This window comes from Rhodococcoides trifolii, assembly GCF_014635345.1.
Lineage (GTDB): Bacteria > Actinomycetota > Actinomycetes > Mycobacteriales > Mycobacteriaceae > Rhodococcoides > Rhodococcoides trifolii.
Map to the genome: position 1 here is coordinate 792,084 of NZ_BMCU01000001.1, position 56,581 is coordinate 848,664.

Annotated in this window: 57 protein-coding genes and 4 tRNA genes (2 of these 61 only partly in view); 43 read left to right on the plus strand and 18 right to left on the minus strand. The window is 65.3% G+C overall.

Annotated features, from left to right (window positions below; genetic code table 11):
* Window positions 1–614: the 5' portion of a GNAT family N-acetyltransferase gene (locus IEW02_RS03835; protein ID WP_188543338.1), read on the minus strand. 280 nt of this gene lie to the left of the window's left edge; only the first 614 of its 894 coding nucleotides appear in the window; it begins with the start codon at window positions 612–614; its stop codon lies beyond the left edge, outside the window.
* Window positions 611–1,459, minus strand: coding sequence for a DMT family transporter (locus IEW02_RS03840; protein WP_188543339.1), 849 nt, complete (start codon window positions 1,457–1,459; stop codon window positions 611–613). The genes IEW02_RS03835 and IEW02_RS03840 overlap by 4 nt, the downstream gene beginning before the upstream one ends.
* A 105-nt stretch (window positions 1,460–1,564) precedes the next feature.
* Between IEW02_RS03840 and IEW02_RS03845 the strand changes: the two genes are divergently transcribed.
* The 4 genes from IEW02_RS03845 to IEW02_RS03860 are packed head-to-tail and all read left to right on the plus strand — an operon-like array spanning window position 1,565 to window position 3,752.
* A complete protein-coding gene (locus IEW02_RS03845; RefSeq protein ID WP_188543340.1) occupies window positions 1,565–2,023 on the plus strand; it encodes a carboxymuconolactone decarboxylase family protein in 459 nt (152 codons plus the stop codon).
* Window positions 2,023–2,325 carry a GNAT family N-acetyltransferase gene (locus IEW02_RS03850; RefSeq protein WP_229745761.1) on the plus strand — a complete coding sequence of 101 codons (303 nt, stop codon included), beginning with the start codon at window positions 2,023–2,025 and terminating at the stop codon, window positions 2,323–2,325. The genes IEW02_RS03845 and IEW02_RS03850 overlap by 1 nt, the downstream gene beginning before the upstream one ends.
* Window positions 2,325–3,272, plus strand: coding sequence for an o-succinylbenzoate synthase (locus IEW02_RS03855; protein WP_188543995.1), 948 nt, complete (start codon window positions 2,325–2,327; stop codon window positions 3,270–3,272). Before IEW02_RS03850 ends, IEW02_RS03855 begins: the two co-directional genes overlap by 1 nt.
* 42 nt (window positions 3,273–3,314) lie before the next feature.
* Window positions 3,315–3,752: a DUF6918 family protein gene (locus IEW02_RS03860; protein WP_188543342.1), complete on the plus strand. Its 438-nt coding sequence runs from the start codon at window positions 3,315–3,317 to the stop codon at window positions 3,750–3,752.
* Window positions 3,753–3,806: 54 nt separating this feature from the next.
* Here IEW02_RS03860 and IEW02_RS03865 read toward each other — a convergent pair whose 3' ends face one another.
* Window positions 3,807–4,883 (minus strand): AbrB family transcriptional regulator, encoded by a 1,077-nt coding sequence (locus IEW02_RS03865; protein WP_188543343.1) that lies wholly within the window; start codon window positions 4,881–4,883, stop codon window positions 3,807–3,809.
* Entirely contained in the window at window positions 4,883–5,482 is a 600-nt protein-coding gene (locus IEW02_RS03870) for a flavin reductase family protein (RefSeq protein ID WP_188543344.1), read from the minus strand. The genes IEW02_RS03865 and IEW02_RS03870 overlap by 1 nt, the downstream gene beginning before the upstream one ends.
* Before the next feature lie 40 nt (window positions 5,483–5,522).
* Between IEW02_RS03870 and menD the strand changes: the two genes are divergently transcribed.
* Entirely contained in the window at window positions 5,523–7,136 is a 1,614-nt protein-coding gene (menD, locus tag IEW02_RS03875; protein ID WP_188543345.1) for a 2-succinyl-5-enolpyruvyl-6-hydroxy-3-cyclohexene-1-carboxylic-acid synthase, read from the plus strand.
* A gap of 64 nt (window positions 7,137–7,200) precedes the next feature.
* Here menD and IEW02_RS03880 read toward each other — a convergent pair whose 3' ends face one another.
* Complete coding sequence (locus IEW02_RS03880) at window positions 7,201–7,704, minus strand: DUF2505 domain-containing protein (protein WP_188543346.1); 504 nt, start codon at window positions 7,702–7,704, stop codon at window positions 7,201–7,203.
* A 149-nt stretch (window positions 7,705–7,853) separates the two neighbouring features.
* Here IEW02_RS03880 and IEW02_RS03885 point away from each other — a divergent pair, with 149 nt between their 5' ends.
* The 3 genes from IEW02_RS03885 to IEW02_RS03895 all read left to right on the plus strand — a co-directional run bounded on the left by IEW02_RS03885 (window position 7,854) and on the right by IEW02_RS03895 (window position 10,121).
* Window positions 7,854–8,204 (plus strand): DUF3592 domain-containing protein, encoded by a 351-nt coding sequence (locus IEW02_RS03885; RefSeq protein ID WP_188543996.1) that lies wholly within the window; start codon window positions 7,854–7,856, stop codon window positions 8,202–8,204.
* Between the two features lie 67 nt (window positions 8,205–8,271).
* Window positions 8,272–9,402: a glycosyltransferase family 4 protein gene (locus IEW02_RS03890; protein ID WP_188543347.1), complete on the plus strand. Its 1,131-nt coding sequence runs from the start codon at window positions 8,272–8,274 to the stop codon at window positions 9,400–9,402.
* Between the two features lie 17 nt (window positions 9,403–9,419).
* Window positions 9,420–10,121 (plus strand): demethylmenaquinone methyltransferase, encoded by a 702-nt coding sequence (locus IEW02_RS03895; RefSeq protein WP_268236695.1) that lies wholly within the window; start codon window positions 9,420–9,422, stop codon window positions 10,119–10,121.
* A gap of 61 nt (window positions 10,122–10,182) precedes the next feature.
* On the opposite strand, the gene IEW02_RS03900 is transcribed toward IEW02_RS03895, so the two are convergent.
* Together IEW02_RS03900 and IEW02_RS03905 are read right to left on the minus strand one after the other, a co-directional pair.
* The gene (locus tag IEW02_RS03900) at window positions 10,183–10,419 is read right to left on the minus strand and encodes a hypothetical protein (RefSeq protein WP_229745762.1); all 237 of its coding nucleotides are present in this window, start codon (window positions 10,417–10,419) and stop codon (window positions 10,183–10,185) included.
* A 119-nt stretch (window positions 10,420–10,538) separates the two neighbouring features.
* Window positions 10,539–11,798 (minus strand): geranylgeranyl reductase family protein, encoded by a 1,260-nt coding sequence (locus tag IEW02_RS03905; protein WP_188543348.1) that lies wholly within the window; start codon window positions 11,796–11,798, stop codon window positions 10,539–10,541.
* A gap of 91 nt (window positions 11,799–11,889) precedes the next feature.
* On the opposite strand from IEW02_RS03905, the gene IEW02_RS03910 reads away from it, so the two are divergent.
* Both IEW02_RS03910 and htpX read left to right on the plus strand, forming a co-directional pair.
* Window positions 11,890–12,906, plus strand: coding sequence for a polyprenyl synthetase family protein (locus IEW02_RS03910; RefSeq protein ID WP_229745763.1), 1,017 nt, complete (start codon window positions 11,890–11,892; stop codon window positions 12,904–12,906).
* A 45-nt stretch (window positions 12,907–12,951) separates the two neighbouring features.
* Window positions 12,952–13,815 carry a zinc metalloprotease HtpX gene (gene htpX, locus IEW02_RS03915; RefSeq protein ID WP_188543349.1) on the plus strand — a complete coding sequence of 288 codons (864 nt, stop codon included), beginning with the start codon at window positions 12,952–12,954 and terminating at the stop codon, window positions 13,813–13,815.
* Between the two features lie 4 nt (window positions 13,816–13,819).
* Here the strand turns inward: htpX and IEW02_RS03920 are convergent, their stop codons facing one another.
* On the minus strand, window positions 13,820–14,311 hold the full coding sequence (locus tag IEW02_RS03920; RefSeq protein WP_188543350.1) for a YajQ family cyclic di-GMP-binding protein: 492 nt from the start codon (window positions 14,309–14,311) through the stop codon (window positions 13,820–13,822).
* 128 nt (window positions 14,312–14,439) lie between these two features.
* Between IEW02_RS03920 and IEW02_RS03925 the strand changes: the two genes are divergently transcribed.
* From IEW02_RS03925 to rplA, 11 genes are all read left to right on the plus strand, one after another.
* Window positions 14,440–14,522: transfer RNA gene (locus IEW02_RS03925), tRNA-Tyr, on the plus strand.
* Window positions 14,523–14,658: 136 nt separating this feature from the next.
* Window positions 14,659–14,731, plus strand: a tRNA-Thr gene (locus tag IEW02_RS03930).
* 35 nt (window positions 14,732–14,766) lie between these two features.
* Window positions 14,767–14,839: transfer RNA gene (locus IEW02_RS03935), tRNA-Met, on the plus strand.
* Between the two features lie 111 nt (window positions 14,840–14,950).
* Window positions 14,951–15,118 (plus strand): 50S ribosomal protein L33, encoded by a 168-nt coding sequence (gene rpmG / locus IEW02_RS03940; protein ID WP_188543351.1) that lies wholly within the window; start codon window positions 14,951–14,953, stop codon window positions 15,116–15,118.
* A gap of 70 nt (window positions 15,119–15,188) precedes the next feature.
* Window positions 15,189–15,671: a (3R)-hydroxyacyl-ACP dehydratase subunit HadA gene (gene hadA, locus IEW02_RS03945; RefSeq protein ID WP_188544000.1), complete on the plus strand. Its 483-nt coding sequence runs from the start codon at window positions 15,189–15,191 to the stop codon at window positions 15,669–15,671.
* Window positions 15,661–16,089: a (3R)-hydroxyacyl-ACP dehydratase subunit HadB gene (hadB, locus tag IEW02_RS03950; RefSeq protein ID WP_188543352.1), complete on the plus strand. Its 429-nt coding sequence runs from the start codon at window positions 15,661–15,663 to the stop codon at window positions 16,087–16,089. The genes hadA and hadB overlap by 11 nt, the downstream gene beginning before the upstream one ends.
* A gap of 126 nt (window positions 16,090–16,215) precedes the next feature.
* Window positions 16,216–16,288, plus strand: a tRNA-Trp gene (locus IEW02_RS03955).
* A 48-nt stretch (window positions 16,289–16,336) separates the two neighbouring features.
* Window positions 16,337–16,729, plus strand: coding sequence for a preprotein translocase subunit SecE (gene secE, locus IEW02_RS03960; RefSeq protein WP_188543353.1), 393 nt, complete (start codon window positions 16,337–16,339; stop codon window positions 16,727–16,729).
* Between the two features lie 58 nt (window positions 16,730–16,787).
* Window positions 16,788–17,615 carry a transcription termination/antitermination protein NusG gene (nusG, locus tag IEW02_RS03965; protein ID WP_188543354.1) on the plus strand — a complete coding sequence of 276 codons (828 nt, stop codon included), beginning with the start codon at window positions 16,788–16,790 and terminating at the stop codon, window positions 17,613–17,615.
* Between the two features lie 28 nt (window positions 17,616–17,643).
* Window positions 17,644–18,078 (plus strand): 50S ribosomal protein L11, encoded by a 435-nt coding sequence (rplK, locus tag IEW02_RS03970; protein ID WP_188543355.1) that lies wholly within the window; start codon window positions 17,644–17,646, stop codon window positions 18,076–18,078.
* Between the two features lie 76 nt (window positions 18,079–18,154).
* A complete protein-coding gene (rplA, locus tag IEW02_RS03975) occupies window positions 18,155–18,871 on the plus strand; it encodes a 50S ribosomal protein L1 (protein WP_188543356.1) in 717 nt (238 codons plus the stop codon).
* An 84-nt stretch (window positions 18,872–18,955) separates the two neighbouring features.
* Here the strand turns inward: rplA and IEW02_RS03980 are convergent, their stop codons facing one another.
* The 3 genes from IEW02_RS03980 to IEW02_RS03990 are packed head-to-tail and all read right to left on the minus strand — an operon-like array spanning window position 18,956 to window position 22,253.
* Window positions 18,956–20,713 (minus strand): FAD-dependent monooxygenase, encoded by a 1,758-nt coding sequence (locus IEW02_RS03980; protein ID WP_188543357.1) that lies wholly within the window; start codon window positions 20,711–20,713, stop codon window positions 18,956–18,958.
* Window positions 20,710–21,636 (minus strand): fumarylacetoacetate hydrolase family protein, encoded by a 927-nt coding sequence (locus IEW02_RS03985; RefSeq protein WP_188543358.1) that lies wholly within the window; start codon window positions 21,634–21,636, stop codon window positions 20,710–20,712. Before IEW02_RS03985 ends, IEW02_RS03980 begins: the two co-directional genes overlap by 4 nt.
* Before the next feature lie 11 nt (window positions 21,637–21,647).
* A complete protein-coding gene (locus IEW02_RS03990) occupies window positions 21,648–22,253 on the minus strand; it encodes a VOC family protein (protein ID WP_188543359.1) in 606 nt (201 codons plus the stop codon).
* 106 nt (window positions 22,254–22,359) lie between these two features.
* On the opposite strand from IEW02_RS03990, the gene IEW02_RS03995 reads away from it, so the two are divergent.
* Complete coding sequence (locus IEW02_RS03995) at window positions 22,360–22,980, plus strand: TetR/AcrR family transcriptional regulator (protein WP_188543360.1); 621 nt, start codon at window positions 22,360–22,362, stop codon at window positions 22,978–22,980.
* A gap of 222 nt (window positions 22,981–23,202) precedes the next feature.
* Window positions 23,203–25,527, plus strand: a complete 2,325-nt coding sequence (locus IEW02_RS04000) for a thiamine pyrophosphate-binding protein (RefSeq protein ID WP_229745848.1) — start codon at window positions 23,203–23,205, stop codon at window positions 25,525–25,527.
* Between the two features lie 4 nt (window positions 25,528–25,531).
* Here the strand turns inward: IEW02_RS04000 and IEW02_RS04005 are convergent, their stop codons facing one another.
* Together IEW02_RS04005 and IEW02_RS04010 are read right to left on the minus strand one after the other, a co-directional pair.
* Entirely contained in the window at window positions 25,532–26,389 is an 858-nt protein-coding gene (locus tag IEW02_RS04005; RefSeq protein ID WP_188544002.1) for an alpha/beta fold hydrolase, read from the minus strand.
* Between the two features lie 67 nt (window positions 26,390–26,456).
* Window positions 26,457–28,478: a CocE/NonD family hydrolase gene (locus tag IEW02_RS04010; protein WP_188543361.1), complete on the minus strand. Its 2,022-nt coding sequence runs from the start codon at window positions 28,476–28,478 to the stop codon at window positions 26,457–26,459.
* Between the two features lie 198 nt (window positions 28,479–28,676).
* On the opposite strand from IEW02_RS04010, the gene IEW02_RS04015 reads away from it, so the two are divergent.
* Complete coding sequence (locus IEW02_RS04015; RefSeq protein ID WP_188543362.1) at window positions 28,677–29,828, plus strand: GGDEF domain-containing protein; 1,152 nt, start codon at window positions 28,677–28,679, stop codon at window positions 29,826–29,828.
* Here IEW02_RS04015 and IEW02_RS04020 read toward each other — a convergent pair.
* A complete protein-coding gene (locus tag IEW02_RS04020) occupies window positions 29,825–30,481 on the minus strand; it encodes a hypothetical protein (protein ID WP_188543363.1) in 657 nt (218 codons plus the stop codon). The genes IEW02_RS04015 and IEW02_RS04020 overlap by 4 nt on opposite strands.
* Window positions 30,478–30,996 carry an RNA polymerase sigma factor gene (locus IEW02_RS04025; protein WP_229745764.1) on the minus strand — a complete coding sequence of 173 codons (519 nt, stop codon included), beginning with the start codon at window positions 30,994–30,996 and terminating at the stop codon, window positions 30,478–30,480. The genes IEW02_RS04020 and IEW02_RS04025 overlap by 4 nt, the downstream gene beginning before the upstream one ends.
* A gap of 161 nt (window positions 30,997–31,157) precedes the next feature.
* On the opposite strand from IEW02_RS04025, the gene IEW02_RS04030 reads away from it, so the two are divergent.
* The 5 genes from IEW02_RS04030 (at window position 31,158) to rplL (ending at window position 34,440) form a co-directional block, all read left to right on the plus strand.
* A complete protein-coding gene (locus IEW02_RS04030; RefSeq protein ID WP_188543365.1) occupies window positions 31,158–31,850 on the plus strand; it encodes a CHRD domain-containing protein in 693 nt (230 codons plus the stop codon).
* Between the two features lie 74 nt (window positions 31,851–31,924).
* On the plus strand, window positions 31,925–32,419 hold the full coding sequence (locus tag IEW02_RS04035; RefSeq protein WP_229745765.1) for a class F sortase: 495 nt from the start codon (window positions 31,925–31,927) through the stop codon (window positions 32,417–32,419).
* Window positions 32,420–32,522: 103 nt separating this feature from the next.
* Window positions 32,523–33,116 (plus strand): CHRD domain-containing protein, encoded by a 594-nt coding sequence (locus IEW02_RS04040; protein ID WP_188543366.1) that lies wholly within the window; start codon window positions 32,523–32,525, stop codon window positions 33,114–33,116.
* 273 nt (window positions 33,117–33,389) lie between these two features.
* Entirely contained in the window at window positions 33,390–33,974 is a 585-nt protein-coding gene (gene rplJ / locus IEW02_RS04045) for a 50S ribosomal protein L10 (RefSeq protein ID WP_188543367.1), read from the plus strand.
* Between the two features lie 79 nt (window positions 33,975–34,053).
* On the plus strand, window positions 34,054–34,440 hold the full coding sequence (gene rplL, locus IEW02_RS04050; protein WP_188543368.1) for a 50S ribosomal protein L7/L12: 387 nt from the start codon (window positions 34,054–34,056) through the stop codon (window positions 34,438–34,440).
* 273 nt (window positions 34,441–34,713) lie between these two features.
* On the opposite strand, the gene IEW02_RS04055 is transcribed toward rplL, so the two are convergent.
* Entirely contained in the window at window positions 34,714–35,892 is a 1,179-nt protein-coding gene (locus IEW02_RS04055) for an acyl-CoA dehydrogenase family protein (protein ID WP_188543369.1), read from the minus strand.
* Between the two features lie 279 nt (window positions 35,893–36,171).
* Between IEW02_RS04055 and IEW02_RS04060 the strand changes: the two genes are divergently transcribed.
* The gene (locus IEW02_RS04060) at window positions 36,172–37,434 is read left to right on the plus strand and encodes an aminotransferase class I/II-fold pyridoxal phosphate-dependent enzyme (RefSeq protein WP_188543370.1); all 1,263 of its coding nucleotides are present in this window, start codon (window positions 36,172–36,174) and stop codon (window positions 37,432–37,434) included.
* Between the two features lie 3 nt (window positions 37,435–37,437).
* A complete protein-coding gene (locus IEW02_RS04065; RefSeq protein WP_188543371.1) occupies window positions 37,438–37,941 on the plus strand; it encodes a DUF2505 domain-containing protein in 504 nt (167 codons plus the stop codon).
* Here IEW02_RS04065 and IEW02_RS04070 read toward each other — a convergent pair.
* Window positions 37,910–39,511: an NAD-dependent epimerase/dehydratase family protein gene (locus tag IEW02_RS04070; RefSeq protein WP_188543372.1), complete on the minus strand. Its 1,602-nt coding sequence runs from the start codon at window positions 39,509–39,511 to the stop codon at window positions 37,910–37,912. The two genes, IEW02_RS04065 and IEW02_RS04070, sit on opposite strands and share 32 nt — an antisense overlap.
* Complete coding sequence (locus tag IEW02_RS04075) at window positions 39,508–41,124, minus strand: MFS transporter (RefSeq protein ID WP_188543373.1); 1,617 nt, start codon at window positions 41,122–41,124, stop codon at window positions 39,508–39,510. The genes IEW02_RS04070 and IEW02_RS04075 overlap by 4 nt, the downstream gene beginning before the upstream one ends.
* A gap of 386 nt (window positions 41,125–41,510) precedes the next feature.
* Here IEW02_RS04075 and IEW02_RS04080 point away from each other — a divergent pair, with 386 nt between their 5' ends.
* The 12 genes from IEW02_RS04080 to rpoB all read left to right on the plus strand — a co-directional run.
* A complete protein-coding gene (locus IEW02_RS04080; protein ID WP_188543374.1) occupies window positions 41,511–42,629 on the plus strand; it encodes an ABC transporter ATP-binding protein in 1,119 nt (372 codons plus the stop codon).
* A gap of 9 nt (window positions 42,630–42,638) precedes the next feature.
* Entirely contained in the window at window positions 42,639–43,433 is a 795-nt protein-coding gene (locus IEW02_RS04085; protein ID WP_188543375.1) for an MlaE family ABC transporter permease, read from the plus strand.
* 1 nt (window position 43,434) lies between these two features.
* Complete coding sequence (locus IEW02_RS04090) at window positions 43,435–44,295, plus strand: MlaE family ABC transporter permease (RefSeq protein ID WP_188543376.1); 861 nt, start codon at window positions 43,435–43,437, stop codon at window positions 44,293–44,295.
* Complete coding sequence (locus IEW02_RS04095; protein ID WP_188543377.1) at window positions 44,292–45,674, plus strand: MCE family protein; 1,383 nt, start codon at window positions 44,292–44,294, stop codon at window positions 45,672–45,674. Before IEW02_RS04090 ends, IEW02_RS04095 begins: the two co-directional genes overlap by 4 nt.
* On the plus strand, window positions 45,671–46,735 hold the full coding sequence (locus IEW02_RS04100) for an MCE family protein (RefSeq protein WP_188543378.1): 1,065 nt from the start codon (window positions 45,671–45,673) through the stop codon (window positions 46,733–46,735). The genes IEW02_RS04095 and IEW02_RS04100 overlap by 4 nt, the downstream gene beginning before the upstream one ends.
* Complete coding sequence (locus IEW02_RS04105; protein WP_188543379.1) at window positions 46,735–47,754, plus strand: MCE family protein; 1,020 nt, start codon at window positions 46,735–46,737, stop codon at window positions 47,752–47,754. Before IEW02_RS04100 ends, IEW02_RS04105 begins: the two co-directional genes overlap by 1 nt.
* 1 nt (window position 47,755) lies before the next feature.
* The gene (locus IEW02_RS04110) at window positions 47,756–49,012 is read left to right on the plus strand and encodes an MCE family protein (protein WP_188543380.1); all 1,257 of its coding nucleotides are present in this window, start codon (window positions 47,756–47,758) and stop codon (window positions 49,010–49,012) included.
* Window positions 49,012–50,274, plus strand: a complete 1,263-nt coding sequence (locus tag IEW02_RS04115) for an MCE family protein (protein WP_188543381.1) — start codon at window positions 49,012–49,014, stop codon at window positions 50,272–50,274. The genes IEW02_RS04110 and IEW02_RS04115 overlap by 1 nt, the downstream gene beginning before the upstream one ends.
* Before the next feature lie 2 nt (window positions 50,275–50,276).
* The gene (locus IEW02_RS04120; protein WP_188543382.1) at window positions 50,277–51,527 is read left to right on the plus strand and encodes an MCE family protein; all 1,251 of its coding nucleotides are present in this window, start codon (window positions 50,277–50,279) and stop codon (window positions 51,525–51,527) included.
* A gap of 66 nt (window positions 51,528–51,593) precedes the next feature.
* Window positions 51,594–52,265, plus strand: a complete 672-nt coding sequence (locus tag IEW02_RS04125) for an Rv1363c family protein (protein WP_188543383.1) — start codon at window positions 51,594–51,596, stop codon at window positions 52,263–52,265.
* A 22-nt stretch (window positions 52,266–52,287) separates the two neighbouring features.
* Window positions 52,288–53,157, plus strand: a complete 870-nt coding sequence (locus IEW02_RS04130) for a hypothetical protein (protein ID WP_188543384.1) — start codon at window positions 52,288–52,290, stop codon at window positions 53,155–53,157.
* 385 nt (window positions 53,158–53,542) lie between these two features.
* On the plus strand, window positions 53,543–56,581 hold the 5' portion of the coding sequence (gene rpoB, locus IEW02_RS04135; RefSeq protein WP_188543385.1) for a DNA-directed RNA polymerase subunit beta. The gene runs 516 nt beyond the window's last position; 3,039 of the gene's 3,555 nt are visible here — the first part of the coding sequence; it begins with the start codon at window positions 53,543–53,545; its stop codon lies off the right edge, out of view.

The window sequence follows — 56,581 nt, forward strand, 5'->3', positions numbered from 1 at the left end:
ACGCACCACCACGATCGCTCGCCGGGACAGCCGAGGTAGAAGTCCAGGTCGTCCCGAGCCTGTTCGTCCGGCGTCATCACCGTCAGCGCCCGGGCCGTGGTGACGTCTCGCGTTCCCACCGCCGCGCGAACGAACAAGTCGACGAACTCCTCGTCGGTGCCGCTGCGGAACGTCAGGCGCGTGGACGCGGGCGGCGCGCCGGATGCGGGAGTCCACTCCACCTGCAGCCGTTCCAGGCGTTCGGTCAGCCCAGCGCGTGCAGCCGCGTCGATGCGCCACTGGCTGTTCGAACCCGGTTCGAGCGCGATGACGTATTCCGGGCGTTCGAACGTCGGAGAGGTCAGCAGAGCTGCGCCCACCGCAACACGGTCGGCCGGTTTCAGGACGTGCAACGAGTCGAGGGCCAACGGAGAGGTGCTGTCGGACCGGCCCCACCACAGGGCGCGGCCGACGAGAGCGCCGTTGCTCTCGGCAATCCACGTCCACTCCGGACGGAATCGGCCTGCAGCGAACTCGGCGCGGACGCGGTCGATGCTCAGGTCTCGAATCGTCGGATCCGGCGGGAACGCGACCACCGCCTCGAGGTCGGCCGAGAGCATGGGTCGAACGATCATCGTGGCTCCTTTCGGCCCGCGAGCCCGATCGACAGCAGCAGCAGGATTGCGCCGATCACCATGGCAACGGTCACCGGATCGCGAAGAATCAAGACGGCCAGCACCGTCGCGGTCAGCGGTTCGAGGAGCGCCACGAGTGTCGCGGTTGCGGCCGACGCACCGCGTAGCCCGCGGAAGAAGAGCGAGTACGCCAGCGCAGTGGGCACGAGTGCGAACAACACGAGAAGGCTGACCGATTCACTCGACAGTTCCAGACCAGCTCCTGGACCGACCGCGGCGAGCGCGAACAGGAGCGCGCCGCCCACGACGAATCCCCACGCTGTCACCACGCTCTGTTCGACGCCCGCGGACAGTGGTCTTCGGCCGAGCATGGTGAACGTGGCAAACGCCGCTCCGGACGCGAGTGCGAACAGCGTGCTCGTCACGCCGCTCGGTGTGCCGCCGACCAAGAGTGCGAGCCCGCCGATGCCGAGAACGAGACGCACCCAGATGATCGCTCCCGGAATCGTGCGTCGCCTGACCGCGTCCACCACGGTCACGATGACCGGTGCCGAACCGATGGTCACCAGCGTTGCCGACGCCACGTCCCCCGAGGCGACCGCGGCGAAGTAGCAGCCTTGAAACACCGCTGCGATGACGCCGGTGAGCAGGATTCTGTTCAGGGCGTTCGTGATTCGGGACCGGCGCACGAGTTCGATTGCCGCCAGCACCGCGCCACCGAGGAACAGTCGGTACGCCGCGATCGCGACGGACGATGCTCCGGACGCGTCGGCGAGCAGCGAACCGATGATGCCGCCGGTGCCCCACAGGACCCCGGCCAGGACGAGGGAGAGAAAGGAGGGCATGGCCGGTCGAGTATCCGACGACTGGGCACATTCGAGCAACCTTCACACGTTCCTTCGTGTGCGGATCGCTGGAAGGTGCGCAGTCGTCCCGTCTACCCTCGAGCGATGACCACTCGCGTCTTTCTCGACAAGGCCGCTCCGACCGCCTACAAGCATCTCGGCGCAGTTGCGCTCGACGTCAAGAACCAGGCGGAGCACGCGGGTCTGGGCCGCATCGTGATGGAGCTCGTGAACGTGCGGGTGTCGCAGATGAATCGCTGTGTGTTCTGTCTCGACCTGCACACACGGGCGGCGCGGAACGCAGGAGAGACCGACCGCCGGCTCGCGGTACTGCCCGCTTGGCGCGACGCCACCATCTTCTCCGACGAGGAACGCGCCGCGCTCGAGATTGCCGAGGCCGTGACGAGCGTTGCGGGAGAGCACCTTTCCGACGAACAGTACGACCGGTTGCGGCACGTTCTCGGCGAGGAGAAGCTGACCGTCCTGATCTGGGCCGCGATCACCATCAATGCGTTCAACCGCGTGTCCGTTCTCAGCAAGCACCCGCTACCGAAGGAGAAGTGATGGCCGACGTCGTCGATGTTCCGGAGCGCAATCGCTACGAGATCCGGGAGGACGGAACGACTCTCGGATATGCGGAGTACAAGCGGGAAGGAAGCGGAATCTCCTTCCTGCACACGATCGTCGAACCGGAGTACGGCGGCCGGGGTCTCGCCGGGCAGCTCATCCGGTTCGCCTTGGACGACGCCCGTAGTCGGGAGGAGACCGTCCTTCCGTACTGCCCGTTCGTCAAGGCGTTCATCAAGAAGCACCCGGACTACGTCGATCTGGTTCCGGAGCGGCAACGCGGTCGTTTCGATCTGTGATCGAGGAGATCCTGGCACACTCGCACGTGGTGAGCCTGCCGATGCGAGTTCGCTTCCGCGGCATCACTGTTCGCGAGGCCATGCTCTTCGAGGGCCCGGCCGGGTGGGGTGAGTTCGGTGCCTTCACCGAGTACGACGACGCCGAAGCGGCGCACTGGCTCGCCGCCGGAATCGAAGCGGCGTACCAAGGCCCGCCCGTCATGCTGCGCGACACCGTCGAGGTGAACGCGACAGTACCTGCGGTCCCCGCGGCCGAGGTGCCGTCGATCCTCGCGCGCTACCCCGGCGCCCGGACCGCGAAGGTGAAGGTAGCCGAGAAGGGCCAGACGCTCGCCGACGACATCGCTCGGGTGAACGCGGTGCGCGAGTCGATGGAGCAGGTCCGCGTCGACGCCAACGGGGGGTGGACCGTCGAGCAGGCGGTCAGTGCACTGAATGCGTTGGGCGAGTTGCAGTACGCCGAGCAACCCTGCGCCACAGTCGAGGAACTGGCCGAGGTGCGCAGACGGGTCTCGACCCCGATCGCCGCCGACGAAAGCATCCGCAAGGCCGAGGATCCGTTGCGAGTGGTGCGCGCCGGCGCTGCCGACGTCGCGATCGTCAAGGTTCCCCCGCTCGGCGGGATGCGTGCGGTGGTCCGACTGGCCGCGGAGCTGGCCGAGTACGGGGTTCCGATCGTCGTGTCGAGTGCGTTGGACACCGCGGTGGGAATGAGTGCCGGACTGGCCGCCGCAGCTGCTCTGACGAACGGTGACTATGCCTGCGGTCTGGCCACCGGGCGGTTGTTCGCCGAGGACGTCGCCGACGGTCGGGAGGTCGTGCACGGGCGGCTCGACGTCGGTGCGTCGGTGCCCGATCCGGCGCGTCTGCATAGGCTCGCCGCGTCGGCCGAGCGGCGTGCGTGGTGGCACGCCCGAGCTCGGCGGGCCTTCGAGCATCTGAGGTAATCTCCGGCCCGACAACGACTGAACCGACCGAAGGATTGTTTCGTGGCTGTACCACTTCGTGAATCCCTGCTCGACGAGGCCAAGGGCCCGGCCCTGCTCGCCGACGTACGGGGCCTGATCGACTCCGAGGTGTCCGACAAGGGCCTCACCGTCAAGGCCGTGTACGGCACCGTGAAGAAGGTCGGTCCGTCGGTGATCGACGACGCCATCATCAAGCTGTGGCCCGGATTCGTCGAAAGCCTCGAGCCGTTCTGGCAGCAGTACCAGGCGGCGCCGACCGGAACCTTCGGCGACTACCTCGTCGCGAACTCCGACGCCGCATCGGACGCGCTGCTCGGCGTGACCGACGCCCGCATCGAGGAGACCACGAAGTCGGCCATCAAGAAGGGCTACTCGTCGCTGCGTCCGTCGGCGAAGAAGAACGTCACCGCGGCGCTCCCGCGTCTCGGCGACCTGATCCAGAAGCACGCCACGGCTTAGGTCGTCGGTTGGTCGATTACCGACCGGCCTCCGGCCTTCCCGCCCCCCGCGCGGTCAGTTCGCGCGGGGGTGTCGGCGTTGGTAGATCCGTGCACCGACCGGCACTGCGAACAGCATCATGAACACCCGCACTATCTGCGCCGCCACCACGAAGGTCACGTTGACCCCGGTAGCCGCGGCAATGGCCAGAACGGCGTAGACGCCGCCGGGCGTCGTCGCGAGATACGCCTCGTAGGGCGATATGGACGTCGTCTGCACCAGCACCAGTCCCAGGAGCGCGCACCCCACCGCGATCGCGATGATGAGCAGTAGTGCCCACGGCAGTACCCGCCCGATCGAGCGCAGACTCGCCACCGTGAAGCGCAGTCCCGCCTGCCACCCGATGGCGAAGTAGGCGACGGTGAGCAGAACGGTCGGCACCGCGGCGCCGAAACCGAAGCCCAGCAAATCCGCGGCCGCCGAGACGATCAGCGGGCCGAGCAGTGCCGGCGCCGGTAGGCGAAGCACCTTCGCCAGGACGATTCCGATGCCGGCGCACACCACCACGAACGCAACGTCGACGTACCACTCGGCGGTTCCTGCCGACGTCGTCACCGAGGGTCCGGCGGACGTGTCGGCCGAGAACACGACAGTCGCGACCAGCGGAAGCGACGCCGTCACCAACAGGACACGCAGGTACTGCACCACCGCCACGACGCGTTCGTCGCCGCCCAGCTCCTGCGTGATCGCGACCAGTCCCGACGCGCCTCCCGCGACCAGGGCGAGCGCCCCGGTCAGGTGGTCGACGTCGCGGTGCAGGCCCAGCATCGCTCCCGCCGCAAGGCTGAGCAGCAGTGTTCCCAGACAGACCAGTACGACGGCAATCCATCCGGAACCCAAGCCCGACAACGTGTCTCGCTGCAGAAGAGTGCCGATTTCGACACCGAGCACCGCCTGCGCCGTCATGGCCGCCTTGCGCGGTACCCCGGATGGGCCGACGCTCGCCAGCGCGAAACCGGTCGCGACGAACAGTGCGACGAACAATGCCGCCGACGGAAGGCCGAGGCGTTCTGCGCCGAAGGTGGCGAGGGCGGTGACGACCGCGAGCGCGAACCACGGAACGACCGACGGCCGGTCGGGGTGCCCCCGCATCACGTGGACGGTCGGTCGGGCCTCTCGATCCGGCGGACGGGCGGAGTCAGGCCCCACTCGTCACGACCGAGTCGGCTCAGGGGGGCGATGTCGGCGAAGGTCGGGAGCCCGTCGTCGGCCAGGAAGTCGGGTTTGACGGCCATCGCAACCACGTCGCCCATCACGACGAAGCAGTTGCCCACCTCGATCACCTGACGCAGTGTGGCCTCGATCGCAATCGGGGCAGCGGCAACGCGCCGCGGCGTCACCTTCTCGCTGGCCTCCGATTCGATGCCGAGGGCGTCGAACTCGCTCGTCTCGCTCTCGTAGTTCGCCGAGCTCGCGTTGACGATGTCCATGAGCGGTTCGTGCGCCAGGTTGATGACGAACTCTCCGGTGGCCTCGATGTTCCGCAGGCTGTCCTTGCGAGTGACCGAGGTGAACTGCACCACCGGCGGGGCCGTCGAAGCCACCGTGAAGAAGCTGTAGGGGGCGAGGTTCGCCACACCGTCGGCCGAGACCGACGACACCCAGGCGATCGGACGGGGGACGATCGACGCCGTGAGCAGCCTGTAGTAGTCGCCGGGCTCGATGTTCTCTGGATCGAAGACAGTACGCACCTGCTCGAGTCTGCCCTATCGGTTGTGGCAATCTGGATTGGTGAACCCGTCCACCAACCAGGCCGTCACCGTCGTCGACGAGATGATTCGCGGCGGCGTGCAGGATGTGGTGCTGTGCCCGGGGTCCCGGAACGCACCACTGGCCTTCGCGCTCCAAGCTGCCGACCAGGCCGGCCGCATTCGTCTCCACATGCGGATCGACGAACGCACCGCCGGTTTCCTCGCGATCGGTCTCGCCGTGTCGAGTGGGCGGCCGGTGCCGGTGGTCATGACGTCCGGCACCGCGGTAGCCAACCTGGCCCCGGCGGTGCTCGAGGCGAACTACGCCCGCGTCCCGCTCGTCGTGCTCAGCGCCAATCGGCCGTACGAGATGCTCGGAACCGGCGCCAACCAGACCGTCGAGCAGCTGGGTCTGTTCGGGAGCCAGGTGCGCGCAACGATCAGCCTCGGACTCGCCGAGGATGGGCCGACGCAGAACAGTCAGTGGCGCTCGGCGGTGTGCCGGGTGTTGGCCGCGGCTCGCGGAACTCGTTCGGGCAACGCCGGTCCCGTGCATTTCGACATGCCGCTGCGCGAACCGTTGACGCCCGACCCGGCGGACCTGCAGGCGACCAGCACCACCGGCCGATCCGACGGAAGTGCCTGGACGACAACCGAATACGCTTCGTTGGACGTACCGCTGCATCTGGATCTGACCCGCGAGACCGTCGTCGTCTCCGGTCACGGATCCGCGCTGCGCAGTGAACTCGCGGGTCTGCCGACGGTCGCGGAACCGACCGCGCCCCTGCATGGGCAGGCTCTGAATCCTCTTGCCCTGTCTGCACTGAAGCCGAAACAGGCTGTCATCACCGGACGTCCGACGTTGCATCGTCAGGTGTCGTCGTTGCTCGCCGACCCGCAGGTGGACGTCTTTGCGCTGACCACCGGACCCCGTTGGCCCGATGTGTCCGGAAACGTGCGGGCGACGGGTACGCGTGCGATCGTCACCGGGGCGCCGTCGGACGAGTGGTTGCAGCGATGCGCCGACGCGTCCACGGCTGCCGACGATGCTGTGCAGCAGCAACTGTCGGCCCACCCGAAGTCCACCGGCCTGCACGTCGCATCCGTGATCGCGCAAGCCCGGCAACCCGGTGATCTGTTGCTGCTCGGCGCGTCGAACCCCGTGCGCGACATGGCGCTGGTCAGCTACCCCCGCGCCGACGTCCGCGTGCTGTCCAACCGCGGCGTCGCGGGTATCGACGGCACGGTGTCGACGGCGGTGGGTGCAGCCCTGGCCCACGGCCGCAGAACCGTTGCGCTGCTGGGGGATTTGACTTTTCTCCACGACGCCGCCGGGCTGCTGATCGGTACCGGTGAGCCGCGCCCACTGGACCTGACCATCGTGGTGGCCAACGACGACGGCGGCGGGATCTTCGAACTCCTCGAGCAAGGTGATCCCCAGTATGCGGGCGTCTTCGAGCGGGTGTTCGGCACTCCCCACGGAATGGATCTCGCGGCTCTCTGTGCGGCATACCGCATTCCGCACACTCGCGTCGACACCGAGGAACTCGCTCTCGAGCTGGGCGGTCACGCCGACGGTATCCGGGTGCTCGAGGTGTCGACGGAACGGTCGGGGCTACGGGAGCTGCACGGGGCGATCAGGCGCAGTCTCTAGGCCTGCGGGTAGGCCGGAGGCCGGTCGGATCAGTTCTGCGCGGGTAGGCCGAAGGCCGGTCGGATCAGGTTTGCCGCTCCGCCAGCCACTCCCGCGCCTGCTTGCTCTCGGACCGCACCAACTTGCCGATCATGTCCGTCACCATGGATTCGATCTTGCCGCCGACGAGCGGAATCTTGACCTCCGCCTTGCCCTTCAGCGTGAGCTTCGAGCCGCTGCCCGACGGTTCGAGCGTGAACGTGGCATCGACCTTGGACGGGAGTCCGGTGGACCCACCCTTCAGGGTTCCCGACGCACGATCGCCCTGCAGCGGGCCCCAGGTGTCGGTGCGGACGATCTTCAGATCACCGCGGACCACCTTCTTCACGATGCCCGGCAGCACCTGAGCGCCGACGCCCTCCGACATGGAGACGGTGAAGCCCCCGTCGGGGAGGGTGGCGAACTCCATGTCCACACGTCCCTTGGTGTCGTCGACGCGCTTGGACCACAGGTCGTGGTCGGTCATCGCCTCGTAGGCGACGTCGGGTGCGACGTCGAAGGACTCGCTGAACTCGAACTTGCGGGACATGGTGCGGGACGTTACCCGCTGAAACAGCCGACCGGCCTCCGGCCTTCCCGCACGGTCGTGCCGCTAGCCTGAGCACCGTGACGACCACCGAGGGCCGCAGCCCAGCGCGGCGCCGCACCCATCGGGTGCTCTGGATCGTCGCGATCGGGATGTCGACGCTGGCCGTGCTGCTGGTGCTCGCCGCCTGGCGAAACGACCGAACGATCAGCAGCAACGAAGGGTTCGCGACTGCCGAGGTGTTGTCCGCCGGTCGGCTTCGATCTGCCGTCTCCTACGTGACGCCCGACGGTCTGACGCACAACCCGCCCCTCGGGGTGCTGTACCCCACCAATCTGGTGGCCGGGCAGCGAATCGACGTGGAGTACGCGCAGAGCGACCCCGATCTGGTGCGCGTCGCCGGGCGTGATGCCTCCGTCGCGGTGATTCCGGCCGTGTCCGTCATCGTGATCACGTGGGTCGTGGCGGCCCCGTTGCTCTGGTACACCCGCAAGAGAAGTTAGCGACTGGTTAGCCCTTTCGTAATGTCGGCATTGCCGACTGGCCGTGACGCCCTCCCACACTCGAGAGGTGCGCATTGCGATCGTCGCGGAATCGTTCCTGCCCAACATGAACGGAGTCACCAACTCCGTCGTCCGGGTGCTCGAGCATCTCGAGCGCACCGGACACACGGCAATGGTGATCGCTCCGGACACTCCGATCGGCGTCCCGGACGCTCCGACCGAACATCGCGGCGTCCCGGTGCTGCGGATGCCGTCCGTGAACGTTCCGAAGGTCAGCTCCCTACCCGTCGGGATTCCCGCGCCGGGACTGACGGGAGCTCTGCGGGACTTCGATCCCGACGTGGTGCATCTGGCGTCGCCCTTCGCGCTCGGCGCCGGCGGACTGGCCGCGGCCCGGCGGCTCGATGTTCCGACCGTCGCCGTCTACCAGACCGACGTCGCGGGTTTCGCCGAAAGTTACGGTCTCGGGCTGACGTCGAAGGCGTGCTGGCGGTGGACTCGACGCATTCACCGCGGCGCCACCCGCACACTCGCGCCGTCGACGTCGGCCATGGAAGCCCTTGCTGCACAGAATATTCCCCGTGTCCACAAGTGGGGACGCGGGGTGGAGACGACGAGGTTCGCCCCGTCGGCGCGTCGAGCCGACCTGCGATCGGCCTGGACCGACGACGCCCTCATCGTGGGATTCGTCGGCCGCCTAGCACCGGAGAAGCACGTCGAACGGCTGGCCGAACTGTCCACGGATCCGCGGGTGCAGGTGGTGATCGTCGGGGACGGTCCGGAACGTCCGCGGCTCGAGAAACTCATGCCACGGGCGAGGTTCCTCGGGCAGCTCGGCGGATCCGACCTCGCGGAGGCATACGCGAGCTTCGACGTGTTCGTGCACCCCGGTGAGCACGAGACGTTCTGCCAGACCGTGCAGGAGGCGCTCTCGAGCGGCGTCCCGGTGATCGGCCCGGAGGCGGGCGGTCCCATCGATCTGGTCAACCATTGCCGCAACGGGTACCTCCTGCCGGTTCCGCGGTTCGAAGAACTGCTGCCCAGCGCGGTGGGCGCGTTGATCGATCCGGTGGTCCGCTCGCGCTTCGCGGACGCGGCGCGCAAATCCGTCGTGCACCGCACGTGGCCCGCCATCTGTGGCGAACTGATGGGCCACTACGCCGACGTGCTCGGCTGGGAACAGGCTGCGGCCGCCTGACCGGTACCGTCGAAGATGTGCAAACTCGAGGCAGCAGGGCTCAGCTCGACAAGAAGCCGCAGGACGTCGCGTCGATGTTCGACGGCGTCGCCAAGCGGTACGACATCACCAACACGGTCCTGTCCTTCGGTCAGGACCGCGGATGGCGCAAGGCAACGCGCGAGGCGCTGAACCTGACGGCGGGGGAGTCGGTACTCGACCTCGCAGCGGGTACCGGGGTGTCGACGGAGGAGTTGGCGCGTTCGGGCGCGTGGTGTGTGGCCACCGACTTCTCCAAGGGAATGCTGAAAGCTGGTGTAGCGCGCGAGGTCCCGATGGTCGCCGGTGACGCGATGCACCTACCGTACGGCGACGACGTGTTCGACGCTGCGACCATCTCGTTCGGCCTGCGGAACGTGTCCGACTTCGACGCGGGTCTGCGTGAGATCCTGCGTGTGACGCGGCCGGGTGGGCGACTCGTGGTGTGCGAGTTCTCGACTCCGGTTTTCGCGCCCCTGCGCACGGTCTACATGGAGTACCTGATGAAGGCGCTGCCCGCGGTCGCCCGTGCGGTCAGCAGCAACCCCGACGCCTACGTGTATCTGGCCGAGTCCATCCGTGCGTGGCCGACGCAGAAGCAACTGGCTCAGCGTCTCGCGGATGCCGGGTGGGGAGATGTGCAGTGGCGCAACCTGACTGCGGGGATCGTAGCCCTGCACAGCGCGGTCAAAGCCCGCTGAACGACAGGAGGCTCGGCGCAGTGTCGGGGCTGCGCCGAGTCGGCCCGAATCGGGGGGCGGATCAGTAGAACATGTACGTCGGCATCAGTCCGTTGGTCTGGAAGTCGGTGACCAGCGAACCCGTCCCGCACCCACGGCTGTTGGCGACCGCGACGACGTCGTAGACGTTGCCGTAGTTGCCCATCCAGTGCCACTGCGCAGTGGACGCTGCATGCGCGTTGCGCTCGCCGAGCGCGACACCTTCTTCCCTCGTCAGTACCTGATCCGATCCGATTTCTGCGACGCCGATATCACTCATGGCACATCTCCTCATCGTGACCTCCGCGATCGGCCCCGACCGCGAGTCGACTCCGTGTCGACGACTCGAACGTTATGGACCGGAGGGTGCGGAGACGCGAGTAGTGGACTACCCGATTGTCAGCTGAACGGCGGCCGGGAATCGACCTTGAGCGACGTCGACCCCGATGCCCGCCACGCCCTGGCCACGACATCGGAGTCGGACTCGGTGATCAGATTGCCCATGCAGCGCACGGCAATACGCATGAGAGCCGTCGACCGCATGCCGACGGGTCCCGCGGCAGGGAGGAACCTCGGGAGTGTCAACAGGCCGGCGAGGCGACGGGCGACGGAAAAACTCTGCCCGTAGTGCTCCCGCAGAATTGCGGGCCACACTTCGGTCAGGTCCTTCTCGCGCAACACGTCCGCGACGAGCCGCCCGCCTTCGAGGCCGTAGTCGATTCCCTCGCCGTTGAGCGGGTTCACGCACGCGGCCGCGTCGCCGATGATGGCCCAGTTCTCTCCGGCGACGTTCGAGACCGCGCCGCCCATCGGTAGCAGAGCCGACGCGTAACCCCGGACCTCGCCGGACAGGCCCCAGTCCGATTCACGTTGTGACGCATACAGTTCCAGCAGCGGTCTCAGCGCTCCACCGGCGGGTCGCTTGGCCGTGGCAAGAGTGCCGACCCCGAGGTTGACCTCGCCGGTTCCGAGTGGGAACACCCAGCCGTACCCTGCCTGCAGCGTTCCCGCGGCGTCGCGCAGTTCCAGATGCGAAGTGATCCATTCGTCGGACGAGCGTGCCGAGGTGACGTACGCCCGCGCTGCCACCCCGTAGACGGTGTCGCGGTGCCACTCGCGTCCCAGCTTCTTTCCCACGGGGGAGCGAACGCCGTCGGCGACGATCAAGGTGGTGCACTCCACGGTCTGCGGGCCGGCGGCGGTGTCGAACGTCACCGATCGCACCCGGTTTCCGTCGCGCGTCACCTCGACCGCCTTGGCGCCCGACGCCATGACGGCGCCGTCGTCGACCGCAGCCCGGCGGATCGCGTCGTCGAGCTCCGACCTGGGGACCGCGCTGCCCACCTTGGGAAGCGAGCCGCCCGGCCATTCGAGTTCGAGCTCCTGACCGAAGCCCGTCAGGCGCAGCCCCCGGTTGATGCCACGTGAGCGAACCCACTCACCGACACCCAGCCGATCCAGCTCGGCGAGCGCACGGGGTGTCAGTCCGTCGCCGCAGGTCTTGTCCCGCGGGAACGTCGCTGAGTCCGCGAGAACAACGTCGTGACCTGCACGAACCGCCCAGGCAGCAGCAGCGGAACCGGCGGGTCCCGCGCCGACGACGAGGACGTCCGTTCGGCTCGGCAGGCGTTCCGCGTCGCCACCTGGTGCTCGGGTCATCACTCCATCATCCAGGCACGCTAGGTTGGGCATAGTCGAGGGCGTAGAAGAAACTCCCTCGGGTACGGAAGAAGAGACAGGTGCTGGCACGGTGACCGACACGGAACACGCTTCGACGGTGGTTGCCGGTGTCGATCTCGGCGACGCGACGCTCGCCGCGTCGGTGCGCACGATGTTGGCCGACGTCGAAACGCTGCTGGTCGACGAGCTGTCCGACGGCGAGGATTTCCTCACCGAAGCCGCGCTGCATCTTGCGAAAGCGGGCGGCAAACGGTTCCGTCCGCTGTTCACCATTCTGTGCGGGCAGTTCGGCCCGAAGCCGGCCGATCCCGACGTGGTCACCGCCGCCACCGTCCTCGAAATGGTGCACCTCGCGACGCTCTACCACGACGACGTCATGGACGAGGCCACCATGCGCCGCGGCGTGGAGAGTGCGAACGCACGCTGGGGCAACAGCGTCGCCATCCTCGCCGGCGACTACCTGTTCGCCCACGCCTCGCGCCTGGTGTCCACACTCGGACCCGGTGCAGTGCTCACGATCGCGGAAACGTTCGCGGCGCTCGTCACCGGTCAGATGCGCGAGACCGTCGGCTCGAAATCCGGCCAGGATCCCGTCGATCACTACATCAAGACGGTGTGGGAGAAGACGGGCTCGTTGATCGCCGCGTGCGGCAAGTTCGGCGGCACGTTCTCCGGAGGCGACGACGACCACACCGGTCGACTCGAGCGCCTCGGCGACGCCGTCGGCACGGCGTTCCAGATTGCCGACGACATCATCGACATCTCTTCCGACGCGGCTCAGTCGGGCAAGACTCCCGGCACCGACCTGCGCGAGGGTGTGCACACCTTGCCCGTCCTGTATGCACTGCGGGAGAGCGGACCCGACGGCGACCGCCTCCGTGAACTGCTCGCCGGTCCGGTCACCGACGACGACGCGTTGGCCGAAGCTCTCGAACTGCTGGCTCGCTCACCCGGCATGGCTCACGCGCGGGCCACTCTCTCGTCGTACGCCCAGCGCGCTCACGACGAGTTGGCCGCGCTGCCGCAAGGCCCCGCCAACGATGCGATGACCCATCTCGTCGAGTACACCGTCGCCCGCGTGAGCTGATCGTTCGGCGGGAACCGCGCGGCCGGTCTCGATCGTTGAACGGTCATGAAGTTCGCGAACGGAGCCAAGACCTTCGGGTTGATGGTCGGCATGTCGGCCCTGATCGTGTTCATCGGTGCTCTGTTTCAGAGTCCGACCATTCTGCTGATCTCGGTCGTTCTGGCCGTCGGTATGAACGGCTACGCGTACTTCAACAGCGACAAGCTCGCGCTGAAGTCGATGCATGCGGTCCCCATCACCGAGGTCGAGTACCCGCGCATCTACGCGATCGTGCGCGAACTGGCGACATCGGCGCACCAGCCCATGCCCCGGCTCTACATCAGCCCCACCAACGCCCCCAACGCGTTCGCCACCGGCCGCAACCCGCGCAATGCGGCCGTGTGCTGCACGTCGGGAATTCTCGGTTTGCTGGACGAGCGGGAGCTGCGCGCGGTTCTCGGGCACGAGCTGTCGCACGTCTACAACCGCGACATTCTGATCTCGTCCGTCGCCGGCGCCATGGCGGCCGTGATCTCCGGTCTCGCCAACTTCGCCTTCTTCGCCAACGCGTTCGGCGGTCGCGGTCAGGGTTCCAATCCGATTGCGCTGCTGTTGGTTTCGATGCTCGGACCGATTGCGGCGTCGCTCGTCAAGCTGGCAGTGTCCCGCTCGCGTGAGTACCAGGCAGACCAGTCCGGCGCCGAACTGACGGGTGATCCGTTGGCGTTGGCGTCGGCGCTGCGCAAGCTCGCGTCGGGCACACAACTGGCCCCGCTACCGCCCGAGCCGCGCCTCACGGCGCAGTCGCACCTGATGATCGCGAACCCGTTCCGCATGGGCGACAAGGCGTCCAAGCTCTTCTCCACCCACCCGCCGATGGAGGAGCGCATTGCGCGGCTCGAGAAATTGGCCGGCGGGCCGTACTTGTGACGCGCTAGCGGTAGTTCACGAACTGCAGCGCGATGCCGAAGTCCTCACCCTTGAGCAGCTGCTGCACGGCCTGAAGGTCGTCGCGCTTCTTGCTGCTGACGCGTAGTTCCTCGCCCTGGATCTGCGCCTTGACGCCCTTGGGCCCCTCGTCGCGGATCTTCTTCGAGATCTTCTTGGCGTTCTCGGTGGTGATGCCCTGCACCAGGGTGCCGGTGATCTTGTACGTCTTGCCCGACTGCACCGGGTCCTCCGCCTCGAACGCCTTGAGCGAGATGTCGCGGCGAATCAGCTTCTCCTTGAACACGTCGAGTGCGGCCTTGGCGCGCTCCTCTGCGTCGGCTGTGATGACGATCGCTTCCTCGCCGGACCACTCGATGGTGGCGCCGGTGTTGCGGAAGTCGAAGCGCGTCGACAGCTCCTTGCCGGCCTGGTTCAGGGCGTTGTCGACCTCTTGACGGTCCACTTTGCTCACGACGTCGAACGACGAGTCGGCCACCGAATACTCCTTCGACAATAGGGTCTACGAAACACTGATCCAGGAACAACGCACGACGGTAGCTGATCAGCCGGTTTGCGTTGAAGGGGATAGCGCGTTGTACAGTTCTCCAGCGCGCAGGCGCACCCGGCAGATTGCCCGAGCGGCCAATGGGAGCGGACTGTAAATCCGTCGGCTTATGCCTACGTAGGTTCGAATCCTACATCTGCCACACACGTCAGCCCCGTCAGGAATTTCCTGGCGGGGCTGACGTTGTAAGAGGGGTGTGAGCAGCCGGTTTGTCCCTGAGTCCCCACACTGTGTAACCTTCGGAAGGCTTCGGCGCGGTTTTCGATGCGCTGAACCATGCCCCCTTAGCTCAGTCGGTAGAGCGTTTCCATGGTAAGGAAAAGGTCAACGGTTCGATTCCGTTAGGGGGCTCGCGGGACCGAGCGCCGGCCGGCGTCCGGCACCGAGGCGGTGTAGCTCAGTCGGTAGAGCAAACGACTCATAATCGTTGTGTCGCCGGTTCAAGTCCGGCCATCGCTACACACGAGAACTTCGCTGCTGCTGCGCGCGACGAAGTGAGTACTGCAGACCGGCGCAGCACCCGCCCAGCGCTAGATCCGACAAACGCTATATCCGAAAGCAGGCATCGCAATGGCCTCCTCCACAGACGTTCGCCCCAAGATCACCTTGGCGTGTGAGCAGTGCAAGCACCGCAACTACATCACCAAGAAGAACCGTCGTAACGATCCCGACCGGCTCGAGATCAAGAAGTTCTGCCCGAACTGCGGAACGCATCGCGCGCACCGCGAATCGCGCTGACCTTCCCTCTCTGGTGACCTCCGCGTCCACGGTCGACGAGACCGAGAGTCCCGCCGAGCACGCGCTCAGGATGGTCGGGCATCACTACCGGATGCCCGACTTCTACGAGGTCGGCCGCGAGAAGATTCGTGAGTACGCACGCTCGGTGCAGGACGGCCACGCCGTGCACTACGACGAGCAGGCAGCCAAGGATCTCGGGTACGACGGGCTGATCGCGCCTCTGACTTTCGTGTCGATCGTCGGTGTCATGGCGCAGAAGGCCATGTTCGACACGGTGATCAAGGGCTACGACGTCAGCCAGATCATGCAGGCCGATCAGCGGCTCGAGTTCCACCACCCGATTCGCACCGGCGACCACCTGATGGTCGACGTGTACCTCGAATCGTTCCGCCAGATGGGCGGCAGCGACATCTTCATCACCAAGAACATCATCTCGAACGCATCCGGCGAGGCAGTCGTGTCGTCCTGGACCACCCTGGTTGCTCGCACCGGGGGAGCGTCGGACGTCTCCTACATGGACACGGTCAAGGGAGTGATGATGCATGAGCTGTAAGAAGCTGTCCGACGTGTCCGTCGGTGACGACCTTCCCGACCGGACGTACGAACTCACCCGCGGCGACCTCGTGAACTACGCCGGGGTGTCCGGGGACCCCAACCCGATCCACTGGAGCGATCCCGTCGCCAAGACGTTGGCCGGATTGCCCACGGTCGTTGCCCACGGAATGCTGACCATGGGTCTCGGCGCCGGCTACGTCACGTCGTGGCTGGGCGATCCCGGTGCCGTCGCGGAGTACAACGTGCGATTCACCAGCCCGGTTCTCGTTCCCGAAACCTCGCCCGCGCAGGTCGAGTTCACCGGCAAGGTGAAGTCCCTGGACGCCGAGGCGAAGCAGGCCACCATTGCGATCATCGCGAAGTTCGAAGGCAAGAAGATCTTCGGACGGGCCACGGCCACCGTCAACCTCGCCTGACGATTTCATTCGTCACTGAGGGGTGCAGTACACTGAGATTTCTGGGGTTGCTCAGCGCTGCGCGCTGCCTGTAAGGAGGCGCGGAGGGTGTGTGATCCCGGAACGGCAGAGCTTCGGCACTGCCGGAGGGGCGTAGCTCAATTGGTAGAGCAACGGTCTCCAAAACCGTAGGTTGCAGGTTCAAGTCCTGTCGCCCCTGCCCTGGCACTCCCTGTGCGAGTGCACCCTGTGACGAGAGGAAGTTTCGGTGAGCGTGCGCGACGGCAGCTCCGACGGATCGGTCGATCCTGAGGGCACCGAGTCATCCACCGACGCTTCCGACGTCGCCAAACCCACGGGCAAGCGTCCGCGCCGCCGGCCTGCTGCCGCCGAGGCAGAGACCGCAGGCAAGTCGGTCGCCACCGCCAGCCGTGTCGAGAATCGGACACGCAAGGAAGCCGCCCCGAAGCAGAACATCTTCAAGCGCCTGCGGAAGTTCTTCCGCGAGGTCGTGGCAGAACTGCGCAAGGTCATCTGGCCGAACCGCAAGCAGATGGTCACCTACACGATCGTGGTGGTCGTGTTCGTGACGTTCATGGTCGCCTACATCAGTGGGCTCGACCTGGCGTTCATCAAGGGCGTGACCTGGCTGTTCGGCTAGTCCGAACGTAGGTTCGCCATCCACCACCGAAACGAGCAAGGAAGCGAGTGCACCTCACGTGAGCGCACCCCACAACGATTCCGTCGAGATCGCCGCAGTCGACGCGGACATCGAGGCCACCAAGCAGGGCCTCGAAGCGGAGAAGGCTGCTCAGGACCGCGAGATCGACGAGGCGATCGCCGAAGATGTCGCCGCCGCAACCGGTGCCGAGTCCGACCAGGCCGACTCCGACGTGAGCGTCGACGAGACGCCCATCGATGCCGAGCCCGCCGATCCCGTCGCCGAGATGAAGGCTGCGCTTCACCGTGCGCCCGGTGACTGGTACGTCATCCACAGCTACGCCGGATACGAGAACAAGGTCAAGGCCAACCTCGAGACCCGCGTTCAGAACCTCGACGTCGGTGACTACATCTTCCAGGTGGAAGTACCCACCGAAGAGGTCACCGAGATCAAGAACGGTCAGCGCAAGCAGGTCAACCGCAAGGTTCTGCCCGGCTACATCCTCGTTCGCATGGAGCTCAACGACGAGTCGTGGGGCGCGGTGCGCAACACACCCGGCGTCACCGGCTTCGTGGGCGCCACCTCGCGCCCGTCGCCGCTGACCATCAACGAGGTCGTCAAGTTTCTCCTCCCGCAGGAAGAGAAGAAGAAGGTCACCGCCGGTGGCGGCGCCGCAGAGGTGTCGTCCGACGGCACGTCGAAGCCGACCATCGAGGTCGACTTCGAGGTCGGCGAGTCGGTCACCGTCATGGACGGCCCGTTCGCGACCCTGCCCGCCAGCATCAGCGAGGTCAACGCCGAGTCGCAGAAGCTCAAGGTGCTGGTCTCGATCTTCGGCCGCGAAACACCGGTCGAGCTGAACTTCACGCAGGTCGCGAAGATCTAAATCCCCACAACGAAACAAGGAAAGACAGATGCCCCCCAAGAAGAAGAAGCTAGCCGGGATCATCAAGCTTCAGATCCAGGCCGGCGCCGCAAACCCGGCACCGCCCGTGGGCCCCGCCCTCGGTCAGCACGGCGTCAACATCATGGAGTTCTGCAAGCAGTACAACGCTGCGACCGAGTCGCAGCGCGGCAACGTCGTGCCGGTGGAGATCTCGGTCTACGAAGACCGCTCCTTCGACTTCAAGCTGAAGACTCCTCCCGCTGCGAAGCTGCTGCTCAAGGCAGCCGGCGTCGCCAAGGGTTCGGGTGAGCCGCACAAGACCAAGGTCGCCAAGGTGACGATGGACCAGGTGCGCGACATCGCCAAGACCAAGCAGGAAGACCTCAACGCGAACGACATCGACCAGGCCGCGAAGATCATCGCCGGTACTGCACGGTCGATGGGCATCACCGTCGAGGGCTAGAACAACACAGCAGCTGTGGGAGGGCCGGCCAGGCCTGTCAACCACAACCTTCACGAACCAACGAACGGAATTTTCAATGGCAAAGCGCAGCAAGGCCTACGAGGCCGCAGCAGCAAAGATCGACAAGGACGAGCTGTACTCGCCGCTCGCCGCAGCGAAGCTCGCGAAGGACACCGCGTCGAGCAAGTTCGACCCCACCGTCGAGGTCGCAGTCCGTCTGGGCGTCGACCCCCGCAAGGCAGATCAGATGGTGCGCGGCACCGTCAACCTCCCCCACGGAACCGGTAAGACCGCACGCGTGATCGTGTTCGCCGCCGGCGCCAAGGCCGACGAAGCGACCGCCGCCGGAGCCGACGCCGTGGGCGCCGAGGACCTGATCGAGCGGATCCAGGGTGGGTGGCTCGACTTCGACGCCGCCATCGCGACTCCCGACCAGATGGCCAAGGTCGGCCGTATCGCCCGCGTCCTCGGACCGCGTGGCCTGATGCCGAACCCGAAGACGGGCACGGTCACCACCGACGTGACCAAGGCTGTCAGCGACATCAAGGGCGGAAAGATCAACTTCCGCGTCGACAAGCAGGCCAACCTGCACTTCGTGATCGGCAAGGCGTCGTTCGACGACACCAAGCTGGTCGAGAACTACGGCGCCGCGCTGGACGAGATCCTGCGCGCGAAGCCGTCGTCGGCGAAGGGCCGCTACGTCAAGAAGGTCACGGTCTCGACCACCACCGGACCGGGCATCCCGGTGGACCCGAACCGTACCCGCAACCTCCTCGAGGATGCAGAAGCGTAAGTAGTTCTGCACAAAAAGGCCGGCACCCGTGAGGGTGCCGGCCTTTTGTGCGCCCGACCCACCGCAACCCGGACCCACCGCGTTCTACACGGACCTCGCATGCGCGGGCACCTCGTAGTAGTCACCCCACTGGGTGGCGAGGAAGTCGAGCAGCCCCCGCAGGCCGGTATGTGCGGGTTCCGTTGTCCGCCAGGCGACGTGGCCATCCGGTCGTACGAGAACCGCCCCGTCCGTTCCCACTTCGTAGAGGTCCACTGCGGAATCGTCCGAGATCTCGACCGCCGTCACGCCGGGGGCGGGAACGGAAGCACCGGAAACGGCTGCCGACCACTGACCTCCGGAACCAGATGGCCCACCGAAGGTGAACAGCGACAGCCGGTTCGGGTCCAGTGCGTCGTGCGCGGCCACCGATCGACCGTCGACGCTCAGCATGGCGTGCGGGAGGCGAGCACCGGGGTAGGTGGTGGGGAAATAGTCGACCACGTCCTCCGACGGTTTGGCGGCGTGATCGTGCGCCACGAGTGGACTGTCGTAGAGGTAACCGAACTGCAGACCTGTCGACACGAAGTGCTCGACCTGATCGGGGATGGCTTCGGCGATGTCCGCTCGCAACTTCGTCGAGCCGGGTGCGTCACGGTTCAACCGCTGCGACCGCTTCGTCTGCCCACGCGTCGCGGCCGTCGCGATCGGCGCAGCCACGGCGCCGGGGACCCAGCTCAGCGGCCTACGCGCCATCGCCCTCGTAGCCTTGGCGAGCATCGCGTTGGTGATCCCCACCCGCTTGCCGATCTCGTCCAACTTGAAGTGGTTGGCCACACTTTGATCCGCGAATTTCTCGACTGCTGGCCGACGTTCGGTGTCGTAGGTGTCGAGCAGCGCCGGTGACGCGGCGCCGGAGAGGACGGCATCGAGTTTCCACGCCAGGTTGTGTGCGTCCTGCACCCCGGAGTTGAGGCCGAAGCCGCCGGTGTGCGGGAAGCGATGGGCGGCGTCTCCGAGCAAAAGGAGACGGTCGTCGCGGAACCGGTCGGCGAGCTGCGACGTCATGACCCAGGTACCGGTGGATTCGAGCTCGAAGTCTTTCTCACCCAACACGGTCGGCAGCGTGCGGAGCCAGAACCGCCGGCTGTCGCTCGCGATCTCCTGCGCAGGATGCAGATACGCGGTCATCAGGATGTAGCGATGGTCGGCGTGTGCGATCAGCACGCCGCACAGCTCGGGCGTGTAGATCCATGAGAGAAGAGGTCGAGCGTCGTCGGGGAAGAGCGTCTTCGACGTGAAGAACGCGCTACCCATGTTCGCGAGTACCGGACCGGTCATGGTGATGCCGGCGGCATCGCGGATGGCGCTGTTGGCGCCGTCGCACGCCAGTAGGTACCGAGCGCCGAGCTGATCGCGTATCGCCCGAGAAGGGTCGACGTCGACTCCACGTCGGAAGTCGACCAGAGGTTCGGCCTCGAGTGCCTGCCACAGTGTCGGCATCAGGATGTGCTGCCCGATGTGCGAGACCATGAACGGGCTCTGGCTCTCGACGACGGCTTTGCGTTCGGGGTCCGACAGTAGATCGATGGACCCGATCGCTCGATCGTCCAGGTCGCCGTACCAGCTGATCAGGTTCACCGTCTCGTGCGGCGGCGACAGCGCAGCGATCGACGTCGCGAGCTCGGGGCTGTAGCTGGTCCAGATTTCGAGGCTGCGGGCGTTGATCACGTGTGCGGCCGGGTGGAACAGGGGCGACTCGCGGCGCTCGTGCACGGTGGTGGCAATACCTCTGCGCGCCAACAGAAGTGCCGCGGTGGCGCCGGCCGGTCCGGCTCCGACGACGGCGACGGGTGCACTCATCGAACCACCGTTTCCTGGGTCCCCAGGTCGATGGATCCGTCTGCGGTGCGGATGCTCGCGGTGACGACATCGTCGACGGACAGGTACTTCGGGTTCTTCGCCTGTCGACCGAAGAAGAACTTCCACTTCAGAGACGGGGGAATCAACTCACCGAGCTTCTGCACGATCTTCGGTGGCGCCGAGATGGCCGTGCCGATCGGAGTTCCGGTCAGCAGTACGTCCCCTGCAGTCATGTATTGGAAGGCCGCGAGCCTGGTGAGTGCGTCGGCGGGCGGGGTGATGAGGTCGTCGCCGATGGTCTGGTCCTGCCGGGTGTCGCCGTTGACCGCCAGCGTCATGTGCAGATCGGGAATGCGGCGCAGTTCGTCGGCGTCGAGCAGTACCAGTCGAGGGCCGAGCGGAGTGAACGTCGGGTACGACTTGCTCTCGTACACTTGCACTTTGGTCAGCTGTACCTCGCGGGCCGACACGTCGTTGGCTACCACGACACCCGCGACGTACTGGTGCAGGTTCTCCTGCGTGACCGTCGTTCCGATCTCGATGTCCGCGCCCACGACGATTCCCAACTCGATCTCGTAGTCGAGTAGAGCGACATGTGCCGGCTGCCTGATCGGGTCCAGCGGACCGCTGATCGACGCGGAGGATTTCCGAAAGAACGTCGGCTGCAGTGTGTCCGGGTCTGCTCCGGTGTCGAGCGCGTGCGATCGGTAGTTGAGCAGCTGGGCCACGACTCGGCACGGTGCCGTGACCGGCGAGACGAGTTCGAGCTCGCCGACGTCGACCCCGTCGCCGTCGGCGGCCGAGATTGCGGCACGGTCGGCGAGCAACTCCTTGGTGGTCGACGCCGCCGTGTCGATACGTACCGCTGTGTCGCCGTCGAGACGCCACCAGGCGTCGACCGTTCGAATCACGCTGACAGACATCGAAATTCCCCCTACAAGGTTTTGGGTGTGATGGTCTTCTTGTTCGCGATCACCGGGTGACCCGGCCGCGTCCCAGCCTCACGTCGCCGAAGTTCCTCGTGGGGGACGCCGTTGCGCAGCTGACTCAGCAGGTATTCCGGGTCGATGTTCACACCGATCGGATTGCGGGCGAACTCGTCGGTGAAGAAGAAGGCCGACGTGTGTTCGGGATCGAAGTTCTCGACCTGGAACTCGAGCCTGATGCCGTCCGGATCCTCGTAGTACAGAGAGATGGTCGGACCGTGATTGATGGACCAGACGGGCTCGATGCCGAGGCGCTTCAACCGAACGTAGTTCTCCAGCAACCGTTCCAGAGACACGAACGTCAGTGCGATGTGGTCGATCCCGTACGCCTTCCGCTTGAGCTTGGCGAACGGGAACACGAACCTGACCGGTTTCGGAACCGCAATGAGAGCAAGGCGGTGCGACTCGTCGTCCCAGGTGAGGAACGTGATGCCCTCGTCCTGATACGCGATCGTCGCGCCGAAGACCGTGGAGTACCACCGGACCATCTCGTCGGTGCGGGCCGTCTTGACCACCCAGTGCGCAATGTAGTCGGGTGCAACGGACGTCGTCATGAAAAACCTCCTGTCAGCGACTCTGCCGGACTCCTACGGTAGCCATTTTTGACTGACAGTCAAGAAATTGATCGACGGTCAGTCGGGTCAACTACTGTCGAGGGCGATGGCCACGAACAAGCCCGCCGGCTCCCCGTCGACACGACGCGCGTCGGCCCCGCGCCGCGACCGCAGACAGGCGCTGATCGACGCGGCAATCGAACTGATCGCAGAGGGTGCCGACGCCGACATCAGCGCGGCCGCCATCTCACGTCGCGCCGGCGTCGCACACGGTCTGCTCTTCTACTACTTCACCGACAAGAAGGGACTGGTCGGCGCCGCCTTGGCGGACATCTTGGGCACGCTCGCCGAGCACCAGGGTCCGCGACCGCACGAAGAAAGCCGGCGGGCTCGACTGGAAGGTTTCGTGCGCCGCCACGTCGAGTTCTTGGAGAACTACCGCGTCGCCTACAGCCGATTCGCGCGTGAGGGAGTGCTGGGCGACCCCGAGGTCGCCGACGCGCTGAACGACGCGCGCGCGAAGGGCGCGCTGCAGGTTGCGCGGCTGGCCGAGGTCGAGGAACCGCTCGGCACGGTCATGACCGCGGCAGTGAAGGGATGGGTGGGATTCCTCGACCGGACGGCCGACGAGTACTTCGACGACCCGGATTTCGAGATGGACCAGCTCGTGGCGCTGGCCGTCGACACGCTCCTCGCTGTCGTCGAGGCTGCTCGCCGTCTGAGCTGAACAGGAAGACCAGAGTGCGCCCGCTACTCGGAACCTACGATGCGCATTCTGCGTTATTCGCGGCGACTTGCTTGTGCAATCGGCGCGCCTCTGGTCAACTCGTTCGCAGGGTGCGCGACCATCGCAGCCTGTTGGGATTACCCCGTGGCGTTTCGCGATCCGAACGCTGTCATCAGGACGACATTCGATTCACGCCGACACCAGGAGTCCCTCGTGACCAGCATCAGTCCAGCCGACAATCGCTCGTCCACCGGCGACGAACTCCGTGAGATCGCGGAGAAGGTCCTCTGGCTTTCGACGTCGATGATTCACCACGCCAACCGGATTCGGCCCAATGCATCGGGTCTCAAGGTAGGTGGGCACCAAGCGTCGTGTGCCTCGATGGTCACCATCATGACCTCGCTGTGGTTCGAGCAGTTGCAGCCCGGAGACCGGGTGTCGGTCAAGCCGCACGCGTCTCCGGTGCTGCACGCGATCAACTACCTGCTCGGCGACCTCGACGAGAAGTATCTGACGACGCTGCGCGCGTACGGCGGCCTGCAGTCCTACCCGTCGCGCGCCAAGGACCCCGACACCGTCGACTACTCGACCGGCTCCGTCGGTATCGGTGCGACAGCTCCCATCTGGGGCGCCATGGCGCGCCGTTTCGTCGAGCGTGAAGCAACCGGGTCGCCCGGCACCTTCTCGGGCCGTCAGTACTCACTCGTCGGTGACGCGGAACTCGACGAGGGCGCGGTGTGGGAAGCCATCATCGATCCGGGTATCGCCGAACTCGGAGAAATCGTGTGGATCGTCGACCTGAACCGGCAGTCACTCGACCGGGTCGTGCCCAATATTGCCGCAGGCCGCCTCGAGAAGATGTTCGACGCCGCGGGTTGGCAGGTTCTCACGGTCAAGTTCGGGCGGTTGCTCGAAGAGCTGTTCGCGAAGGAGGGTGGCGACGCGGCACGTCGGCGGATCCTGGACATGCCGAACCCGGAATACCAACGGCTGCTTCGGTGCTCGGCGGACGAGCTGCGCACGAGACTGCCCGGAGACGGACCGGAGGCGGCCACGATCGCCGATCTGATCGCCGATCTGAGCGATACCGTCCTCACCGAAACCATCCGCAACCTCGGCGGGCACGACCTCGATGCGTTGCGAGAGGCGTACTCGCGGATCGACGACACTCGACCGACGGTGATCATCGCGTACACCGTCAAGGGCTTCGGACTACCCACCCAGGGTCATCCGCAGAACCATTCGTCGTTGCTGACGGTCGAGGAGTACGCCACTCTCGCTCGGACGCTCGGCATCGATCCGGACGCGCCGTGGGCGACGTTCGACGACGCGAGCACCGCGGGTCGGTTGTGCACGGCCACCGCGGAACGTCTTCGGCGTGAACCGGTGTCGCCGGCCGAGCCTCCCGCGGTGCCCACCGACATCGGTCGAACACCGAAGGGGACGGCCACGACCCAGGCAGCCTTGGGGCGAGTCCTGATCGACCTGACACGCGAGGCGCCGGACGCCGCGAAGAGAGTCGTCACCGTCAGCCCGGACGTCAGCTCGAGCACCAACCTGGGCAGTTGGGTGAACAAGGTCGGTGTGTGGTCCTCGTCCGAACGTCACGACTGGTTCGAGGACGACGCCGAAACCATCATGCACTGGCGCGAGAGCCCCACCGGTCAACACATGGAACTCGGTATCGCCGAGACCAATCTCGTCGGGTTGATGGGGGAGCTCGGCGCGACATGGAGTCGCTGGGGACAGCCGCTGTTCCCGATCGGGGTGATGTACGACCCGTTCGTCGAACGAGCGTTGGAACCGTGGTCCTACGGCATCTACGCGGGCGGTCAGTCCATCCTGGTGGGCACCCCGTCCGGAGTCACGTTGGCTGCGGAAGGCGGTGCGCACCAATCGATCAAGACTCCGTCCATCGGGTTGGAACAGCCCGGGTGCATCTCCTACGAGCCGGCCTTCGCGATCGACGTCGAATGGACTCTCTTGGCGAGCATCGGGCGGCTCGGGCGACCGGATGGCACATCCGCGTACCTTCGGCTCTCGACGCGGCCGGTCGATCAGACCTTGGCCGACGTCCCGACCGACCCCGCAGCGCGTGAACGTCGCCGGCGTCAGGTCGTGGCCGGCGGCTATCCCCTGGTGCGGCGCGACCGCGCCGCCGTCACCATCGCGGCGATGGGAGCCGTGATCCCGGAGGCGCTGGCGGCGGCGCAGCGGTTGGAGCAGGTCGGCGTCGTCGCGGACGTCCTGTGCATCACCAGTCCGGGCCAGCTCTACCGCGCGGTGCAAGCGCGGCAGGGTCACGGCGGCGGCGAATCGTGGATTCTCGATCAGCTGTTGCCCGCGGACCGGGCGACTCCGATGGTGACCGTGCTCGACGGCCACCCGCACACGCTGGCCTTCCTGGCCACCGTCAACCGGGTTGCGTCGACGTCGTTGGGTGTCAGCAACTTCGGGCAGGTGGGATCCCTCGACGAGGTGTACAAGCACCACCACATCGACACCGACTCGATCGTCGGCGCCGCCCTGGACGTCACCGGGCACTGACGAATCAGATCGCGCGAGCACCCTCGGCAAAGTTCTTCACGAATGCGGCGGTGATTCTGTCCAGCAACGCATTCGGGAGATCGTGGCCCATTCCGTCGATCAGGATCAGTTCGGATCCCGCCACCGCGCGGGCGATCGCCTTGCCGCCGGCCGGTCGGACGAGCGGGTCGGAGGTGCCGTGCACCACCACCGTCGGCGCGGTGATGCGCTTGGTCCAACGGGCGAGACTGCCGGTACCCGTGATGGCGGCGAGCTGCCGAATCAGGCCCTGCGGGTAGTAGTTTCGGTCGTAGGCCGCGGCGGCGTCGGCGAGCCGTTCCTCCCGCGTCGACGCGTACTTCTTGCTCCCGATGGTCGCGAAGGTGGCTGCCGACCGCTCGATGATCTGCTGTCGTGACGCGTTCTTGGGCGCAGGCTTGAACAGGGGGAGCAGGGCCTTGACATCCGGCGGAGGAAGGAACTTCTGGTTCGTGCTGGAGAACAGAATCGACACGGACAGAACACGATTCGGATAGGCGCCCGCGAAGACCTGCGTGATCATCCCGCCCATGGACGCGCCCACCACGTGCACCTTGTCGATCCCGAGGTGGTCGATCAGCCCGACGGTGTCCATCGCCATGTCCTCGATGGTGTACGGAACCGAGCTCGACATCCCCAGCTCGTGCCGTACCAGCCGCAGGAGGGGGTTACCGGTCACCCGGGCGCCCTCGATCTTGGAGGAGAGCCCGATGTCTCGGTTGTCGAAGCGGATGACGCGGTAGCCGGCGTCGACGAGGCGTTCGCAGAACTCGAGCGACCAGGTGATCAGTTGGCACCCCAGTCCCATGATCAGCAGGACGGGTGGGTCGTTCTCGTCGCCCATGTCCTCGTAGGCGATCTTCAGGCCATTGGCGTCGGCGATGCCGCGGGTGGTGTTCACGTTCCTATGACTACCAGCCCGGCTCGCCGAGCAGCGGAAGGGTCAGGAAACACGGAGTCTGCGGATCGAGGATCACGTCCTGTGCCCGCCACCGTGTGCGCAGGAGATCCGGGAGGATCGGCACGAAGCGTGGTGCGTCCGCGGCGTAGACGTCGACTCGAAGCCGGTGACCCACCTCGATGACGGCCTCGGTGGAGAGCAGGTCGATGTCGAGAGTCGTCGGCTCTCCGGGAACGACGGGCAACAGTGCGGCGCGCGTCAGTGGGTGGTGCGCGATCAGGTAGTCACCGTTCGGAGCGAACGTACTCAGGTCGTCGTCGACGGCCCGGCGCGACGCGAGTAACGCACCGTTGGTGAGAACGGTGGAGGTTCCGTCGGGGGCGACGTCGCACAGATTGACAGCCCACATGGCTTCTCGTGCGTGCGCGACGGTCACGAGATGGAGATTGGCGGCACCGGAGAACACCACCGCCGACGTCGCAGCGGGCGTGGTGAACGTGAGCCCGTCACGTTCGGCGAAGCGGGCGTCGTAGGTGAATCCGCCGCCCAACGCGGCCGGAACGCCGGCCAGTACCTGCGTCGTATCTCGCGAGACGACGGTGCGCGCGCCGGGCCGAACCGCAACAACCGTCCGCGCAACGGAATCGGTACTGCGGAGCGATCCGTCGTACGAGGCGTGGCGAGCAGTCCCGGACGATTCTCCGGACAGGTACAACCGCTGCGGAACAGCGTGCGGCGCGGGGAAGTCGCCGTGCGCTTTCCACGATCCGCCCTGTTGGCGCAGGGTCACCGGCCCGTATTTCTCTATTCCGTTGTGAATCCCACGCAACCACCGGTCGAACCAGGCGCGTTCGAGGACGTCGAGCCGAGGAGGGAAACCCGGTTCTCCGAAACCGATGCCGGGGTTGCCGTGGTACCCGTCGCCGATCAGCAGCTGCTTGCGGCCCCGAGGTAGCCGCAGCCGGTTGTAGATGTCGGGCGCCGCGCCGCCGAAGATGTCGTGCCAGCAGCCGTACACGAAGGTCGGGACGTCGATGTTCTCGATGGGCGCGTCGATGGTCGCGTAGTACGGGTCGTCGTAGATGCGCGGGTCGGCGCCGAAGAGGAAGCCTGCCGCCAGGTCGACCAACGACGTTGCGGGAGAACGTAACCGAGACGTGAGCCACCCGGCCAAGCCGGTTCCCAGGCCCGCCGACGGCACCCACTTCAATGCGTTGACCGTCGTCAACCAGAGTGGAATGAACAACGACGGTGCGCCACCCGTTGCGAAGATCTCGCGCACGATGTCGTCGGAACCTTCGACTGCGAAGACGGCGTCGAGACCGTCCGGTCCTGCAGCGGCCGCCTGCAGAGAATTGATGGCGGAGTACGAGATTCCGGCCATGCCGACGTGCCCGTCGCACCACGATCTCTCGCGTAACCACGAGATGATCTCGAGGGTGTCCTGCTGTTCTCGTGCGCCCAGGACGTCCCACACTCCCGTCGACGATCCGGTTCCACGGGCGTCGGCGATCACCTGCACGTACCCGCTGCGCACCAGAAGCCGATTGACCGACAGCAGATCGGCCGCGCCGCCGCTGACGACGCGGGTGAGCTCGGTGATCCCGTCGAAGGGAGTTCCCGACAGATCGAACCGGGCCGACACCCGGCGGATCAGCGGCCCGACGACCGGCGCCGACAGGATGTTGTCGACGCTCTTGATCAGCAACTTGTTGTAGGGCGTGATGTTGAGGATGGTCGGGAACCGACCCGATGCGGGGACGCCGGATTCGTCGGCCGGCCGGATGACGTACGCGCGGATGGTGGTTCCGTCACTCATCGTGATCGGCACGTCGCGGGTGATCGAGACGCCGTCGTACTCCGGTGGGGCGTCGACCAGTTCGCGCCAGGCGTCGGCAGCGGACCCGCCGGAGGGATCGCGGGGGAACGTGCGGAAGGTCCGGACCGGCACGCCGCCGATGCGTCCCGGCCGCGCCCGCTCCGGAACGACCCGTTCGGGGCTGACCAGGGGCCGAACGGGTTGCAACGTCATCCCCCGATTGAACAGCTGCGGAGTCGATATCACTGCATTCGCTCGAAAATTCTGTCGAACGTGTCGAGCTGAATGGTCGAACAATGGTGGGTTCTCACAGCCGGTGGAGCTCGATTTCTCGGCGAACGCCCAAGACTCGAAGTTCGTCGGATAGCCTCGAAACCTGTAAATCCCCCAATTCTCAACGTCGGAGACACGATGGAACGGCTCCAGTCGATCGAGGAGACCCGGTCGGGACGCCACCGCCGGGGCTCGTTCGCGCGCGGTGTCGCCACGTTGTCCGACTGGTTCCATCAGCCGTTCGACTACATGTGGATCCTCACCTACCAGTCCACGCGATCTCTGCACCGTGTGATCAAGTCGGTGATCGGCGCCGGCGTCCTTCTGTACATGGTGGCGTCGATCACGATGCTGCTCAGCCCGCAGGGGCCGACCGGGGTCGTGGCCACCACCTGGGTGCTGTTGGTGCTGGTGCTGCAATTCGCGGTGGCCTGGTTCTGGTTCTTCGGTCCGCTGCCGGGGCGCTGGGGACTGATCGCCTTCGGACTGTTCGCCGACCTGGGCCTGGCATCGGTACTCGCGACGTATCAACCCCTCGCCGCCGTGACGGGATGTGCGCTGTTCGCCATCTCGGGGGCCTACTTCACCTACTTCGTGAGCCCGCGGTGGCTGGTGGCCCACTTGGTTTTCTCGATCACGTTCATCGATGCGATGGCCGTGCGCGCGTACACCTCACAGGCCTACGACTTCGCGACGATCGTGGCCGGCTCGGTGGTCATTCTCGGCGCCGTCGCCGGCGTGCCCCTCTTCGCGCATCTCGCCTGGACGATCATCACCCGCGATGCCCGACGCGCCGCCCTCGATCCGCTCACCGGGCTCTACAACCGCCGAGGCTGGGACAGTGCGCTCGAAGAGCTCTGGTCGCGTGGCTTCGACAAGCGCCACACGCTGGCGGTCTTCCTCATCGACATCGACAAGTTCAAGCGCGTCAACGATCAGTTCGGCCACGACGTGGGAGATTCCGTGATTCGGCTGCTCTCGCGTCGCCTGGAAACACTGTTCGGCGATTACGGCATCATCGCGCGCACCGGCGGCGAGGAATTCCTCGCCGCGGTCACCGGCGACATCAGTCTCGTCGAGGGGTTGATCGAGCGCATCGGCGACGCTCTGTACAACGGCTCCGATCAGGTTCCGGTCACCGCCAGTGTCGGTGTTGCCGTGCTCGACGCCGAATCGGACCTGTGGGACGTCGGGGTGTCGATCGTCGTGCGGGCGGGTCGCATAGCCGATTCGATGATGTATCGCGCCAAGGATGCCGGCGGGGATCGAGTGCTCACCGCCGCCCTCTAGCTGACCTGCGGAACCTCAGCCGTGGCCACGACGTCACCCCGAGCGGTGCGAATCTCCAACCCGATCACCTCCGACCGCCCGACCGCCGCGTTCATCCGGCAATCGACCGGGACCGGCGTGCCGAGAAATGTTCCCGACGCCATGGTGAGCCCGGAGGCCTCGCGCAGGTACACGCCGTACACCTCGTCGGTGCGGACCCCGGATACTTCCAGGACGGTCTCGGTACCCCACGTGTGCGCCACGAGCCCTCCGTCGACCGTCAGGCCCGCCTCGGATTCGTCGAAGTCGACCTGCTCGTATGCGCCCAGCGTTCCTGGCGGTCCGGTGACGGGAGCGTTTCGCACTGCCTGAATTCCGAGCACACCGGCAACCCCGGCGAGGATGCCCACTGCGGCAGCAGCCGCAATCACGGGAAGACGTCGGCCAGTTCGCCGGCCGACCACCTGGCGTCTCATGGAACCGTCCGCGGGCGGTTCGATCCAGGTCGGTAACGACGAGACCCGTCCGACGACGTCGCGCAGCTGCTCGATCTCGTCGTCCACGGTCGGATCGACCGCAGCCAAGGCACGCAACTCGTGCAACTCCGCGTCATCGAGATCGTCACCGACTGCCGCGGCGATCAGTTCCGCTCGTCGGTCATCCGTGTTGCTCATCGTTCCTCCTGCCCGTCGAGATGACTGCGCAGGGCGCGCAGTGCATAGAAGGCGCGCGTGCGAAGGGTGGAGACAGGAATGCCGGTCGACGCCGACAGCTCGGCGTACGACGAGCCGATCACGTGCACGGCCACCACCACCTGGCGGTGCTCGGGGCTGAGCACTGCCAGCGCCTCGACCACCCTCAGACGCTCGACGGTCTGCGCCGTCGAATCCTGTTCGATCGCGTCGGCGTCGTCGTAGCGTCCGGCCGTGATCGACGGCATGCGCGCAACCGACCTGAGTACGTCGGTGATGACGTTGCGCTCGATCGCGAACAGCCACGTCAGGAGCTGACCCTTGGCGCTGTCGAAGGTGTGGCGCGCTCGCCAGGCACGTAGAAATGTTTCCTGCACACACTCTTCGGCGAGAGCGCGATCACGCAGTGCGTTCACAGCGAACCCCAACATCGACGACGCGTGGGCGTCGTACGCACGCGTCAGATCGAAGTGTTCCGAGCCGACAGTGCGAGCCACCGTTCTCACAGTATCGATGGTGTCCGTCATGTAAGAGGACTACGTCCACCGAGCGCAGAACGTTCACCCGAAAAAGATTATTCGGACATTGAACGCAAGACGGACAGCACACGTAGTCCTCTGTATGAGCGCCCGTGCTCATGCTGACAGGAGGTCCGACCATGTCGACACGACGAACAGCCATGACCGTTGCGCTCGGAGCATCGCTGACAATGCTCGGGGCGGGGATTGCCTCGGCCGAGACGCCGGTTACCGAACCGGCCACGTTCACGAGCGCATTCACCGCGATGGCAACACCGGATCAGGTACTGAACGCCGACGGTGTGCCGACGCCCGGACAGCCCGGTGCAACGGGGTCCTTCACGTTCCGCATCAACAGCGACCAGGACATCATCTGCTACGACATCAGCCTGAACGGTGTGAGCGGTGACTACATGAGTCCCGCGAAGACGGCGACCCACATCCACCAGGCGGCGATCGGGGCGGCAGGACCGCCGCGCATCGCGTTCCCCAACCCCACCCCCGTCGGCGACGGACCCCGTACGAGCAACGGGTGCTTGCAAGGACCGTTCACAACCGGGGTCGTGACCAACGGCGCAGACACGGGCACCGGCTTCTCGTTGGCGGCACTCGAGGCGAACGGCGCCGGCTTCGCGGCAGATTCCCACACCACCCAGTTCGTCGCGGGCGCGGTCCGTGGTCAGTTGACCCCGATCCCGGTCGGCGGCATCGCGACCGGCGGTGGCGGCTCGGCGACCGAGTCGAACTCCGGACCGGCTGTGGCCGCGGTCGGAATCGCCGCGCTTCTGGGTGCGGGTCTGATTGCGCGTCGTCGGACTATGGCGCAGTCCTGACCGTCCGACGAACGATTCTCTTCGCCGGTGTTCTGGCGGTGGTGGCGTGCACGTCACCACCGCCGGAGCCTGTCGTGTCCCGAACCGCCCCGACGTCGGCGTCCACCGGCGTTCCCGTTGTTCCCGGCGTCCTCATGCCACCGGTCCGTCTGGTGGCGACGGACATCGATCTCGACGAGCCCCTGGTCCAACTCGGACTGACCGACGGCGGCATGGAGGTCCCGTCCGACTACGGCGATGTCGGCTGGTTCGCCGGCGGAGGGCGACCGGGCGGGTTCGGGCCGACCGTTCTGGCCGGTCACGTCGACTCGACCAGCGGTCCGGCGGTATTCGATCGGTTGGACGAACTGGCCGAGGGCCACATCGTGACCGTTCTCTCGGAGGACGGCACTCGAGCCGATTATCGAATCTCTCGCACGACGGAATTCTCCAAGAGGGAATTTCCGACGACCCGAGTGTTCGGAGCGACGCCGGGCGACGAAATCAGATTGATCACCTGCTCGGGTGACTTCGATTCCGCGGTGGGGTCGTACGAGGAAAATCTGGTGGTCTTCGGTGTTCGCCTGTGAGCGGTGGCCAACATTTTTGGGTTCTTTTACTTACTCTTTATGTAGAGCGACAGAACCGACACGGGTGTCTGCGCTCATCGACGACTGAAAGGCACTGCTGACAATGTCGAAGTTCAAGATTTCCGGGGCCGTGGCACTCGCCGCATCGGCAGCAATGGTGTTCGGCGCAGGAACGGCGTCGGCCGAGACTACGGTCGCAGCCCCGGCCACGTTCACCAGCGCATTCACTTCCGTGGCGACGCCCAACCAGGTCCTGAACGCGCAAGGTGTTGCAACTCCCGGTCAGCCCGGAGCGCTGGGCTCGTTCACATACCGGATCAACAGCGATCTCGACATCATCTGCTACGACATCTTCTTGGCCGGCGTGACCGACGACTACATGAGCCCGGCCAAGACGGCGACCCACATCCACCAGGCCGCCGCCGGAGTGGCGGGTCCGCCGCGCATCGCCTTCCCGAACCCGACCGACATCGGCAATGGGCTGCGCCAGAGCAGCGGATGCCTGCAGGGACCGTTCACGACGGGCGTGGTGGCGAACGGTGCCGACACCGGTACCGACTTCGACCTGACCTCGATCGAAGCGAACCCGGCCGGGTTCGCCGCGGACACGCACACCACGGCGTTCACCGCCGGTGCGGTTCGCGGCCAGCTCACCCCGATCCCGTTCGTCGGCAAGGGCGGCTTCGGTTCGTCCTAGTTCGAGTGGTGGCCAGGGCCGTTTTGGCCCTGGCCACGTGCTCGGGTACAGTTTCGAGCGAATCAAGTTCTACCCAAGACCGTCGGTCACCGCGTCTGCACCTGGATGCGGTTGAAAGGTCCGAGACATCGGGCGGCCCACGCAGGAGAACGAGGTACGGACAGCACTGCTGATGCAATGCCTACGCGCCCCGTGTGCTTCTTGCGCCGGGGCGTTCTTTCGTTTTCGTCCCGTTCTCGATCGGCCATGACGTCTCACGAGAGGAGGCGAAGTATGGCAAAGGCAGAAAAGGTATCCGCAGTAGCGGAGATCACCGAGCAGTTCAACGGCTCCACCGCCGCCGTCATCACGGAATACCGTGGTTTGTCGGTCGGTCGGATCTCGGAGCTCCGTCGAGCACTCGGCACCGGAGCGACGTACTCCGTCGCCAAGAACACCCTGGTCAAGCGTGCTGCCGCAGATGCGGGCATCACCGGCCTGGACGACTTGTTCGTCGGTCCCACCGCCATCGCATTCATCAACGGCGAGCCGGTCGACGCAGCCAAGGCGATCAAGAACTTCGCCAAGGAGAACAAGGCGCTCATCATCAAGGGCGGCTACATGGACGGCAAGACGCTGTCCGTGGACGAGGTCAACAGGATCGCGGATCTCGAATCCCGCGAGATCCTGCTCGCCAAGCTGGCCGGCGCGATGAAGGGCAATCTGGCAAAGGCCGCAGGCCTGTTCAACGCCCCCGCTTCGCAGGTCGCCCGCTTGGTGGCTGCGTTGCAGGAGAAGAAGGCCGCAGAAGAAGGCGGAGCAGCTCCCGAGGCCGCACCGGCAGAAGAAGCCGCACCCGCAGAAGCTGCAGCCGAATAGCTGATCCGCAAGGACTGCATCTCACCAACATCCAGTCGCGTGATCAGTGACTAGGACTTACACGGAAGGACCTGCCACCATGGCAAAGCTCAGCACCGAAGAATTGCTCGACCAGTTCAAAGAACTCACCCTCCTCGAGCTCTCGGAGTTCGTGAAGGCGTTCGAGGAGACCTTCGAGGTCACCGCAGCGGCACCGGTCGCCGTTGCCGCCGCAGGCGGAGCAGCTGCTCCCGCCGAGGCCGCTGAAGAGCAGGACGAGTTCGACGTCGTCCTCGAAGGCGCCGGCGACAAGAAGATCCAGGTCATCAAGGTCGTCCGTGAGGTCGTCTCCGGCCTCGGACTCAAGGAAGCCAAGGACCTCGTCGAGAGTGCCCCCAAGGCAATCCTGGAGAAGGTCGACAAGGCCGCTGCCGACGCAGCCAAGGAGAAGCTCGAAGCTGCCGGCGCGAAGATCTCCATCAAGTGATCTAGCTCCACCCAGCATCACACAGCGGCCGCATCCCTCACGGGGTGCGGCCGCTGTGCTGTGTTCCGAGGGTACGAGCGCCTAGCGGTTGTGAAGGAAATGCCGCGCGTACCGCGGTAATTGCTTCACAACCCTCCGCCGGCGTTACCGCGGCGGCGACTGCGCAGCGTCCAGCGCTCCACAGAGGTTGAAGTAAGCGGGTTCCCGCCGCGGTTGTGAAGGAAATGCCGCGCGTACCACGGTAATTGCTTCACAACCGCCCGAGGTACACCCCTACGCCAGCGTGAACTCCCCACCGCGGTGGTAGGCCGCCAGCGCCGTATTGGTCTCGCGGATCGACGGCGGATGGAACGAGAAGGCTTGCACCACCGACTGCAGGTACGCGACCTCGGGGTCGGTGATGAACGCGATTCCGCCCAGCGCGGTCACGGCGGTGGTGGCCGCACGGGTGAGCGCACCTCGAAGTGCCGTGCGGCAGAACAACAGTCGCGCGGAGATGTCAGCGCCACGCTCGCCGGCGTCCATGGCCCGCGCGATCGCGTCGACGGCGCACATCGACGACTCGAGCTCCGCCGCCGCGGTCACGTAGGCGGCGTCGTCGATCTTCGGGTTGTCGATCATCTTCTCGAGCAGCGACGACGCGGCGCCGATGTACCCGGCCGACGCGAGGACGCCGAACCACAGCCAGCCGGTGAGTTCGTGCTGACCGTCCGGATCGTCGAGCGCGCCGATCATGGTCAGGGCGACGGGGATCTCCACGTCGTCGAGCACGACCTCCTCGCTCTCGGCGCCGGCGAGGATGGGGCTCGACCAGAACGGCCGCACCGACACCCCGGGCATCGTCGCCGGGATCAATGCGACCGCGCGACGGGTCTTGCCGCCCTTCTTTTCCGACGCCGCGACGCTGGCGGCTAGGAAATCCATCGACTTGGACAGGCTGCAGGGCTTCTTGCTCCCGCTGACGATGTAATCGCCGCCTTTGTAGACGGCGCTGACGGAGGGAACGAGCGTGCTGCCCTTGCCCTCTGCGAATCCCGACGCGATGATGCTGCGCTGCTCCACGAGCCCGGCGACGAGGGGCAGTTCCTCCTCGGGTCCGGCGAGTGCGATTTCGACGATGGTGGCGATCGAGAGGTGGTGCATGGTCGTCGCCGCTGCGAGCGAGGGGGACGCCGCACCGATGGCGCGTTGGACGGCAATGGCGTCGACTGCGCTGGCACCGATGCCGCCCAACTCCGTCGGGACGATCAGGCCCGTTCCACCGGCGTCGCGGAACGCGGCGATGGCGCCCGACCCCGGAGTCTCCATCTCGAGCAGCGGAGTCACTGCGAGGTAGTCGGCGAGGCTGGGCAGGAGTCGTCGCAGGGTCTCGTTCTCGTGAGCCATCACTCTCGAGGCGGTGGAGGGTGAGGTGGTGTGCGGCACGTCGATCTGCGGTGCGGTGAGAGTCATCAAGACCTTCCTCGAAGGTGACCGGCACTCGGAATTCGAGACGGTTTGCTCGATCGTCTCTCTCCGTCTTGCCGTGCCGGAGGCTTATTCGCGCGATCTGTGAACACGCACAACAGTGCCGCGGTAGGTATGGAGCGGTTTCCAGTCGCGGTGGCCGACTTCCGGTTGTACCAACGAGTAACGTTGATCTGCAACATGTCTCGGACTGTGCAGCCGAGCGCACTTCGAAGAAACTTACGTGGACACCACGGATACGTTGATAGGGTTGGGGAACCGCACATGAGCTCTCAGAAAATGCTGGACCGGATCAGGCACGACAAGCGCATCTGGGCGCACCGAGTGCTGACCAAGCACGATCAGAATCCCTTCTTCCGCGTGATGCGGTCGGTGAACGCACCGATCGTGGACGTGGAAGGTCAGCAGCGAATCATGTTGGGCTCGAACAACTACATGGGCCTCGCCGATCACCCGCTGGTGGTCGAGGGTGCTCGCACAGCGCTCGACAAGTACGGCGCCACCGTCACAGGCAGTCGTCTGCTGAACGGAACGATCGACCTGCACATGGAGCTCGAAGCCGAGCTGGCCGACTGGCACGGCACCGAGGCCGCCATCGTGTTCACCACGGGCTACCAGGCCAATCTCGGCGCCATCAGTGCCCTTGTCGGTGTGGGCGACACCGTCGTCGTCGACTCCGGCGCCCACGCGTCCATCTACGACGCATGCAGGTTGTCGCGGGCCAACATTCGCGCGTTCCGTCACAACCAGGTCGACAAGCTCGAAGAAAAGCTCTCGCGCTCCGAGGGTGCCATTCTGGTGGTGGTCGACGGCCTGTACTCCATGCACGGTGATCTGCCTCCGCTCGTCGAGATCGCCGCGCTGTGCGAGAAGTACGACGCCGCCCTGATGGTCGACGAGGCGCACAGCGTCGCGGTGATGGGTCCGCAGCTCACCGGCGTGGCGGAGATGTTCGGTATCGCCGACGACGTCGACGTACGGATGGGTTGCTTCTCCAAGGGTCTGGGATCGTCCGGCGGATTCGTCGCCGGCTCCACCGACATCGTGGACGCAATGCGTTGTCACGCACGCACATTCATGTTCACTACCGCAGGGGTCCCCGCTGCCCTCGGTGCGGCGCAGGCGGCCATCCGTCTCGCCCGCAGCAGCGAAGGGCAGGAGCGCTCGCGACGGGTACTCGGAAATGCCCGCTACCTGCACGACGGACTGGCGGCTGCCGGTGTCGACGTCGGCACCGAATCCAACACCCCACTTCCGGACGGTACCGAGATGATCTCTGCGATCGTGCCCGTCAACATTCGCGACGACCTCAAGGCCATGAACATCTGGAAAGAGGTGTACGACCAGGGAATCTTCGTGTCCTACGCGACATTCCCGGCGGTGGCGCAGGGTGCGGCCATGCTGCGGGTCTGCCTCCAGGCCGACCACACCACCGAACAACTCGACCGCACCATCGACGTCATCAGCAAGGTCATCGCCGGACACGGACTGCTGCGGCAGGCCGAACCGGTGTCGGTGTCGGTGTAGCAGGTGGCGCAACCGATCGAGCAGAACACCGATTACCCCTGCACCGTGGCCGAGTTGTACGGGGCGCTGACCAGTGAGATGTACTGGAAGGACCGGGTCTCGGAGTTCGGTCTCGGTTCTCGGGTGGTCGAGTTCTTCGGCGTCGACGGCCGGACCACCTCCGTGGTGGACCAGGCCGTCGACGCCGAGATGTTACCGAAGGCGTTGCGACGCTTCGCCGGTGCGGACATGTCGGCGCGCTGCACGGAGTGGTGGGACCCACTCGTCGACCAATCGGCTTCGGGTGGTTACGAACTCGAGGTGTCGCGTGTCCCGATCGTGATCGCGGGCGACGTCACGATGACGGCGACGTCCGAGTCGACGAGTCGTCTGATTTTCGTCGGCACCGTCACCTCGACCATCCCCGTCATGGGTCCCGTGGTCGAGAAGATCATGCTCGGGGAGGTCGACAAGAGCTTCGCCGCCGAGAAAGAGTTCACCCTCGGTTGGCTGAACGCACGCCACTGAAGTGTTCGAGCACCGCCTGCTGCAGAGCGCGTTGACCGGTCCCTGACAACACGCCCGCGGGGGCGGAGAAGCGTTGCTGCACGGCACGTGTCGCGGTCGTCATGTCCGGTCGTCGCTGCGGCATCCGTAGACCGGAGTGCGCCGAGAGCAGGCCGTCCGCGGGCTCGACCGTCGAGAGCGTATCGACGCCGCCGCTCGGGATGTCGACGACGGTCGGCTCCTGTCCGAAACGGGTGCGTGCCCACTCGGCCGCCGACGCGAGTGCTTCGGTCACCTGTGACTTGGTGGCCCGCCCACGACGGCCCGTACTGGCGCCGTGGCCGGGGAGGTCGACGAGGACGACCGAGACGCCGCTGTCCGCGATCGTGCGCGCGAGCGCGCTGAGGTACCGCGCGTGCAGACCCGTCGGGACCGGAATCACGACTGCAGCATGCGGCGACTCACTGATGTGCACCTCGACGTGCACCGAACCGGACGGCGTGTCGACCCGGTCGTGCTCGACGAGGGACAGAGCTCGATCGAGTGCTGCTGCAATGCCTTCGATCTCGTGGTCGACCTGCGGCCAGGCTCGCACCCGAACCGTCGCGGCTGCGGCCACGGCCTCGCATGCTCGATGTCCGCGCAGAGCGTGCTCGCGCGTCATGACGGGTCGACCGCGGAGCAGGATCATGATCGCCGCTGCCTCCGCGGACGTCATGGACGGAACCCATCCGGTGGACCGCTCGAAATGCGTCGAGTCCACCGCTGCCTCGCCGGACGAGATCCAGTGCGAGGAGAACGGGAGCACGCGCACCGCATAGGCGGTGTTCACGAACCCGCGCAACAGCTTTCCCGGAACCTTCAGCACGAGCTGGCCCTGCATGCGAGCCAACGCGCGCACGCCGAGCCAGTCGCGCGGGCCGAGATTGAACGGTCCGGTCAGCGGAGTCTTGACCGCTCGGTGGAAGGCATCGGCCAGGTCGTCCTGGTGGATGAACTGGTAGTTCGCGTGATCGGGGTCGGGGAACGCGACCACCGACTGGGTGAGGGTGTCGATGCCGTCGTTCGAGAAGTCTGGACCGACCACGTACGTCGGACGCAGCATCGACACGGCCATCTCGCCGGGGTGGCGGCGCAGCCACCACTCGACGAAGTGCTCGACCTCCGCTTTGTCGAAGAAGTAGTACCGCAGGGGATCCGAGAGTGGAAATTCCTCTTCCGTCACCGGCACGGCGATGTCCTCGCTGCCGTAGACGCTCACGCTCGAGGCGATCACGAGGTTCTGTACACCGGCGCGGTGCGCGCAGTCGACCGTGTTGCGGGACCCGCCGATGTTCACGTCGTGAATTGCCGACTTGTCTCGTGCCTCCTCGACCACGAAGGCCAGGTGAATCACGACGTCGACCCCGCGGAACACCTCGACCAGGTCGGGGGATCGGATGTCGACCGAGACCGACTGCAGTTTCGGGTGGGTCAGGCGTGGCGCCCGCCGACCCAGGCCGACCACCGAGGTGATCTCCGGATCCGCCAGCAGCACAGGAAGAATGGCGGCGCCGAAGTCGCTCGTCGCGCCGGTGACCGCAACCTTCACTTCGTCACCGAAATCTCTTCACCGTCATCGTCGGTGATCGCCAACATCCCGGTCGTGCGGTACTGCCTCGGCAGCATCACGAAAACGACTGCAGCACAGATGAACACGGCCGCGGCGCCGAAGTAGGCGGCCACCTCGGATCCGCGCAGCGCCGCTTCCTTCATCTGCATGATCAGCTGTTGCCGCGACGGCTCGAACATCGCCGGGATCTCGCGCTTCTGCAGTTCGATCACGCTCAGCACGCTGGATGTTGCGTACCCGCGTTCGGTATCGGTGATCATCGCGTTCGGGATGGCGTCGACGAGCGGTTTGACGGTGCTCACGTAGTAGGAGGCCACGATGGACCCGAGGACGGCGACGCCGAGCGTGCCGCCGATCTCGCGGGTGGTGTCGTTGACCGCCGAACCTGCGCCGGCTTCGTCGAGGGGGAGCGAGGACATGATCGACTCCGTCGCCGGCCCCTGGATGATCGCGATGCCGACCGCCAGCAACAACATCGCAGGCAGCACCAGCGTCAGATAGGAGCTGGTCAGCTCGACCTGCCCGGCCACCAGGAGTCCGGCGCCGATCAGGATCAGACCGGTGACGAGCACCGGCATGGTGCCGATCTTCTGAGCGATCAGGGTGGCGGCGGGGGAGCTCACCGCCAGAGCCGCGGCGAACGGAAGCGTCGCGATACCGAACGCCAGCGGACTGTATTCGCGAACTCCCTGGAAGTACTGAGTGATGAGGAACAGGAATCCGAAGAGGCTGAAGTATCCGACGGCGATCGCCACAGCAGGCCACGCGAACGGCCTGATCTTGAACAGCGTCACGTCGAGAACCGGGGACTCGGTGTGCAGTTCGCGGTAGACGAACCCGACCAGCAGCGCGACCGACAGGGCGAAACCTCCCAGCGTCGTCACCGAGAGCCACCCGAACTTCGGCGCCTCGATGACGATGAACACCAACAACGACACACCGGCAATGGACAAGAGGACGCCGACGACGTCGAGCGGGCCGACGACCGACGCCTTGGACTCCGGCACCACGACGGCCACAGCGGCGACGGCGACGATGGCGACCGGAACGTTGAGCCAGAACACCGAGTGCCACGAGAAGTGCTCGAGAAGCCATCCGCCGGATATCGGCCCGATCGCCACCGCGACACCCGCGATCGACGACCACACACCGATGGCGAGGGCGCGTTCCTTCGGCTTCGGGAACAGGTTGGTGATGACGGCGAGGGTGGCGGGCAGAACCACGGCGGCGAAGACGCCCATCAGCGCACGTGAGGTGATCACTTGCTCGAGAGTGTCGCCGAGGGCGCCGATGATGCACGTCAGCCCGAGTCCGGTCAGGCCGATGAGGAGGAGTCGGCGTCGCCCGTAGCGGTCACCGAGATTTCCGAAAGCGAGCAGAAGGCCCGAGAAGGTCAGTGTGTACGCGTCGACGATCCATTGCAGGCCCGAAATTCCGGTTTCGAGCTCGATCCCGATGGAGGGAAGTGCCACGTTGATGACCGTCATGTCGAGCACGATCAGGAGTTCGGCAATGCAGATGACGCCGAAGGCGGCGAGCTGTCTGCGACGGGTGAGATCGGACGTCGAGGTGAGATGACCGGTGCTGCTCATCGAATTCTGTGCCCCCTGGTTGCGGCGCGGCGACCCACACCCGCGGCCAACCTACCTGCGGAAAGCGTTGATCGAGAGAGCATTCCCGGACCCTGGCGGCACCCGCGACGAAGTCGGTGTCTCGTCACAACGAAGGGCGGGTGCGGATAGTAGGGCTGCCACAACATCGGTGCCGGAGTACACGGAAATCGGTTCCGGGAAGTGCATTCGCATGTACTCGACGGGCATCATCAGTCACACTGCTAACGGATAACCTGTCTCGTCGGGGGGACGGTTACCGATCGGTAGTCTGCCTGTCGTCGACCACACTTGCTCTGAGTTAGAGTGACGCCACGCACACAGCTGATCGGTACGGGCGATGTGTGACGAGCTGGGAGGAATCGGTCGTGGGTGTAGAAGTTTCGGTCAAGGGGCTCACCAAGTCGTTCGGCGTTCAGAAAATCTGGCAGGACGTCACGCTGACGTTGCCCCAGGGCGAAGTCAGTGCACTTCTCGGCCCGTCGGGCACCGGTAAGTCCGTCTTCCTGAAGTCGCTGATCGGGCTGCTTCGCCCGGAAGAGGGCGAGATCTGGATCGACGGAACCAACATCATGGAGTGCTCCTCGAAGGAGCTCTACGAGATCCGCAAGCTCTTCGGTGTGCTGTTCCAGGACGGCGCCCTGTTCGGCTCCATGAACCTCTACGACAACACGGCGTTCCCACTTCGTGAGCACACGAAGAAGAAGGAATCCGAGATTCGCTCGATCGTGATGGACAAGCTCGAACTCGTCGGTCTGACCGGCGCCGAGGACAAGCTTCCCGGTGAGATCTCCGGCGGTATGCGCAAGCGCGCCGGCCTCGCCCGCGCCCTGGTGTTGGACCCCGAGATCATCCTCGTCGACGAGCCCGACTCGGGCCTCGATCCCGTCCGCACCACGTACATCTCGCAGTTGCTGCTCAACATCAACGCCCAGATCGACGCGACCACGTTGATCGTGACGCACAACATCAACCTCGCGCGCACGGTGCCGGACAACATCGGGATGCTCTTCCGCAAGAAGCTCGTCATGTTCGGACCGCGCGAAGTTCTGCTCACATCGGACGAGCCGGCCGTGAAGCAGTTCCTCAACGGCACGATGATCGGCCCGATCGGCATGTCCGAGGAGAAGGACGAGTCGCAGATGCGCGAGGAGCAGAAGCTCGCGGACGCCGGCCACAACCTCGGCGGCGTCGAAGACGTCGAGGGCATCATGCCGCAGATGGAGCCGGCCCCCGGGATGCCGTACCGCCAGGCCGTCGACCGTCGCCGCGAGCGCGTCCGTGGCATCATGCACGAGCTGCCGGACAGCGCCCAGCAGGCAATTCAGGAAAGCCTCGACGAGGCCGACCGCCAGAACGACGAGCACGGTAACCAGGGCAACGACGGTCGAGGGGACGACCGCCGTTACGACGATGGACAGCAGGACGGCTACGGCAACTACCGTGAGCCCGCTTACGATTCACCTCAGTCGGGATCTTGGAGATAACCCCCAGTAATGGCTAAAACGAAGAACCCGGTCCTACGATCGGGTAACGCCGCGCTGAGTCAAGCGGGCAATATCGTCGAATTGCTGGTCGAGGTCGTCCGGGAAACATTCCGGCGGCCCTTCCAGTTCCGGGAGTTCATCGAGCAGGCCTGGTTCATCGCCAGCGTCACGATCCTCCCGACCGCCTTGGTCGCCATCCCGTTCGGCGCCGTGGTGTCCTTGCAGACCGGTTCGCTGATCAAGCAGCTCGGTGCGGAATCCTTCACCGGCGCGGCCAGCGTGTTGGCCGTCGTGCAGCAGGGCAGTCCCATCGTGGTCGCGCTGCTCATCGCCGGTGCCGCCGGCTCGGCGGTGACGGCAGACCTGGGTTCGCGAACCATCCGCGAAGAGATCGACGCCATGGAAGTTCTCGGCATCAATCCGATTCAGCGCCTTGTGGTTCCGCGCGTGCTCGCCATGATTCTGGTGGCCCTGCTCCTGAACGGACTGGTGTCCGTCGTCGGCATCGCCGGTGGCTACTTCTTCAACGTCATCCTTCAAGACGGAACGCCCGGTGCGTACCTGGCATCCTTCGGTGCGCTTGCGCAACTCCCCGACCTCTGGGTCGGCGAGATCAAGGCCGTGCTGTTCGGCCTGATCGCGGGCGTCATCGCCTCGTACAAGGGACTTCACCCCAACCCGGGCCCGAAGGGTGTGGGCGAGGCCGTCAACCAGACGGTCGTCATCACCTTCCTCATGCTGTTCCTGGCCAACCTCGTCATGACGCTGGTCTACCTGCAGATCGTTCCGGCGAAGGGGGCGTGAGGTGGTAATCGCACGTGGTCGCGGAGACCGCACCCTCCTCCGGTTGCGCCACGCGGCGAAGGCGCCGGTCGGCGTCCTCGATCGTGCCGGCGAGCAGATGTCGTTCTACGGACGCGCCATCGGGTGGATCCCCCGAACCGTGGTGCACTACAAGAAGGAGACGCTGCGACTGCTCGCCGAGGTCACCTTCGGCAGTGGTGCGCTCGCGGTCATCGGCGGCACCATCGGCGTCATCCTGATGATGTCCGGCTTCACCGGTGTGGTCGTCGGGCTGCAGGGTTTCGCGGCGCTGGACCAGCTCGGCAGCTCGGTGCTCACGGGATTCCTGTCCGCCTACGTCAATACTCGTGAGATCGCGCCCATCGTTGCGGCGCTTGCCCTTTCGGCCACCGTGGGCTGTGGCTTCACCGCGCAGCTCGGTGCCATGAGGATCTCGGAGGAGATCGACGCGCTCGAGGTCATGGCCGTTCCGTCGGTTCCGTTCCTCGTCTCCACCCGCATGATCGCCGGCTTCGTCGCCGTCATCCCGCTCTACATCGTGGGCCTGCTGTCGGCGTACCTCGCCTCCCGCCTCGTCAGCACGATCTTCAACGGGCAGTCGAGTGGTTCGTACGACCACTACTTCAACCTGTTCCTGCCGCCGGAGGACGTGCTCTACTCCTTCGCGAAGGTCCTCGTCTTCGCCTTCGTGCTCATCATGATCCACTGCTACTACGGCTTTCACGCCTCGGGCGGACCGGCCGGCGTCGGTGTGGCCGTGGGTCGCGCCGTCCGCGCAGCACTGGTCACCATTGCCGTCCTGAACTTCTTCCTCAGTCTCGCGATCTGGGGAACCACCACTACCGTGCGAGTCGCAGGATGAATACGTCGACATCACCGCTCCGCCGCCGAATTCTGGGTGTCGCCTTCTTCCTGGTGGTCGCCCTGTTCATCGCCTGGAGCATCGCCACCTACCTCAAGACCTTCAAGACGGTCGTCAACGTCGACCTCGTCACCGACACCGTCGGAAATGCGTTGCCCGCCAACGCCGACGTGAAGATTCGCGGCGTCATCGTCGGCGAGGTGCGGTCGGCCAGCACCGAGAACGGCGAGGTCACCTCGGTCCTCGCGCTCGATCCCGATCAGGCTCGCACCATCCCGTCCAACGTCACGGCGCGACTGCTGCCGAAGACGCTGTTCGGCGAGCGCTACGTCGCACTGCAGATTCCCGACGGAGCCTCCGCCACCAAGGGCATCTCCGACGGCGCCGTCATCCAGCAGGACAAGAGCGGTAACGCCATCGAGGTCGGTCAGCTCCTCGATTCGCTGCTGCCGTTGCTCGACGCTATTCCGCCGCAGGATCTTTCGAACACCCTCGGCGCGTTGAACCAGGCGTTGCAGGGTCGGGGTGAGTCGCTCGGACTGTCCATCGACCGTCTCGAGACGATCTTCGCCGGACTGAACACCGAACTGCCGAACATCCAGCAGGACCTGGTGGGTCTCGCGGATCTGTCGCAGACCTACAGCACGGCAGCGCCTGATCTGGTCGACGCTCTCGACAACCTCTCGGTCACCGGAAACACGGTGGTGGAGAAGAAGAGTGCGATCGACGTCCTTCTCGCGTCGGCGACATCGACCTCGTCGTCGACCGCGGATCTTCTCGAAACGAACAGGAGCTCGATCATCTCGATCGCGGCCGACTCGCGCGAAGCACTCGAGCTGCTCGCGCGGTACTCACCGTCCACCGGATGCATGCTGTCGAAGTTCGTCCCGATCGCCGAGGAGGCCAAGAACATCCTGGCCGTCGACGATCCGTATCCGGGCGTGCGCGGCACGATCAACTTCGTGAACCCGAAGGGCGCTTACCTGCCCAACCAGGACGAGCCGCGACTGTTCGACGACCGTGGTCCGTCGTGCTTCGACGGAGTGCAGCAGCCGGGCAAGTTCTTTCCCCAGTACCCGGGCGGTTCGGTCAACGACGGTTCGTACCAGGTGCCGTCCCGTAACCCGGGTCCGCGCGACATCCAGATGCTCGCGTCGCCCCAGGACTCGCAGTTCCCGTCGTCGGAAACGGGCACGGACGCCACCACGGCCACCGGTGACCCCGTCACCCCGGCGTCGTACGCCGGCTCGGACGCCGAGCGCAACACCCTCGCCGTCGTCTACGGATCCGCCAACGGCATCTCGCCGGCCGACGTTCCCGCGTGGACGACGCTCGTCGGCGCTCCCGCCCTGCGCGGACAGGAGGTGAACGTCCAGTGAGAGGCCTCCTCGCACCACTGCTCAAGTTGATCGCGTTCGCCATCGTGACGATCATCGCCACGGGCGCGCTCGCGCTCACCATCGCCAACGGCTCGGGTGGGGGCGGCGAGAAGTTCTCCGCGATCTTCACCGACGTCGCGTCGCTCAACAAGGGCGACGAGATTCGCATTGCCGGTGTGCGAGTGGGTCAGGTGCAGAGCATCGAGATCTACGACCGCGACCGGGCGAAGGTCGAGTTCTCGGTGGACAACCGAAGTTCGTTGCCCGCCAGCACCACTGCCACCATCCGGTACCGCAACCTCATCGGTCAGCGCTACATCGCGCTCGAGCAGGGAACCGGAAACCAGGGCGAGAAGATCAACAGCGGTGCCACGATTCCGCTCGAGCGCACCAAGCCGGCCGTGAACCTCACGACGCTCTTCAACGGCTTCCGCCCGCTGTTCCAGACGTTGACCGCCGACGACGTGAACAAGCTGTCGTTCGAGATCATCCAGGTATTCCAGGGTGAGGCCGGAACCATCGGCGATCTGGTCGCCAACACGGCCAGCCTGACGAACACCGTCGCCGACAAGGATCAGGTCATCGGGCAGGTAATCGACAACCTGAACGGTGTCCTGGCGACGGTGAACAAGAACGACACCGGCTTGAACGACCTGATCGTCAACACGCAGAAGTTGGTCTCGGGCCTTGCGGCCGATCGCGGAACCGTCGGGTCGGCGATCACGTCGCTCGCCGGACTCACCAACGCGACCGCGGACGTCCTCGAACCGTCGCGGCCGGCGGTCCAGGGCACCATCTCCGCGGTGAACGACCTGTCGGCGAAGCTCAACGCTCGTGCGCCGGAGGTCAACGGCATCCTGTCGAACCTGCCGATCAAGCTGGACAAGCTCGTTCGTGTGGCCAGCTACGGTTCGTGGTTCCAGTTCTACCTCTGCGGAATCGACATCGTTGCGGGTCCCGGTTACTCGCCCAACCTGAACCTCCCGACCGGCCTTCCCACGATCAATCAGCCGCTCTACACCAACTCGGCAAAGCGGTGTGCGGCCGGAGGTATCCAGTAATGCCATCTCGTCGTCGTCGTCCCGCGGTCGCGGGCGGACTCGGCATCTTCATCATTCTGATGTTGGTGGCCTCCGCCTTCTTCCTGGACTCGCTGCCGATTCTCGGCGCCGGGTCGAAATACACCGCCGAGTTCTCCGAAGCGGCCGGGCTCAAGGCCAGCAACGAGGTTCGCATCGCCGGCGTGAAGGTCGGCAAGGTCACCGACGTCTCGCTCGACGGTGATCGGGTCAAGGTGAAGTTCGACGTCAAGGACGCGTGGGTCGGAGACCAGAGCACGGCGTCGATTCAGATCAAAACCGTTCTCGGACAGAAGTATCTGTCGCTCGAGCCCAAGGGCACGGAGCGGCTGAACACGAAGGACCCCATTCCTCTGGAGCGCACCACGTCGCCGTACGACGTCATCGACGCCTTCTCCGACGCGGGCCGCACTGCCGGTGACATCGACACCGAGCAACTCGCGACGAGCATGGAGACGCTCTCGGCCGCGTTCTCGCAGACGCCGGACAACATCCGCGCGTCCCTCGACGGGGTCAGCCGGTTGTCGCAGACCATCGCCTCGCGCGACGACTCGTTGCGCACATTGTTCGACGCCACCACCAAGACCACCAAGGTCCTCGCGGATCGCAACCAGGAGTTCACGAAGCTGATCTCCGACGGTGCCTCGCTGGTGCAGGAACTCAACGAGCGACAGCGATCCATTGCGGCGCTCCTCACGGGAGTGCAGCGCATCTCGCAGCAGCTCACCGGATTGATCCGGGACAACGAGGCGCAGATCGGACCGGCGCTCGACCAACTCGGCGGAGTCATCGACATCCTGAAGAACAACAACCAGAATCTCGCGAAGGCCATCGAGTTGTACTCACCGTTCGTCCGCCTGTACTCGAACATCGTCGGTAACGGCCGGTGGTTCGATCAGGTCATCGTCAACGCGTTCCCGCCGGGCCTACCGGACATCCCCGGGTACCGCGAGCCCATTCGCACCCTTGGTGTCGATCCCGTTCGTAGTCCGGGGGCATGACATGACGACTGTGTTCAACAAGAAGAACATCCCCCTGATCGCGGGCGCTCTGGTTGCCGTACTCGTGGTCGCCGGTGTGCTGTGGTGGGTCTTCTTCCGAGCCGGAACAACCGCCATCACAACGTATTTCGACAAGAGCGTCGGCGTGTACGAGGGCACGGACGTACGCGTCCTCGGCGTCAAGGTCGGGTCGGTCACCAAGGTCGAGCCACTGGGCGACCAGGTTCGCGTCGAGCTGCGGGTGGATCGCGGAGTCGACATCCCGGCCACGGCCAAGGCCGTGCAGATCGCACCGTCCGTCGTCGCCGATCGCTATGTCCAGCTCGCACCGGCGTACACCGGCGGCGAGAAGATGTCGTCCGGAACGACCATTCCGCTCGAGAACACTGCGACGCCGGTGGAGGTCGATCAGCTGTACTCGAGCATCGACCAGCTCTCGGAAGCGTTGGGCCCCAACGGCGCCAACAAGAACGGCGCTGTCTCCGACCTGGTGACCACCGGCGCGGACAACCTGGCCGGCAACGGTGAGGCGCTCAACAACTCGATCACGCAGCTGTCCGGTGCGGTGGACACGCTCAATTCCTACCGCGGCGACCTGTTCGACACCGTGAAGAACCTGCAGACCTTCGTCACTGCGCTCGCGCAGAACGACGCGCAGGTCCGCCAGTTCAACACCCAACTCTCCGACCTCACCAGCTTCCTGTCCGGTGAGCGAGAAGACTTGAACCAGGCCGTGTCTCAGCTGTCGGTGACCCTCGGCGACGTCGCGACGTTCGTGCGCGACAATCGCGAGAAGCTGACGTCCGATCTCGACAACCTGGCCCCGACGACGCAGATCCTCGCGGACAACAAGCAGAACCTCGTCGACACGTTGACGCTGCTCCCGTTGGCCATCTCGAACGTCGTCAACTCCTACAACGCGGAAACCGGCACCTTGGATTCGCGCGTCAACTTCAAGGAGTTCCAGGATCCCTCCCAGTTGTTCTGCAGCCTGATCGACCTGCAGAAGCTCAGGCCCGGTGACCCGCAGTTCGAGGCGCTCGGACGGCAGATGCAGCCGATCGTCGACAACTGCAAGAGCATCGTCGACCAGGCCGTCGCCGGTGTGAAGACACCGACCCTCATCCTCCCGTTCGGTCTGCTGACCGCGGACAACGAGCAGCGCAACGTCGAGCCGGGAACGCAACCGGGTATTCAGTCACCGCGTATCGGCGAGGCGAATCTGCCCGGCCTCGAGCTGAGCACGGGAGGCCAGTGATGAAGAAGAAAGCGATCTTCGCCGGCGCGAGTGCATGCGTCGTGGCCCTGACCCTCACCTCATGCGGATCCCAGGGCATCTACGCCATCCCCCTGCCCGGTGGTGCGGACGTGGGTGACAACCCGATGACCTTGACGCTCCAGTTCGACGACGTGCTCGACCTGGTCCCGCAGTCGACGGTGAAGGTCGACGGTGTGCCGGTCGGTCGAGTCACCTCGGTGTCCGTCCCGCGGGACGGATGGACCGCAGACGTGAACGTCACGCTGAACTCGGACGTCGACCTGCCCGCCAACGCGACCGCGTCGGTGGAACAGACCAACCTCCTCGGCGAGAAGTTCGTGTCACTGTCCGCCCCCAAGGACAACCCGGAATCGGCTCGTCTGCAGAGCGGCGACACGGTGCCGCTGGAACGCACGCGGCACGCGACCGACATCGAGCAGGTCCTCGGCGCGCTGTCGATGCTGCTGAACGGTGGCGGTATCGCCCAGCTCGCGCCGATCGTCAAGGAGCTGAACACTGCGTTCTCCGGTCGTGAGGACAAGGTGCGCAGCCTTCTGGACAACGCCAACACTCTGATCGCCGGTCTCGACGATCAGAAGAACGACATCACCCGTGCGCTCGACGGCCTCGACACCCTCACCGGGACGGTGAACCAGCAGACCGAGCAGATCGAACGCATTCTGAAGGATCTCCCCGTCGCGACGGGTGTTCTCGAGGAACAGCGTCCGCAGCTGACCGAGCTGCTCGGACAGGTCGACCGACTCGGTGCGGTCGGTACCGACGTGCTGAACCAGTCCAAGGACGACATCATCGCCGACCTGCGCGCCTTGCGGCCGACGTTGCAGGAGCTCGCGAAGTCCGGCGACGACCTGATCACCGACCTCAAGTTCGTTCCGACGTTCCCGTTCCCGGACGGTGTCGAGAAGATCACCCAGGGCGGATCCGTGAACCTCTTCCTGAGCGTGGATCTGCAGATCGGCAACCAGTTGTCGGCGTTCGGTGTCGGCGAGGGTGACCCCATCTACAGCCCTCCGAAGTACGGAACGCCGCTGCCCCAGGTCGATCCCGCGAACCCGTACTACAACGGCAACGGGGCTCGTCCGGCCTTCCCGACGATCTCGCTGCTGCCGTTGCCGCCGATCGTGCCTCGTCCCACGCCGGCCCCGGGTGTTCCCGGTCCTGTGATCGCCCCGGCCAACCCGCTCGACGGGCTTCTCCAGCAGTTCGGCATCGCTGCTCCTGCTCCCCAGAACGGAGGCTGACTATGAGATCGAGACTCGTTCGCTTTCAGCTCATCGCGTTCATCGTCATCGCCATCCTCGGACTGGTCTACGTCGGTGGAAAATACGTCCGCCTCGATCAGCTGCTCGGCTTCGGGCAGTACACGGTCAAGGCCAACTTCGCCGACTCCGGCGGCATCTTCACCAACGCCGAGGTGACCTACCGCGGTGTGTCCGTCGGTCGGGTCGGTTCCCTGAACTTGACCGACCAGGGCGTGGAGGTCGACCTCCTGCTCACCAGTGGTGGTATCGACATTCCGTCGGAAGCCAAGGCCGTCGTCGCCAACCGGTCTGCGATCGGCGAGCAGTACGTCGACATTCAGCCGACCACCGACCAGGGTCCGTACCTGCAGGACGGTTCGGTGATCAGCGCCGACGACACGTCGATCCCGACGCCTGTCGAGAACCTGCTCGCCAACGTCGACACGCTGGCGAAGTCGGTCCCCATCGACAAATTGAACACGCTGGTGACCGAACTCGGGGCCGGCTTCGACGGCAAGGGTGACGATCTCCAGACCCTCGTCACGTCGCTCGACACGTTCTCGGAGGCCGGTCTCGAGGCCCTGCCGCAGACACTGACGCTGATCCGGGACAGCCGTACCGTCCTCGACACACAGAGCGAACAGTCGTCGTCCATCCAGCAGTTCAGCAACGACCTGAACCTGGTGACCGCTCAGATCCGGGCGAACGACCCCGACATTCGCCGACTGATCGACAACGGAACGCCGGCCAGCAACGAGGTCGGCGCCCTCGTGGCGCAGGCCGGACCGTCGCTGACGTCCAACCTGACGAACCTGGCCGATCTGGGACGTTCGCTCAGTCCGCGTGCCTTCGCCCTTCGCCCGCTGCTGCAGTTCCTCCCGGCGCTGGCGTCGGGTGCAGCATCCGTGTCGCCCGGCGACGGCACGATCCACCAGGGCATCCTGCTCGAAGTCAACAACCCGCCCCCGTGCACCGTCGGCTACGAGGGAACACAGGCGATCCTCGCGGAGGAGAAGGCCAAGAATCCGGACTTCGACGACACTCAGCAGGATTTCCCGCTGAACCTCGACGCCAATTGCACCGTGCCGCACGGATCCACCACGGGAGTGCGCGACGCCAACAGCATCGTCTACGGCGATCCCCAGGTCTCGCAGCCGTGGGACGGCAAGCCGAAGGTTGCTCCGGAACCGTTGAACCTCAACCCGATTGCGACGCAGCTGGCAACGTTGCTGGGAGTGACACCGAAGCGTTGAGAAGTCTTCTCCGATGGCTGACGCGGTTCGATGGGGTCCATTCGGCGAAAGGGTATGGTCGCTGACGTGACGAGCACTGTGAACGCCGAAACTTCCGGCGGGGACCGGCTCAGGATTGTCGGGTTGATCGTCGCGGTGGTCGCTCTCGCGGTCGCACTCGTCCTCGCCATCCTGCTCGGAGTCGGGTGGGCGCATGCGCGGACCGCATCGGCCACTGCGACGGCACGCGACGACGCCCTGGCCGGTTCACGACAAGCCGCGATCAACCTCAATTCGGTCGATTCGAACAACCTGGACCAGACGTTCGCGGACATCGAGTCGTCCATCACCGGTGACGAGCTCGTCAAGGGGCTGACCGACACGAAAGATCAGTTCCGCGAACAGTTTCAGTCCTCGAATGTCGTCACCACCGCCACGGTTCAACACGCCGCGCTGGTGTCGTTCAACGAGGACGACGACACGGCGTCGTCGCTCATCGTGTTGCAAACCGACACGAAGCGGCCGGACGCGGCGGAAGAGTTGTTCATCTCGACCCTGCGCCTGGACATGACCGTCGACGGCGGAGTGTGGAAGGCGACGAAGATCCAGCCGATCGGACAACGGATTCCGCTGGATGCCCCGACGACCGACACCCCGGCGCCGACGGACACTCCTGCGCCCACAGATACCCCCGCGCCTGCCGCGACGGACACACCCGCGCCTGCCGCGACACCGGCCCCCGCAACCGGCGGCCAGTAATGCTTACGAAGGAGTAGGACCAGTGCCCCCACCCCGCCGCCAGAATCCGACCGGACCGTCACGGCGCCCCCGTGTCGCCGGCCGCACCGGTGTCCCGGCGGGCGAGAAGCCGGTCGCACCGGAGAGTCAGGCGCCCGAGGAGAAGGCCTCCGCGTCGGTCGATCTCGGGAAGCAGGCACCGGCCAAGGCGACCACGCTGAACGACTACGCCGGTAAGCCGGCGCAGCCCGCCAAGTTGGGCAGCATCGCCGCCGAGCCGGCGTCGACGGCTCAGGAAGCCGAGTCCATCGAGGAATCGACCGGGACCAAGAAGAAGAAGGCGACCGCCCCCTATCGGCTGTCCAAGCCGAAAACGGATCAGAGCGACTATCCACAGGTAGCGCCCGATCGCCCACACAGTCGCAAGATGGCGCGCGTCACGATCGCCGCTGCCGTACTGGCTCTGTTGTTCGCGATCGTCGCCGTCGTGGCCGGTCTGAAGCCCGGTACGACCGAGGTGACCAATCAGGCCTGGATCGACGATGCCGCCACCAACGAGGTGTCGGCAGCCGCCACGACCGCACTGCAGACGGTGTTCAGCTACAAGGTCGACACCATCGATCAGGACCAGGACGCGGCGCGCGCGGTTCTCGACGGTGATCGTCTGAACGAGTACAACGAATCCGCCGAGCAGACGAAACAGGGTGTGCTGCAGACGAAGACGACATCGGTCGCCGTCGTCACCGACATCGGCGTCTCCGTGCTCCAGGACGACAACGCCCAGATCGTCGCGAGCATGGACATCTCCGCGAATCAGGACGGGGTCGATCAGGGAACCGTCCAGACGCCTGTCGTCGTGACGATGACGAGGGTCGACGGAAAATGGCTGATTTCGCAGATCGACAACCGTTAGCGGGCCGTGTCGAATCGGCCCTGACAACAAATCGGGTAGCGAAACGCCGCGTTCGGTCTTGACGCGGGGCGGTGCGAGGGTCCAATCTGTTCCTGCACGAACGAACACCACGTGAGTCGAACGCAGTAGAAGCAAGTGAGCACGACGACGGCGCAAATGGAGGCACCGGAGTTGTCGAACTTGCCGGCGTGAACCGTGAGTAAGTAGTAGGTTGCATCTTTCCCCGTTTGGGGGTACTTTTGGACGTTGCGCTGGGTGCCTCCTGTCCACTTCCAGATCTCGAACCGTCTTGTGTGCTGAAGTCTGTTCGTATTGAGGTCTTGTTCGGGTCGCCACCAGCCGGTTTCTGAAGAAACAGTGTCCCTAGGAACAAGCAGATACAGCGATGGTCGCAGGCGCCTTTGTCTATGGCGTAGCAGCGACCCGCGTGAGGTGCTGGAAGGAATGCATCTTGGCAGTCTCCACCCAGACCAAGGACAACACCGGAACTCCCGGAGCCCCGAAGAGGGTGTCGTTCGCGAAAATTCGCGAACCACTCGAAGTGCCGGGGCTACTTGATCTACAGACGGATTCGTTCGAATGGCTCGTCGGTGCCCAGAGCTGGAAGGACCGCGCCGAAGCGCGCGGTGACAGCTCCGCGAGTGGAGGTCTGGAAGACATCCTGACCGAGCTCTCGCCCATCGAGGACTTCTCCGGTTCGATGTCCCTGTCGTTCTCCGACCCACGCTTCGACGAGGTCAAGGCCTCGATCGACGAGTGCAAGGACAAGGACATGACCTACGCGGCGCCGTTGTTCGTCACCGCGGAGTTCATCAACAACAACACCGGCGAGATCAAGAGCCAGACGGTCTTCATGGGTGATTTCCCGATGATGACCGACAAGGGCACCTTCATCATCAACGGCACCGAGCGCGTCGTCGTGTCGCAGCTCGTCCGTTCGCCGGGCGTCTACTTCGACCATTCGGTCGACAAGACCACCGAAAAGGATCTGCACAGCGTCAAGGTCATCCCGGGCCGCGGCGCATGGCTCGAGTTCGACGTCGACAAGCGCGACACCGTCGGCGTGCGTATCGACCGCAAGCGTCGTCAGCCCGTCACCGTCCTGCTGAAGGCACTGGGCTGGACCACCGAGCAGATCACCGAGCGCTTCGGCTTCTCGGAGATCCTCATGGCCACGCTGGAGAAGGACAACACCGCCGGCACCGACGAGGCGCTGCTCGACATCTACCGCAAGCTCCGTCCGGGCGAGCCGCCCACGAAGGAGTCCGCGCAGACACTGCTGGAGAACCTGTTCTTCAAGGAGAAGCGCTACGACCTCGCTCGCGTGGGTCGCTACAAGATCAACAAGAAGCTCGGCCTGAACCTGGGCGAGCCGATCGTGGCATCGACTCTCACCGAAGAGGACATCGTCGCAACCATCGAGTACCTCGTGCGTCTGCACGCGGGCGAGACGGCCATGACTGCCCCCGGCGGCGAAGAAGTTCCCGTCGAGGTCGACGACATCGACCACTTCGGTAACCGTCGTCTGCGTACCGTCGGCGAGCTCATCCAGAACCAGATCCGCGTGGGCCTGTCCCGCATGGAGCGCGTGGTCCGCGAACGTATGACGACTCAGGACGTCGAGGCCATTACGCCGCAGACCCTGATCAACATCCGTCCCGTGGTCGCTGCCATCAAGGAGTTCTTCGGAACCTCGCAGCTCTCGCAGTTCATGGACCAGAACAACCCGCTGTCGGGTCTGACGCACAAGCGTCGCCTCTCGGCACTGGGACCCGGCGGTCTCTCACGTGAGCGCGCCGGCCTCGAAGTTCGTGACGTGCACCCCTCGCACTACGGCCGTATGTGCCCGATCGAGACCCCGGAAGGCCCGAACATCGGCCTGATCGGATCGCTGTCGGTGTACGCCCGCGTGAACCCGTTCGGGTTCATCGAGACGCCGTACCGCAAGGTCGTCGAAGGACAGGTCACCGACGACGTCGACTACCTGACCGCCGACGAGGAGGACCGCCACGTCGTGGCGCAGGCCAACTCGTCCATCGACACCACCGGCAAGTTCGTCGACGAGAAGATTCTCGTTCGTCGTAAGGGCGGCGAGGTCGAGTTCGTCTCGTCCCTCGATGTCGACTACATGGACGTCTCGCCTCGTCAGATGGTGTCCGTCGCAACCGCGATGATTCCGTTCCTCGAGCACGACGACGCCAACCGTGCCCTGATGGGCGCGAACATGCAGCGTCAGGCCGTTCCCCTCGTGCGCAGCGAAGCTCCGCTCGTCGGAACCGGTATGGAACTGCGTGCTGCGGTCGACGCAGGCGACGTCATCATCAACGACAAGACCGGCGTGATCGAAGAGGTCTCCGCCGACTACGTCACCGTGATGGCCGACGACGGCACCCGCAAGACCTACCGGATGCGCAAGTTCGCGCGCTCGAACCAGGGCACCTGCGCCAACCAGCGTCCGATCGTCGACGAGGGTGACCGCGTCGAGGCCGGTCAGGTTCTGGCGGACGGACCCTGCACCGAGAACGGCGAGATGGCGCTGGGCAAGAACTTGCTCCTCGCGATCATGCCGTGGGAAGGCCACAACTACGAGGACGCGATCATCCTGTCGCAGCGCCTCGTGGAAGAGGACGTTCTCACCTCGATCCACATCGAAGAGCACGAGATCGATGCCCGCGACACCAAGCTCGGTGCCGAGGAAATCACTCGCGACATCCCGAACGTCTCCGACGAGGTCCTCGCGGATCTCGACGAGCGCGGCATCATCCGTATCGGTGCCGAGGTTCGTGACGGCGACGTCCTCGTCGGAAAGGTCACGCCGAAGGGCGAGACCGAGCTGACCCCCGAAGAGCGCCTGCTGCGCGCCATCTTCGGCGAGAAAGCCCGCGAGGTTCGCGACACGTCTCTGAAGGTTCCGCACGGCGAGAACGGAAAGGTCATCGGCATTCGCGTGTTCTCACGTGAAGACGACGACGATCTGCCTCCCGGCGTCAACGAGCTGGTCCGCGTCTACGTGGCTCAGAAGCGCAAGATCCAGGACGGCGACAAGCTCGCCGGCCGTCACGGCAACAAGGGCGTCATCGGCAAGATTCTTCCCGCCGAAGACATGCCCTTCCTGTCCGATGGCACCCCGGTCGACATCATCCTGAACACCCACGGTGTTCCGCGTCGTATGAACATCGGTCAGGTCCTCGAGACCCACCTCGGGTGGATCGGAAAGACCGGCTGGAACGTGCAGATCGCGAGCGACGGGACGCGACCCGATTGGGCCGCAACCCTTCCCGAGGAGATGCTGGCGGCCGAGGCCGACACCAACATCGCCACCCCGGTGTTCGACGGTGCGAAGGAGGACGAGCTCGCAGGTCTCCTGTCGAGCACGATCCCGAACCGCGACGGCGAGCAGATGGTCGGTGCCGACGGAAAGGCC

Bases quoted from the DNA above. Each gene is read 5' to 3' on its own strand.
- IEW02_RS03840 (WP_188543339.1), bottom strand. From the start codon at position 1,459: ATGCCCTCCTTTCTCTCCCTCGTCCTGGCCGGGGTCCTGTGGGGCACC.
- IEW02_RS03845 (WP_188543340.1), top strand. From the start codon at position 1,565: ATGACCACTCGCGTCTTTCTCGACAAGGCCGCTCCGACCGCCTACAAG.
- IEW02_RS03850 (WP_229745761.1), top strand. From the start codon at position 2,023: ATGGCCGACGTCGTCGATGTTCCGGAGCGCAATCGCTACGAGATCCGG.
- IEW02_RS03865 (WP_188543343.1), bottom strand. From the start codon at position 4,883: ATGCGGGGGCACCCCGACCGGCCGTCGGTCGTTCCGTGGTTCGCGCTC.
- IEW02_RS03880 (WP_188543346.1), bottom strand. From the start codon at position 7,704: ATGTCCCGCAAGTTCGAGTTCAGCGAGTCCTTCGACGTCGCACCCGAC.
- IEW02_RS03885 (WP_188543996.1), top strand. From the start codon at position 7,854: ATGTCGACGCTGGCCGTGCTGCTGGTGCTCGCCGCCTGGCGAAACGAC.
- IEW02_RS03900 (WP_229745762.1), bottom strand. From the start codon at position 10,419: ATGAGTGATATCGGCGTCGCAGAAATCGGATCGGATCAGGTACTGACG.
- IEW02_RS03905 (WP_188543348.1), bottom strand. From the start codon at position 11,798: ATGACCCGAGCACCAGGTGGCGACGCGGAACGCCTGCCGAGCCGAACG.
- htpX (WP_188543349.1), top strand. From the start codon at position 12,952: ATGAAGTTCGCGAACGGAGCCAAGACCTTCGGGTTGATGGTCGGCATG.
- rpmG (WP_188543351.1), top strand. From the start codon at position 14,951: ATGGCCTCCTCCACAGACGTTCGCCCCAAGATCACCTTGGCGTGTGAG.
- hadA (WP_188544000.1), top strand. From the start codon at position 15,189: ATGGTCGGGCATCACTACCGGATGCCCGACTTCTACGAGGTCGGCCGC.
- hadB (WP_188543352.1), top strand. From the start codon at position 15,661: ATGAGCTGTAAGAAGCTGTCCGACGTGTCCGTCGGTGACGACCTTCCC.
- rplK (WP_188543355.1), top strand. From the start codon at position 17,644: ATGCCCCCCAAGAAGAAGAAGCTAGCCGGGATCATCAAGCTTCAGATC.
- rplA (WP_188543356.1), top strand. From the start codon at position 18,155: ATGGCAAAGCGCAGCAAGGCCTACGAGGCCGCAGCAGCAAAGATCGAC.
- IEW02_RS03980 (WP_188543357.1), bottom strand. From the start codon at position 20,713: ATGAGTGCACCCGTCGCCGTCGTCGGAGCCGGACCGGCCGGCGCCACC.
- IEW02_RS03985 (WP_188543358.1), bottom strand. From the start codon at position 21,636: ATGTCTGTCAGCGTGATTCGAACGGTCGACGCCTGGTGGCGTCTCGAC.
- IEW02_RS03990 (WP_188543359.1), bottom strand. From the start codon at position 22,253: ATGACGACGTCCGTTGCACCCGACTACATTGCGCACTGGGTGGTCAAG.
- IEW02_RS03995 (WP_188543360.1), top strand. From the start codon at position 22,360: ATGGCCACGAACAAGCCCGCCGGCTCCCCGTCGACACGACGCGCGTCG.
- IEW02_RS04005 (WP_188544002.1), bottom strand. From the start codon at position 26,389: ATGGGCGACGAGAACGACCCACCCGTCCTGCTGATCATGGGACTGGGG.
- IEW02_RS04010 (WP_188543361.1), bottom strand. From the start codon at position 28,478: ATGACGTTGCAACCCGTTCGGCCCCTGGTCAGCCCCGAACGGGTCGTT.
- IEW02_RS04015 (WP_188543362.1), top strand. From the start codon at position 28,677: ATGGAACGGCTCCAGTCGATCGAGGAGACCCGGTCGGGACGCCACCGC.
- IEW02_RS04020 (WP_188543363.1), bottom strand. From the start codon at position 30,481: ATGAGCAACACGGATGACCGACGAGCGGAACTGATCGCCGCGGCAGTC.
- IEW02_RS04030 (WP_188543365.1), top strand. From the start codon at position 31,158: ATGTCGACACGACGAACAGCCATGACCGTTGCGCTCGGAGCATCGCTG.
- IEW02_RS04040 (WP_188543366.1), top strand. From the start codon at position 32,523: ATGTCGAAGTTCAAGATTTCCGGGGCCGTGGCACTCGCCGCATCGGCA.
- rplJ (WP_188543367.1), top strand. From the start codon at position 33,390: ATGGCAAAGGCAGAAAAGGTATCCGCAGTAGCGGAGATCACCGAGCAG.
- rplL (WP_188543368.1), top strand. From the start codon at position 34,054: ATGGCAAAGCTCAGCACCGAAGAATTGCTCGACCAGTTCAAAGAACTC.
- IEW02_RS04055 (WP_188543369.1), bottom strand. From the start codon at position 35,892: ATGACTCTCACCGCACCGCAGATCGACGTGCCGCACACCACCTCACCC.
- IEW02_RS04060 (WP_188543370.1), top strand. From the start codon at position 36,172: ATGAGCTCTCAGAAAATGCTGGACCGGATCAGGCACGACAAGCGCATC.
- IEW02_RS04075 (WP_188543373.1), bottom strand. From the start codon at position 41,124: ATGAGCAGCACCGGTCATCTCACCTCGACGTCCGATCTCACCCGTCGC.
- IEW02_RS04085 (WP_188543375.1), top strand. From the start codon at position 42,639: ATGGCTAAAACGAAGAACCCGGTCCTACGATCGGGTAACGCCGCGCTG.
- IEW02_RS04095 (WP_188543377.1), top strand. From the start codon at position 44,292: ATGAATACGTCGACATCACCGCTCCGCCGCCGAATTCTGGGTGTCGCC.
- IEW02_RS04105 (WP_188543379.1), top strand. From the start codon at position 46,735: ATGCCATCTCGTCGTCGTCGTCCCGCGGTCGCGGGCGGACTCGGCATC.
- IEW02_RS04110 (WP_188543380.1), top strand. From the start codon at position 47,756: ATGACGACTGTGTTCAACAAGAAGAACATCCCCCTGATCGCGGGCGCT.
- IEW02_RS04115 (WP_188543381.1), top strand. From the start codon at position 49,012: ATGAAGAAGAAAGCGATCTTCGCCGGCGCGAGTGCATGCGTCGTGGCC.
- IEW02_RS04120 (WP_188543382.1), top strand. From the start codon at position 50,277: ATGAGATCGAGACTCGTTCGCTTTCAGCTCATCGCGTTCATCGTCATC.